Annotated in this window: 43 protein-coding genes and 4 tRNA genes; 20 read left to right on the forward strand and 27 right to left on the reverse strand. The window is 42.2% G+C overall.

The features are described 5' to 3' along the window. The 5 genes from OA34_RS11190 to OA34_RS11210 form a co-directional block, all read right to left on the reverse strand. The coding region (locus OA34_RS11190; protein WP_039675459.1) for a rhodanese-like domain-containing protein at positions 1–545 on the reverse strand (545 nt) is incomplete at its 3' end. 26 nt (positions 546–571) lie between these two features. After that, positions 572–1744, reverse strand: a complete 1173-nt coding sequence (gene nrfD, locus OA34_RS11195; protein ID WP_039675390.1) for an NrfD/PsrC family molybdoenzyme membrane anchor subunit — start codon at positions 1742–1744, stop codon at positions 572–574. 9 nt (positions 1745–1753) lie between these two features. Beyond that, positions 1754–2317, reverse strand: a complete 564-nt coding sequence (locus OA34_RS11200; RefSeq protein ID WP_039675392.1) for a 4Fe-4S dicluster domain-containing protein — start codon at positions 2315–2317, stop codon at positions 1754–1756. Between the two features lie 2 nt (positions 2318–2319). Next, entirely contained in the window at positions 2320–4659 is a 2340-nt protein-coding gene (locus tag OA34_RS11205) for a molybdopterin-dependent oxidoreductase (protein WP_039675393.1), read from the reverse strand. Between the two features lie 441 nt (positions 4660–5100). Further along, entirely contained in the window at positions 5101–5799 is a 699-nt protein-coding gene (locus OA34_RS11210) for a methyltransferase domain-containing protein (protein WP_039675395.1), read from the reverse strand. Positions 5800–6092: 293 nt separating this feature from the next. Here OA34_RS11210 and OA34_RS11215 point away from each other — a divergent pair, with 293 nt between their 5' ends. The 3 genes from OA34_RS11215 to OA34_RS11225 are packed head-to-tail and all read left to right on the forward strand — an operon-like array spanning position 6093 to position 8498. Beyond that, positions 6093–7115, forward strand: coding sequence for a ribonucleotide-diphosphate reductase subunit beta (locus OA34_RS11215; protein ID WP_039675397.1), 1023 nt, complete (start codon positions 6093–6095; stop codon positions 7113–7115). Further along, the gene (locus tag OA34_RS11220; protein WP_039675398.1) at positions 7105–7836 is read left to right on the forward strand and encodes a carbon-nitrogen hydrolase family protein; all 732 of its coding nucleotides are present in this window, start codon (positions 7105–7107) and stop codon (positions 7834–7836) included. The genes OA34_RS11215 and OA34_RS11220 overlap by 11 nt, the downstream gene beginning before the upstream one ends. Before the next feature lie 2 nt (positions 7837–7838). Beyond that, complete coding sequence (locus OA34_RS11225) at positions 7839–8498, forward strand: protein-L-isoaspartate(D-aspartate) O-methyltransferase (RefSeq protein WP_039675400.1); 660 nt, start codon at positions 7839–7841, stop codon at positions 8496–8498. Here OA34_RS11225 and recJ read toward each other — a convergent pair. The 3 genes from recJ to galU form a co-directional block, all read right to left on the reverse strand. Continuing rightward, positions 8495–10078 (reverse strand): single-stranded-DNA-specific exonuclease RecJ, encoded by a 1584-nt coding sequence (gene recJ / locus OA34_RS11230; protein ID WP_286683006.1) that lies wholly within the window; start codon positions 10076–10078, stop codon positions 8495–8497. The genes OA34_RS11225 and recJ overlap by 4 nt on opposite strands. Beyond that, the gene (pyrG, locus tag OA34_RS11235; protein WP_039675463.1) at positions 10071–11714 is read right to left on the reverse strand and encodes a CTP synthase; all 1644 of its coding nucleotides are present in this window, start codon (positions 11712–11714) and stop codon (positions 10071–10073) included. The genes recJ and pyrG overlap by 8 nt, the downstream gene beginning before the upstream one ends. A 139-nt stretch (positions 11715–11853) precedes the next feature. Continuing rightward, positions 11854–12723: a UTP--glucose-1-phosphate uridylyltransferase GalU gene (galU, locus tag OA34_RS11240; protein ID WP_173636943.1), complete on the reverse strand. Its 870-nt coding sequence runs from the start codon at positions 12721–12723 to the stop codon at positions 11854–11856. Positions 12724–12992: 269 nt separating this feature from the next. Here galU and OA34_RS11245 point away from each other — a divergent pair, with 269 nt between their 5' ends. The 10 genes from OA34_RS11245 to OA34_RS13790 all read left to right on the forward strand — a co-directional run bounded on the left by OA34_RS11245 (position 12993) and on the right by OA34_RS13790 (position 22673). Further along, complete coding sequence (locus OA34_RS11245; protein WP_039675402.1) at positions 12993–14663, forward strand: methyl-accepting chemotaxis protein; 1671 nt, start codon at positions 12993–12995, stop codon at positions 14661–14663. Between the two features lie 84 nt (positions 14664–14747). Beyond that, complete coding sequence (locus OA34_RS11250; protein WP_039675404.1) at positions 14748–15503, forward strand: class I SAM-dependent methyltransferase; 756 nt, start codon at positions 14748–14750, stop codon at positions 15501–15503. Further along, positions 15491–16516 (forward strand): ABC transporter substrate-binding protein, encoded by a 1026-nt coding sequence (locus OA34_RS11255; RefSeq protein WP_039675406.1) that lies wholly within the window; start codon positions 15491–15493, stop codon positions 16514–16516. Before OA34_RS11250 ends, OA34_RS11255 begins: the two co-directional genes overlap by 13 nt. After that, positions 16513–17556, forward strand: coding sequence for a FecCD family ABC transporter permease (locus tag OA34_RS11260; RefSeq protein WP_039675408.1), 1044 nt, complete (start codon positions 16513–16515; stop codon positions 17554–17556). Before OA34_RS11255 ends, OA34_RS11260 begins: the two co-directional genes overlap by 4 nt. Continuing rightward, positions 17553–18341 carry an ABC transporter ATP-binding protein gene (locus tag OA34_RS11265; protein WP_039675410.1) on the forward strand — a complete coding sequence of 263 codons (789 nt, stop codon included), beginning with the start codon at positions 17553–17555 and terminating at the stop codon, positions 18339–18341. Before OA34_RS11260 ends, OA34_RS11265 begins: the two co-directional genes overlap by 4 nt. 129 nt (positions 18342–18470) lie before the next feature. Beyond that, on the forward strand, positions 18471–20678 hold the full coding sequence (locus OA34_RS11270) for a TonB-dependent receptor (RefSeq protein WP_039675412.1): 2208 nt from the start codon (positions 18471–18473) through the stop codon (positions 20676–20678). Beyond that, positions 20678–21208 (forward strand): FmdE family protein, encoded by a 531-nt coding sequence (locus OA34_RS11275; RefSeq protein ID WP_039675414.1) that lies wholly within the window; start codon positions 20678–20680, stop codon positions 21206–21208. The genes OA34_RS11270 and OA34_RS11275 overlap by 1 nt, the downstream gene beginning before the upstream one ends. Further along, complete coding sequence (gene exbB, locus OA34_RS11280) at positions 21208–21633, forward strand: TonB-system energizer ExbB (RefSeq protein ID WP_039675416.1); 426 nt, start codon at positions 21208–21210, stop codon at positions 21631–21633. Before OA34_RS11275 ends, exbB begins: the two co-directional genes overlap by 1 nt. Then, the gene (locus OA34_RS11285; protein WP_039675418.1) at positions 21623–22003 is read left to right on the forward strand and encodes a biopolymer transporter ExbD; all 381 of its coding nucleotides are present in this window, start codon (positions 21623–21625) and stop codon (positions 22001–22003) included. The genes exbB and OA34_RS11285 overlap by 11 nt, the downstream gene beginning before the upstream one ends. Next, complete coding sequence (locus tag OA34_RS13790; protein WP_286683007.1) at positions 21984–22673, forward strand: TonB family protein; 690 nt, start codon at positions 21984–21986, stop codon at positions 22671–22673. Before OA34_RS11285 ends, OA34_RS13790 begins: the two co-directional genes overlap by 20 nt. Here OA34_RS13790 and OA34_RS11295 read toward each other — a convergent pair whose 3' ends face one another. The 3 genes from OA34_RS11295 to ilvD are packed head-to-tail and all read right to left on the reverse strand — an operon-like array spanning position 22674 to position 25214. Then, positions 22674–22883, reverse strand: a complete 210-nt coding sequence (locus OA34_RS11295; protein ID WP_039675420.1) for a hypothetical protein — start codon at positions 22881–22883, stop codon at positions 22674–22676. Positions 22884–22893: 10 nt separating this feature from the next. Then, positions 22894–23532 (reverse strand): MarC family protein, encoded by a 639-nt coding sequence (locus OA34_RS11300; RefSeq protein WP_039675422.1) that lies wholly within the window; start codon positions 23530–23532, stop codon positions 22894–22896. Continuing rightward, positions 23532–25214 (reverse strand): dihydroxy-acid dehydratase, encoded by a 1683-nt coding sequence (gene ilvD, locus OA34_RS11305; protein ID WP_039675424.1) that lies wholly within the window; start codon positions 25212–25214, stop codon positions 23532–23534. The genes OA34_RS11300 and ilvD overlap by 1 nt, the downstream gene beginning before the upstream one ends. Before the next feature lie 128 nt (positions 25215–25342). On the opposite strand from ilvD, the gene OA34_RS11310 reads away from it, so the two are divergent. The 6 genes from OA34_RS11310 to OA34_RS11335 all read left to right on the forward strand — a co-directional run bounded on the left by OA34_RS11310 (position 25343) and on the right by OA34_RS11335 (position 26564). After that, positions 25343–25417: transfer RNA gene (locus tag OA34_RS11310), tRNA-Gly, on the forward strand. A gap of 28 nt (positions 25418–25445) precedes the next feature. Further along, positions 25446–25533, forward strand: a tRNA-Leu gene (locus OA34_RS11315). Between the two features lie 19 nt (positions 25534–25552). Further along, positions 25553–25626: transfer RNA gene (locus OA34_RS11320), tRNA-Cys, on the forward strand. Positions 25627–25652: 26 nt separating this feature from the next. Further along, positions 25653–25740, forward strand: a tRNA-Ser gene (locus OA34_RS11325). A 207-nt stretch (positions 25741–25947) separates the two neighbouring features. After that, entirely contained in the window at positions 25948–26283 is a 336-nt protein-coding gene (locus tag OA34_RS11330) for a type II toxin-antitoxin system RelE/ParE family toxin (protein ID WP_286683008.1), read from the forward strand. Then, a complete protein-coding gene (locus OA34_RS11335; RefSeq protein ID WP_039675428.1) occupies positions 26280–26564 on the forward strand; it encodes an XRE family transcriptional regulator in 285 nt (94 codons plus the stop codon). The genes OA34_RS11330 and OA34_RS11335 overlap by 4 nt, the downstream gene beginning before the upstream one ends. A gap of 28 nt (positions 26565–26592) precedes the next feature. Here the strand turns inward: OA34_RS11335 and OA34_RS11340 are convergent, their stop codons facing one another. The 10 genes from OA34_RS11340 to OA34_RS11385 form a co-directional block, all read right to left on the reverse strand. After that, on the reverse strand, positions 26593–28164 hold the full coding sequence (locus OA34_RS11340) for a type IV secretory system conjugative DNA transfer family protein (protein ID WP_039675430.1): 1572 nt from the start codon (positions 28162–28164) through the stop codon (positions 26593–26595). Positions 28165–28166: 2 nt separating this feature from the next. Further along, entirely contained in the window at positions 28167–31022 is a 2856-nt protein-coding gene (mobF, locus tag OA34_RS11345) for a MobF family relaxase (protein WP_039675432.1), read from the reverse strand. 196 nt (positions 31023–31218) lie between these two features. Beyond that, positions 31219–31491, reverse strand: a complete 273-nt coding sequence (locus tag OA34_RS11350) for a hypothetical protein (RefSeq protein ID WP_039675434.1) — start codon at positions 31489–31491, stop codon at positions 31219–31221. Beyond that, positions 31488–32264, reverse strand: a complete 777-nt coding sequence (locus tag OA34_RS11355) for a nucleotide-binding protein (RefSeq protein ID WP_039675435.1) — start codon at positions 32262–32264, stop codon at positions 31488–31490. The genes OA34_RS11350 and OA34_RS11355 overlap by 4 nt, the downstream gene beginning before the upstream one ends. Before the next feature lie 10 nt (positions 32265–32274). Beyond that, on the reverse strand, positions 32275–32679 hold the full coding sequence (locus OA34_RS11360; protein ID WP_286683009.1) for a hypothetical protein: 405 nt from the start codon (positions 32677–32679) through the stop codon (positions 32275–32277). Between the two features lie 7 nt (positions 32680–32686). After that, a complete protein-coding gene (locus OA34_RS11365; RefSeq protein WP_039675439.1) occupies positions 32687–33031 on the reverse strand; it encodes a hypothetical protein in 345 nt (114 codons plus the stop codon). Between the two features lie 19 nt (positions 33032–33050). Then, complete coding sequence (locus OA34_RS11370; protein WP_039675440.1) at positions 33051–35267, reverse strand: hypothetical protein; 2217 nt, start codon at positions 35265–35267, stop codon at positions 33051–33053. Further along, entirely contained in the window at positions 35255–35689 is a 435-nt protein-coding gene (locus OA34_RS11375; RefSeq protein WP_039675442.1) for a hypothetical protein, read from the reverse strand. The genes OA34_RS11370 and OA34_RS11375 overlap by 13 nt, the downstream gene beginning before the upstream one ends. Positions 35690–35701: 12 nt before the next feature. Next, a complete protein-coding gene (locus tag OA34_RS11380) occupies positions 35702–35959 on the reverse strand; it encodes a helix-turn-helix transcriptional regulator (RefSeq protein WP_286683010.1) in 258 nt (85 codons plus the stop codon). After that, positions 35940–36719: a phage replisome organizer N-terminal domain-containing protein gene (locus tag OA34_RS11385; protein WP_286683011.1), complete on the reverse strand. Its 780-nt coding sequence runs from the start codon at positions 36717–36719 to the stop codon at positions 35940–35942. Before OA34_RS11385 ends, OA34_RS11380 begins: the two co-directional genes overlap by 20 nt. A gap of 284 nt (positions 36720–37003) precedes the next feature. On the opposite strand from OA34_RS11385, the gene OA34_RS11390 reads away from it, so the two are divergent. After that, positions 37004–37414, forward strand: coding sequence for a hypothetical protein (locus OA34_RS11390; protein WP_039675444.1), 411 nt, complete (start codon positions 37004–37006; stop codon positions 37412–37414). Positions 37415–37556: 142 nt separating this feature from the next. On the opposite strand, the gene OA34_RS11395 is transcribed toward OA34_RS11390, so the two are convergent. The 6 genes from OA34_RS11395 to OA34_RS11425 all read right to left on the reverse strand — a co-directional run bounded on the left by OA34_RS11395 (position 37557) and on the right by OA34_RS11425 (position 43805). Next, complete coding sequence (locus tag OA34_RS11395) at positions 37557–37907, reverse strand: hypothetical protein (RefSeq protein WP_039675446.1); 351 nt, start codon at positions 37905–37907, stop codon at positions 37557–37559. Positions 37908–38310: 403 nt separating this feature from the next. Further along, on the reverse strand, positions 38311–38547 hold the full coding sequence (locus OA34_RS11400) for a hypothetical protein (protein WP_039675448.1): 237 nt from the start codon (positions 38545–38547) through the stop codon (positions 38311–38313). 276 nt (positions 38548–38823) lie between these two features. Then, positions 38824–39771, reverse strand: coding sequence for a hypothetical protein (locus tag OA34_RS11410; RefSeq protein WP_039675452.1), 948 nt, complete (start codon positions 39769–39771; stop codon positions 38824–38826). Positions 39772–39784: 13 nt separating this feature from the next. Next, positions 39785–41749 carry an ORC-CDC6 family AAA ATPase gene (locus tag OA34_RS11415; RefSeq protein ID WP_039675454.1) on the reverse strand — a complete coding sequence of 655 codons (1965 nt, stop codon included), beginning with the start codon at positions 41747–41749 and terminating at the stop codon, positions 39785–39787. Then, entirely contained in the window at positions 41739–42962 is a 1224-nt protein-coding gene (locus OA34_RS11420) for a metallophosphoesterase family protein (protein ID WP_039675455.1), read from the reverse strand. The genes OA34_RS11415 and OA34_RS11420 overlap by 11 nt, the downstream gene beginning before the upstream one ends. Next, positions 42963–43805, reverse strand: coding sequence for a DNA adenine methylase (locus tag OA34_RS11425; RefSeq protein ID WP_286683012.1), 843 nt, complete (start codon positions 43803–43805; stop codon positions 42963–42965). It abuts the gene before it with no gap. Between the last annotated feature and the right edge of the window lie 159 nt (positions 43806–43964).

Genomic DNA, 43964 nt, shown 5'->3' on the forward strand with positions numbered 1-43964 from the left:
CGTGCATCGATCAAGAGTGCGCTTTCGTTTTTAAATGCCGCTTGGGCTACGGGCGTTCCTACTTCTAAGTAACTTTTCATTTTCCATTCAGGTTCACCGGCTTGGTAAAGTTTTACGTTGGTATAGCCTTTACCTTTAAGGTATCCTGCAACGATCGGGCTTTTTTCACATTCCCAGCCGCCGCAATAGACGATAATCTCTTTATCTTTTGCTACTTTCTCTAATTGTCCGATATATTTCTCTATTTCGGTATCCGGAATATTAAGGCTAGAAGGAATCGTCCCTGCTAGGTATTTTGGGTGCGGTCTCGCATCAATCAAGAGTGCTTTTGCCCCGCCTCGCGTACCGTTCCCGATCGCTGCTGCTACGTAATCGTATGTTACGTTCTCCAAGCGGTATTGTTCGATCAAGCCTTTGACTTTTGCGTTAGGTTCCGTGAGCACTTTCTCTGCTGCTGCTTGGCTCGCTTCGGGTTGGCTACTCGCGCACCCTCCGAACAAAAGCCCCGCTACGATCAGGCTACTCGCTATACTTCTTAGTCTCATATGTATCGCTCCTTTATTATTGGGATTTAGTGATGCGTCTCTTCACTTTCGTCTAAATTAAAAATTTTATCGGCGAAATAGTACATAATCAATGAAAGCCCTATGCCCCCAAAACCGATCATAAACTCCGTCGCGGAAGGAAAGTAGTCGACAAAGCTGGGAGCCAATTGGTATTCGGCACGTTTAAGCGTCGTCATCGGATATAAAAGCGTATCGTGTACCAAACCGTAACGCATAAAGAAGATACCGACCATACCCGTAATCGAAGCGTAAACGGTTGCTTTAATCGCTTGCGCGTTACTGACCAAAATAACGACGAAAGGAATGAGCATACCGAGGGTTAATTCTCCAAACCAAAAGTTAGGATGCTTGATCGCGTGCATAATCGTTGCGGCACGTTCAGGCATATCACCGTACAATGCGGTTAAAATTTTCCATACTTCAAAAAAGATTAAGACGGCTAAGAGCATTCCCAAAATTTTAGAGAGCTTCACCAACATCACGCGCACTTTTTCGGGGAAGTTCATTTTGTATTTGAATCCGTACATCAAAAAGATCAAATAACATCCCGTAATCATCGCGGAAAGAATAAAATAAACGGGGTAAAATACGCCGTTGGCGGAAGGTCTTGAAATCAAAAATCCAAAAACCGCACCCAAATTCGAGTGCGCCGCAAGTCCCACCAAAAGACCGCAAATACCGAAAATTTTTGAAAACGTATGGTTCTCTTTAATCGCTAAAAAGAAAAATTCCAAACAAATAAACGTCAAATACAGACCGTAAAGCGTTCCCATCCACCAAATAGCGGACGTCAAACCGGGCGTTAGGACGTTGTAAATGAGCATCGTCACCGGATGCCCGATCTCCAAACCGATGACCGCAAAACCGGAACTAATCGTAATAATCGCACCCGCAATCGCGCGTTTGCCGATTTGTTGAAACTCTTTAATTCCGAATACGTGTCCGATAGAAGAGATAATACAAAGCCCCGTACTAGAGACGACGAAAAAGACGTACATCGAAATCAAAAGTCCCCAAGGATGCTGACGCGTCACATTATACGCATGGTGTCCGTGCAAAATATAGATGACCGCTCCCGCAAAAAAAGCGGCGACGAGTGCTACGGTTACAAACGCCATGAGTAAATTCAAAGGCGTCTTTTCAAACGAAAAGAGGTTTTTTAAAGAAATCGCATTCATGGCGCGCTCCTACAAAATATAAAATAGTTTTGGTTTCGTACCCAAGTGTTCTTTGACTTGGCGGTACTCGTGTTTGGCCAATAGTTGTGAAATTTCGCTATTGGGGTCGTCCAAATCGCCGAATACGCGAACTTTCGTCGGACAGGTCGCTTGACATGCCGTCGTCGTTTCGCCGTTGGCGAGTCTGGTATCGGAACAAAACGTACATTTATCGACGGTCATCGTTCGTTGATCGACATAGCGCGCATCGTACGGGCATGCATTGATACAATACGTACACAAAATACATCGCGTCGGATCGACCATTACCATTCCGTCAGGACTGTAATGCGTCGCATTGGTCGGACATACCAGTTGGCACGGTGCGTTTTCGCAATGCTGGCATTGGCTTGGATGGTACGTTTGCGAAGCAATCGAAATATTCGGATATTCGCCCTCCGCCTCTTTGACGCCGACCCAAATTCGATAGTGATCGGGCAACAACAATACGCCGTTTTCTTCTTTACATGCGCTTTCGCATGCTCTACAGTTAATACAATTTTTGTAATTAAGTGCCATTCCGTAACGTGCCATAATTAAACCTTTCTAATTGCTACGATGGTGTCGTGAAGACAGGATGATCCGTGCATCGGCTCAATTCCGTCTTCGAGTATTTTTGCGTCGTTACCGCCGTTATTGTGCGCGAGATGAAGCGCGCTGGAGCTGACGCCGAATCCGTGAACGAAAAAGAGCGTATCGGGTCCGATTTTTTCGGTCGGATACGCTTTAATCGTCGTTTTCCCTACCGAACTCGATACTTCGAGCTTATCGCCGAACTTGATGCCCATTTTCGATGCGACCCTTTTATTGATCCATGCGTAATTTTCGGGAACTAAATTGAGCAGTAAACGGTTATTGGCCGTACCCGATTGCGTAAATTGCGCGTGACGTCCGGTAATAAACCGGAATTTTCCTTCCGGAATCGCCATCTCGTACTCTTTTTTCCACGCGGGCATCGCGTCGATACCTTTTTTCGTAAGCGAATCGAGCACGCATTCGATTTTACCGGAGGGCGTATTGAACTTCAAATTACGAACCGAATACGCGCGCTTATGTTCCGGATAGTACTCGTAATCATTGACGCCCGTTTTTTTGAAGTATTCATTCATATTCGGATAGAAAACACCTTTTTCTTTGAGGATTTCCGCCGCACCTTCGTATTTTTCGACGGCATGTGCGTTGAGCTCTTCTTGATCGTGGGCAAACGCTTTCGTGAGATCGAATTCCTCATATACCGTCTCTTCGCCATCATCTTCAATGGCACTTTGAACGTCTTCGTCGTATTTTTTCGTAATTTCAAAAAGCGGTTTTGAGATTTTTGCGCTCAAACCTCGCATAATCTCCATTACAGGTTTGCTCTCAAACATCGGTTCGACAACTTTGTTACGTTGGGCTATAGAAGGCTCTATGCCGCCGTAAGAGACGACCGGATCGGTACGTTCCAAGTAATTACATTCCGGTAAAACGACGTCGCTTAGCATGACCGTATCGCTCGGCATCGTATCGATCGTAACCACAAGGTCTAGTTTTTTCAAAAACTCTTCGGTTTTTTTCGCGTTAGGCATGTTGTGCATCGGGTTGTGCTTGTAGTTAAAGAGTGCTCGAATCGGATAAGGATTTCGACCCTCTAACACCATATTTCTAAAAGCGACCCACGAGCCAGAACCGCCCACAACCGCCGCTTCTTTAGACTCGATACGCGGTTTGGCTTGCGCATACATCGGTGCAGGTACGTCATGCTCGACAAGCGGTAAACTTTTACCGAAGCAAATGCCGCCTTTGACGTCTACGCCGCCGCCGAGCGCGGAGAAAAGTGCCATGGCACGTCGAAGTTGAAAGTCGTTTTTCGACCACGTCGTACGTCTGCCTTGATAATAAACCGCTTGCGGAGCCGCCGCCATGAACTCGCGTGCGACTTCGTAAATGTCTTTGGCTTTGATACCCGTAATTTTTTCTGCCCACTCCGGCGTATAATTGTTACTTAAAATATGCTCTTTGTACGTTTCAAATCCGTTGAAGTAATTCTCAACGAAGGCTTTATTGTAGCGCTCTTCTTTAATCGCAACGTACGTCAATGCCAAAACAAACGCCAAATCGGTTCCGACGTTAATCGCCAACCATTTATCGCTTTTGGCTGCCGTATTCGTAAAGCGAGGGTCGACGCATACTAGCTTCGCGCCGCGACCGTTCGTACGTTTGAAAAAGTCCATCGTATCGGGCGTTACGATCGCTTCGGCACGGTTGGCGCCTGCCATAATGACGTATTTGGCGTTATCCAAATCCGCTTGACCGTAACCGCCGATCGTAAGCGAATATCCCGAAACCGTCGTTGCCAAACATAAACTGGCGTGATTTAAAAAGTGGGAAGAACCGAAAAGCGTGAAAAACGTTTTAAACGTATGTTCCGCCATACCCTCACCCGCACAAAACGCGACGGTCGAACGGTTGTCTTTTTCTTCGTCCAAAATCTTCGTGAGTTTCTCGTTAATGTAGGCATACGCTTCGTCCCACGTAACGCGTTTGAACTTACCGCTACCTTTCTCGCCGTCGCGAATCAGAGGATACTTTAAACGATCGGGATCGTAGAGGGATTGAATACCCGAATTACCGCGTGCGCAAAGCATATTTCTGGATTTCGGAAATAACGGATTCGGATCGAGTTTTTCGACGACGCCGTTTCTTACATGTGCAATTGCCGCGCATTTATTGACGCACATTTCACAGAGCGTCGCTACCTTTTTAGTGTCATTGCCGATTTTCTTAGCAGGAGCACTAGCACTTGCAATCATCGAAGAAGTGCTTAAGCTGACTCCTCCTACGACCGACATTGCTACGCTCCCTTGAAGAAATCTCCTTCGTGAGATCTCTACTTTCATCGCTTCTCCTTATTGTCTTTGGACTTTAAGGTTAGAGCAAAACCGCTCCCCCGAAAAGTACCTCTTTGTCCCTCCATTGTAAAGGTTAAATCTTAGAAGAAACTTACAATTTAGAGAGATTAAAAGCCCTAAAATAGGAGTTTTGAACGGAATGCCCTATTTATCGAGATCGGAAATACAAAAAAAATTTTACGTTTTTTACATTTTAAACCCAAAAAAGTAAATTTTTATAAACTTTTTGTAGAAAAATATTTTAATTTTTACCAAAAATGACGTAATAAATCAAAATAATTTGTTTAAGCTTTTTTAATAATAATCCCTAGTTATGGGGATTTTTCTAAATTTTACTTATGTTAATTATAAATAAATTGATATAAAAACTCTTGAATAAAAAAGTTAATAATTTTTAACTATTATAATTATATTAATTAATTGTAATGATTAAGCTTTGGAAGGAGTGCCCCACACAAAAAGTACCTCAAACTCCAAATGGCGTTGCGGATAATTTTGAATGAGCTGTTTGGTCTGTGCGACGCTAAGGCGTTTTTGACCGCCGCTAACGCCGCTTTTTTTAATGTAGCGAAATAAAGAGAGTGAGTCTTCAAAAAAGAGCTCAAAGGTTTTGATTTCAAATCGACATGTAAAGCGTTGCTCGATCGTTTGAATAAGCTCTCTTGCATTGGGAAGAAACGAAGGCAAACCGCTAAGATCGTAAAGCGTTTGAAACGTTCGATCGGTAAAAACGGCAAAAGCGATTTCGTGCGTCCGCGTTGCAACGTACGACAAAAGGGCTTCGAGGTCATTCGCCCATTGCAATGCGGACGACGAAATCAAAAGATCGCAAGGCAGAAACGCTTGCAATACTTCTTGTGATTCAAAATCGTCGCATACGACTTCGATCGTATCGCTTTTGGGGTGCAACGCGCACATAAAAGGCGCACTATCGATGCCGACGAAACGTTCGTAGTTCCACGTCAAACGTTTGCACACCGCACCGCTACCGCATCCTAAATCGACCACGCGAGCGGCTCTAGCAGTAATTCCGGCGACCAAATAATCGGCAATAGATTGTTGAAGGGCATTATGCGCATCGTAACGGTACGCATTTTTGGAAAATTCGTGAACATGTTTGGCTATCATGACGTGGATTTTACCATGAGAGGGCTAAAACTTAAGACACTTAATGCACAAAAAGTTCGAGAGAATATGAGTGTTACGCCGACATGTAAGCCGTAAAACAGGCAAACTATTGATCTTCTTTTTATTTCTTAACGCATCGCGAGTCTATAGAATTAAGAATTTTTCGATAAAATAAGCTCTTATTTAAACACCCTATACTATCGTAGACCGTGCAAAGCTACGATCGCGACACGAACCGAGCGTATCGGTTTTTATCGCGTTAACGTCAAAACACAACTACAAGGAAAAAGCCGATGGAGCGCAAAAAAATTTATAACCCAAACTCGGATGAAAGTTTACAAGATCGCAAAATTTTCGGCGGTAATCCGCACGGTATTTTAAACTTTACCAAAGCCAAATACACGTGGGCTCTCAAACTTTGGGATATGATGGAAGCCAACACGTGGTTTCCGCGCGAAGTCGATACCACGAAAGACGTCATCGACTACAGTCGTAATTTGACCGACGCGGAAAAGCGCATGTACGATTTGGTATGGTCGCAACTTATCAGTATGGACAGTTTCCAAACCAACAATCTTGCCGACAATATCAATCCCTACATCAGTGCGCCCGAAATCAACGCATGCTTGGCACGACAAGCCTACGAAGAGGCGAACCATTCCAAGTCGTATGCCGTTATGGTCGAAGCGATTTGCGACAATACCGACCTGATCTACGAAATGGAAAAACACGACGACGTACTGCGCCGTAAAAACGACTATATCTCCAGCGTTTACGAGGAGCTAGCAGGCGACGTGACCGAAGAAAAGCTGGTCTTAGCGATGTTTGCCAATCAAATCTTGGAAGGGCTCTATTTTTACTCCGGATTTACGGCAATTTATGCTTTGGCGCGTGCGGGAAGAATGCTCGGAAGCGCTCAGATGATTCGCTTTATTCAACGCGACGAAATTACGCATCTTTTGTTATTCCAAAACATGATTAATGCCGTCCGAAAAGAGCGTCCCGATCTCTTTACGGACGCACTTAAAGCCAAAGTTTACGAGATGTTCGAAAAAGCCGGCGAGCTGGAAATCGAATGGGGTAAATACATCACTCAGAACCAAATTATGGGCTTTACCGACGACATTATCGAAACCTATATTCACTACCTGATCGACGATCGCTTAAGTGCCGTCGGATTTGAGAAACGCTACAACGTCAAGCATCCGATCAAATGGGTCGACGACTTCTCAAAATTCAACGACCAAAAGACCAACTTCTTTGAAGGTAACGTCTCCAACTACAGTAAAGGAAGCCTCTCTTTCGATGATTTCTAATCCCACGCTTTGCGCCCTTCAGTTTGCATACGAAGGGCACGCTTTTGAAGAAAATTTTGCAACCCTCTCATCACTGGTATCGCAAACGCCCGATCGCGGTATCGTTTTAGCACCGGAACTCTGTTTAAGCGGCTACAGTTACGATCGTATGAACGAAGCGGCGGCATTTAGTCGTAACATGCTTCCCAAGCTTGCCAAGCTCTCGCATTCGAAAACCTTAGGTCTCACGCTCATCGAAAGAAAAGAGAGCTGTTTTTTCAATACCTTTCATCTCTTTTGCGACGGGCAGCTCGTCTACACACAAGAAAAAGCCAAACTCTTCGCATTGGGCGACGAAATGCGCCATTTTCACGCGGGCAGTCCCGAAGATATTCGCATCGTCCAAATCGAAGGAATAAAAATTGCTGTACTGATTTGCTTTGAATTACGATTTCCCGCTTTGTGGGAACGTATCAAGGGAGCGGACGTGATTTTAGTTCCCGCGTATTGGGGCAAACAACGCAAAGACCATTTCGAAACGCTCAGCTCGGCATTAGCGATCGCCGACCAGTCTTACGTCGTGTGCGCTAATAGTTCGGACGATTCGATGGCGGCTTCTAGCGGGATTATTACGCCTTTCGGCGAAGCGTACCGCGATGATCGAAAAAGCGTTATTACGCACGCTTTTGATCGACACGAAATTCAAACAATGCGACGATATCTTAATATAGGATTGGCGTGAGTATGTCTCAAACGGCTCATTTTAAAGACAAAATTCGCTTTCAAAAAAACAAAAAAATGGCGGACGAAATCGCTAAAATTTTTCCCTTAAGCCCTTGCGTTTACGAGGCATTTTGCCAAAGCGAACGCGAACTGTTCGTACCCCAAGGCATGGCGTTACACGCTTACCGACTCGATGCGCTTCCTTTAGCATCCAATCAATGGATCAGCTCGCCCCTCACGGTCGCCAAAATGACCGAGGCACTCACATGTCAAGGAGCCGATAGCGTTTTAGAAATCGGTTGCGGCAGCGGATACCAAGCATTGATTCTGAGTAAAGTCATTCGCCGCGTCTTTACGATAGAACGCATCGAACGACTTTTGAAAGAAGCCAGAGAGCGTTTTAAACTTTTGGGTATCTCGTCGATTCACACGCGCTTTGACGACGGACAAAACGGTTGGAGAGAGTTTGCTCCGTTTGATCGTATTTTGTTTTCCGCCTCAATCGCTCAAGTGCCTCAAAAAATTTTCGACCAGCTCAAAATCGGCGGTATTTTGGTCGCTCCTATCGAAAAAGGCGACCGACAAGTCATCATGCGTTACACCAAAACACCCGACGGCTTGAACAAAGAGACGCTTGAAGAGTGCCTCTTTGTTCCCGTCAAAGACGGTCGAGAGTTTTAATATTTTCGTACGATCTGTTTGATCAACAATTGCGGCGTTACGAGCCCGCGGTAGTCGTTGCGCGAAACCGTAAATAAAATATCCACGCGATCGCCTTGTTTGACGCGTAGATCGTAATTAAAAAAGATCGCCTCCAAGGCATTGCTTCCCTCTTGCAAAATCAGCTTTAAATGTTGCGAATCTCTTCCGATCAAACGATCGACCTTCACCGAGATATTACGCAGCAAAAAGCTCGGTTTCGGGTTTTTTTGCCCGAAAGGCTCTTGATTCTCTAAAATTTCCAATAACTCGAAATCGATCTGATCGGCACTGATTTCGCCTAAAAGATCGCTATCGGATTCTAACATCTCTTGGGTAAAATGCGTGCATGCTTGCTCTAAATTGTATTTAAACCGTTCCAAGTTCGCAATTTCGATCGACACGCCCGCCGCACCTTTATGTCCGCCGTAACCGAGCAACATCGACTCTTGCGAGCGAATCAACTCTAAAATGTCGACGTCTCCGACACCTCTAGCACTTCCTTTGGCTTTATCGTCTTTGATCGAAAAAACGATAGCGGGTTTTTTAAACCGTTTGGAAAGCCGTGAAGCAACGATGCCCACGATACCCTCATGCCACTCTTCGCCCCACGCCACGATAATGTTCGCCTCTTCGTTGACATGTAAAAGCGTCGACTCGAATAAAAGCCGTTCTTCTTCTTTGCGCGCTTCGTTTAAAGAGACGATATAATCGAGTTTTTGTAAAGCTTCGTCCACATTGCGCGTTTTTAAAAACGTATAGGAAAACTTTGCGTCTTCCATACGTCCGGAGCTATTAATAAGCGGGGCGATGAGAAACGAAATATCGTCCGCTTCCAAAGTCGCTTTGCCGAAATAACGTTTAATCGCCTCAAATGCGGCTCGTTTGGAGTGGTTGAGCTCGACAATGCCTTTTTTGACCATCACGCGGTTCATTCCGACCAGTTCCATCATATCGGCAAGAATGGCGATGCACAAAAGGTCTAAAAACCCCGACAAATCGTACTCGATGCCCATCTCTTCTTTTAAGGAAGCGACCAAATACCATGCGACCTGTGCGCCGCAAATCTCGCAATGCGGAAAATCGCAATCTGCTTGCTTGGGGTTGACGATCGCAAAAGCGTCGGGCAAAACCGAAGGAACGCTGTGGTGATCGGTAATAATCAAATCGATGCCGCGTTCTTTACAAATTTGCGCCGCTTCCACCGCCGAAATGCCGTTATCGACCGTAATAATTACCGAAACGTCGAGTTTTGAGACAATATCGGGATTGAGCCCGTATCCGTCCGTAAAACGATTGGGGATCACAAGCGTATACTCCACGCCGACATCGTCCAAAAATTGACTCAAAATCACCGAAGAGATGACCCCGTCAACGTCGTAATCGCCCACAATCGCAATGCGCTCTTGATCGCGTATCGCTTGCGCGATGCGCTTGGAAGCACGCCCGATATCTTTTAAGGAGGAGGGTTTAGGGATTTCTCCTAAACGGGTACACCCGTCATTTTCAAACCGGCTTTGTAAAATCTTCCTAATCTCCTCTTTCGTGAGCAGGCTAGCCATTCGTTTGGCGTTGCGCCAAAGCGGCTTTTGCAAACGCACGTACGGTTTTATTGGGGTTGGTTAAACGCGACGTAAATTCCGGATGAAATTGCACGCCTAAAAACCACGGATGCCCTTTGAGCTCAACCGCTTCGATCAAGCCGTCGCTCTCTCCGCTAACAAGCAGTCCCGCTTTTTCAAACGCTTCGCGATAGACGGGATTGGCTTCGTAGCGATGACGATGACGTTCGCGAATCACGGAAGCGCCTTCGTACACGTTGCGTAAGAGCGAGCCCTCTTTGGTTTGGCATTCGTATCCGCCCAAACGCATCGTACCGCCCAAAGGACTTTGTACGGTGCGAAGCTGCTTTTGACCGCTGGCATCGATAAACGAGTCGATCAAATAGATAATCGGATTTTGACATGTAGGATTGAATTCCGCCGAATTGGCATCTTCGAGATGCAACACGTTACGCGCAAATTCGATCATCGCAAGTTGCATTCCCAAACAAATGCCAAGATACGGGATTTGATGTTCCCTTGCGTAGCGAATCGCCGCCATTTTACCGACCACGCCGCGTTCTCCAAATCCGCCTGCGACCAAGATGCCGTCGACGTCGGAGAGAATATCATCGCACCCTTTCTCTTCAATCACTTCCGAATCGACCCAGCGAATTTTGACTTTCGCGTTGAGATGCGCTCCGGCGTGAATCAACGATTCGGTTAAAGATTTGTAAGACTCTTTGAGATCAAGATATTTGCCGACAAAAGCGATCATTAGCTCGTCGCGAGGCGCAATGACGCGTTTGACCAACACGTCCCATTCGTCCATATGCGGCGTCAATTCGCCAAGCCCCAAAGTTTCCGAAATCGGCGTTAAGATGTTTTCTTTTAAAAAATTGAGCGGTACTTGGTAAATCGTCGTCGCATCCAAACATTCGATGACCGAATTACGCTCGACGCCGCACGAGAAAGCGAGTTTGTTTTTCAACTCTTTGGGAAGCGGATATTCGGAGCGGCAGATTAACATGTCAGGCGTAATACCGATACGGCGAAGCTCTTGAACGGAGTGCTGCGTCGGCTTGGTTTTAAGTTCGCCTGCGGCTTTAATGAACGGAACCAACGTTAGATGAATGTTCATCGCGCGTCCGCGTCCCAGCTCGCTTCGTAACGATCGAATCGCCTCTAAAAACGGCAAACCCTCGATGTCGCCGACCGTACCGCCGATCTCGACGATGAGAATGTCTTTGCCTTTGCCCGCCTCTTTGATACGGTTGGCGATTTCATCAACGATATGGGGAATAACCTGAATCGTCTTTCCCAAATAATCGCCTCTACGCTCTTTTTCGATGACCGCCGAATAAACGCGACCCGTCGTAAAATTGTTGGCTTGCGTAAGGTTCTCGTCCAAGAAACGCTCGTAATGCCCCAAATCCAAATCCGTCTCCGCCCCGTCGTCCGTAACAAAAACTTCACCGTGCTCGAGCGGACTCATCGTACCGGGATCGACGTTGATGTAAGGATCGGCTTTTAAAATGCTGACTTTAAAACCGACGTTTTTAAGGAGTGTAGAGATACTCGCCGCCGCAATACCCTTGCCTAAGGAGCTTAAAACACCCCCCGTAATGAAAATATACTTCGTCTCATGGTTGGACATCATCGTTCCGCCTCATTATTTTTTAATGCTCTGATTATAACTTACGGAAGCTAATAAAGGGTTTATCTTCTGTGAAACAAAGAAAGAGAAAAAGAGGGCGACGCCTTATGCAAAGCCCTGTATAAGGCGTCAAATCGAGTTATTTGAGTTTATCGTGAAAGTAATTGGTCGCTTCGACAAAGCCTTCGATCGAACCGCAGTCAAAGCGTCTGCCTTGAAATTTATAAGCGATAACTTTGCCTTGTTTTGCCAACTCCAACAACGCGTCGGTAATCTGAATCTCGCCGCCTTTGCCGGGTTTAGTGTTTTCGATGACTTCAAAAATTTCGGGAATTAAAATATAGCGTCCGATAATCGCCAAATTGGTCGGAGCATCTTTGGGATCGGGTTTTTCGACCATATTGGAGACGCGCAAAACCGAAGGGTTGCCGTCCACGATGCGACCGTCGATAACGCCGTATTTGTTGGTCTCTTCTTTGGGCACTTCTTCGATGGCGACGACGCAACAACGGTATTTTTCGTACACTTCGACCATCTGTTTCAAAACCGGATCGTCTTCGTTATTGTCGCACAAGTCGTCGGCCAAAATGACGGCAAACGGTTCGTCTCCGATCAGGGTTTTTCCCGTTAAAATCGCGTGTCCCAACCCTTTCATCTCGACTTGTCGCGTGTAGCTGAACGTACAATTGTCAATCAGGTTTCGGATCTCGGTCAAATAGCTCTCTTTGGACGTTCCTTTGATCTGATGTTCCAATTCGTAACTGACGTCAAAGTGGTCTTCGATCGCTCGCTTACCGCGTCCCGTAACGATTGCCATCGTGTCGATTCCCGCACTCACCGCCTCTTCGACGCCGTATTGAATCAAAGGTTTGGTTAAAACGGGCAACATCTCTTTGGGCATTGCTTTGGTTGCGGGTAAGAAGCGCGTACCGTAGCCTGCGGCGGGGAAAAGACATTTTTTAACGGATTTAAGGTTATTGATTTTACTAAATTTCGAGATACCGGACACCGTATCCTCCTAAAAAATTAAATGTGAAATTTTAGCTTAATTTTGCTCTTTTTTTGTTGAGAGTGTAAAAATTAAACACGAAACGCTTCAACCTTTAGCATACGATCGGCTATCATATCTTTATCATACAAAGTACGTTATGCTCCTTAGAGCTCTTACACGTCTTGAAAGCAAAATTCTCAAGACTTCTTAAGCGCCGGATTTTACGGAAAATCCATGAAATACATGCCTTCTTCACCATAACACTTTTGAACCGCAAAGGCTTTGACATGTTAGAACGTTCGTATCGGCTGCTCGGCTCTTTTTTCATCATCGCATCGGTATGCATCGCCCTAAGCGTTGCGTTGGGAGTGCCCGTTTTTCTCGCACTTGGCTTGGAAGTCGGACTTTTGCTCTCTTTCATGCTTGCGGCATACGTCAAAATGATCCGCCCGCTTTCTCAAGCGATTCGGTTGATGATTGACCTCAAAGCACGCGCGAAAAGCGCACGGGAAAAAACAAAGCACTCTTTTAACGCACTCGAAAAAGACGAACCGTTTATTCAAGAACTTCTGGGCGAGCCTTACGAACTCATCGCCTTGCTGATCGAGTTGAGCGAGCACTATTCCAACAGTGCCGCACGTAATTCGATTTCGACGGCACGCTTGATGTTTTCCATCGACGCGATGTCTAAGAAATTGGAAGAAAAAGCTCATTCTATCGGTAAAATTTCCGAATCGGCTCAAAATATTTTTGAACATGTCAATCGCGTCAGCACCAATTCGCAAGACGCTTCTTCGTTTGCCAAACTCTCCATGAGCGAAAGTAAAAAAAGCGTTCAAGAACTCAGCGAGATTATCGCCAATATGGCGAATATCAATGCGCAAACCGCCGATGCTTCGCGCAAAGTTAACGAACTCAAAGAAAAATCGCTGAACATTCAAAACGTCACGACCGTCATCGACGACATTGCCGATCAAACCAATCTTTTAGCACTCAATGCCGCTATCGAAGCCGCAAGGGCGGGTGAACACGGTAGAGGATTTGCCGTCGTAGCGGACGAAGTACGCAACCTTGCCGAGCGCACGTCCAAATCGACCAACGAGGTGACGATGATCGTTAAGGAGATTCAACAAGACACGATCGACGTTTTTAGCAGCATCGAAGCCTTGCGTCATGAAGTCGATCGTGCGTCGCAAACGGTTCAAAGCGTGGGAGAGGAGATCAAAAACTTTATTCAAAACGCCGAAAAAATCGAAGAGCAAATCGATCATATCGCGACAAGTTCGCATTATAATAGCGACCAATTGCTCACGATTCGCGATGCGATCGATAAAATCAGCGACCAGCTTGAATCGGGTACGAAAGAGATGAAGTCCATCTCGGGACAAACGCAAGCCATTATCGGCAGTGCCGAAAGTGCACACGAAAATCTTAGCGCGTTTGCGATGGACGAGTACCACGAGCAGATGTACCAAAAATGCCTCGGTGCAAAACAAGCGATCGAAGCGATTTTTGAAGAGGCGATTCAACGCGGACAACTCAGTATCGACGATATTTTCGACACGAATTTCAAGCCGATTGCGGGTACCGACCCGCAAAAATTTACCAATCGCTACGATGCTTTTACCGATCAGGCATTTCCGATCGTTGTCGATACGTTAATGAAAGAAAATCAGCAAACGCTTTTTTATGCCGTCGCCATGCACAAATCAGGATACATCTCGACGCATAATGCACGCGCACCGCTGAGCGGCGATTACCAAAAAGACCTTTTCCAAAATCGCTCAAAACGTATCTTTACCGATAGCGGCGTTCGCGGAGCCAATCACGAAAAACGTGTTTTACTGCAAACCTATATCCGTGAGAACGGCGATATTATGCACGATATTTCCATTCCGATCTACGTACGCGCTCGCCATTGGGGCGGATTTAGAATCGGGTATAAACCCAAAAGCTAGTCGGTTTGGTTTTCAGGTTTGATTAACGCGAGGAACGCTAAAATAATATCAAAATAGAATTGGTATTATTTATGGGGTCTAAAAATGTTCAACGCCTCCGCCAACCGCTCCTTATGGGATCAAAAAGCCAAACAGTATCCGCGCTTTTCTTTCAACCTCACGGAGTTTCAACAGCGCATCTTTCGATCGCTCGCTCAAAACGGTATCGATTTTGAAGGAAAAACGCTTTTAGACGTAGGATGCGGCACGGGTGTTTACACGCTTCACCTCGCGAACAAAGCCTTACATGTAAGCGCACTTGATCTCTCGCAAGAGATGCTAAACGTCCTCAAAGAAGACGCCGATCAAGCAAACCTTGGGGATAAATTCGACTTTTTTTGCGGGACGTGGGATGATTTTCAAAGCGATCGAACTTTCGATATTTGCTTCTCTTCGATGTCCCCAGCACTCCAAACACCCGAACATATCGAGCGTTTTCACGCCCTTTCGTCGTATGCGTGTGTTTATTTGGGATGGGCGGGAAAGCGCATCTCCGGTTTATTAGGTCCCGTGTTTGAAGCGCACGGACTCACGCTCAAGGCTCCTTTAGGCTCCGAATTGATCCTTCGGTGGCTAGAGCAAAATCGTATCGCATATGATGAATGTTATTTGGAAGATACGCGTTTACATGTAATGCCTTACGCTAAAGCGTTGGAGTCGGTTTTATGGCATCTTCGCATCAACCGCGCCCAGCCGAACATGCAAGCCCTAAAGTCGAGCATAACGTCGATGCAAAACGCAAACGGCGATGTCGCCTTTGAAACCACCTCAGGAGTGAAACTCATCTCATGGAAAAAATAATCCTTGCGTGCCTGCTTTTCGCCGGTACGCTTTTCGCTCAATCGTATACGGATATGCTCGGTCGAAACGTTGAAATTAGCACAACGTCCCGATTGGTTTTTTTAGGTCCTGGCGCATTGCGTTTGGGAACGTATTTGGGACTTAACAGCCGTCTGGTCGGCATTGAAAAAATCGAAAAAGAGGCTTCTTTTTTATCGCCGTACCGTACGTTTATGGGTGCGGAAACTATCGACAAACTTCCGTTAATCGGTCCGGGAGGTCCGGGTAAAATGCCCGACATGGAAGCGTTACTGACGCTTCAACCTGACCTCATCGTCACTTCGTTCGTCGATCAAAACCAAATCGAGACGATCGCTTCTAAAACGCATATACCGATTATTGCCCTCAGCTATGGCGCGTCTTACGGCGGTACGGAAGAAAAAAATCTTGAAGAGGTCAAAAAGTCGCTTCTGCTCTTAGGGGAAATCACGCAAACGCTACCGCGCGCGCAAAACCTCGTCGCGTTTATCGAAAATCAAGAAAAAACCTTGCGTTCGCTTTCGTTGGAGAAAAAACGCGTTTACGTCGGCGGTGTAGGCTATAAGGGCGTCCAAGGGCTCACGAGTACCGAAGTGGATTATCCTCCGTTTGCGCTTCTCGGGCTCAAAAACTGCGTTTTTGAACAGACAAAACTCAAAGGACACCGGTTTATCGAGCTAGAGGCTCTCTTAAAAAGCGATCCGGAAATCATTTTCGTCGATCTTTTCGGTCAAGCCAAAATTCAAGAGGAGTATCAAGAACACAAAGCCTTGTACGATTCGCTCAGCGCGTACAAAACGGCACAGCTCAAAACCGTTTTAGGCTATAACTACTACAGCACCAATATCGAAAACCTCTTCGTCATCGCATGGCAAATCGCAAGCGGCTTAGGTGCCAAAGTCGAGGTCAAAGCCGAAGCGGAAAAAATCTACGAGGCGTTTTACCCGCAACACGGTGCGAAGCTTTTATCTCAATTGCAGTATCCGCCTTTATGAGTTTGCACCTTCTGTATCGCAAGCGCACGCTCAAGCGATTCGGACTTTTTGCGTTCTTATCGCTGACGATTATCCTTCTGTTATGGCTCAATATGATTAGCGGAACGGGAGGTGTCGTCGTACGCGATACGCTCAAACTCATAGGACTGGAGCCTTCCTCCGGAAGCTTTTCGATGATCCTTTTTTCCATACGCTTACCGCGCGCACTCGCAGGATTGCTCGTCGGCATGCTTTTGGGACTCTCGGGAGCGGCGATGCAAGGCGTCTTACGCAACCCGCTCGCTTCGCCCTTTACCTTGGGCATTTCGCAAGCGGCTGGATTTGGAGCGGCATTTGCGATTATCGCACTTAGTGCATCCGATATTTCGACGCATCCTCTGTGGCTCAAACTCAATATCGCGCTTTTTGCCTTCGGTGCAAGCATCGTGTGCGCGCTACTCATCGTATGGATTTCGCATTTTGTGGGCATGATCCCGCACACTTTGATCTTGGCGGGCGTGGGGTTAGGTTCTTTGTTTCATGCGGGAACGATGTTTTTACAGTACTTTACCAGCGATATCAATGCCGCCGCAACGCTCTTTTGGACGTTTGGGGATTTGAGCAAAGCCAACGCTATGACGCTTGGAGCGATGGTACTTTTTTTGATTCCATCGCTTCTTTATCTCTGGGCGGCACATTGGAAATTCGACGCATTGGCATTTGGAGACGAAAACGCGTTTAACAAAGGCGTGGAAGTCAAGCGTTTTCGCATCGGCGTCATTCTCTTTTCGACGCTTTGTACCGCTATCGCCGTTGCCTTTTTCGGGATTATCGGCTTTATCGGGCTCATCGCACCGCATGCGGTACGTCTTGTCTTAGGAAGTGCGCACGGAGCGTTAATACCGCTTTCGGCTTTATGCGGAGGAGCATTGCTTTTGGGCGCCGATCTCACCGCACGTATGCTTTTGCATCCCGTAACGCTTCCGGTAGGCATTTTAACGTCGTTTATCGGCGCACCGCTTTTATTATACCTTCTCGTATCGCAAGGACGCCGCCGATGAGCCTTTACCTTCACGATCTTACCTACCGCTTGAAACGTAAAGAGCTTCTTAAAGCCGTTTCGTGTACGGCACGCGAAGGCGAAGTCGTAGGGCTCATCGGTCCCAACGGAGCGGGCAAAAGTACGCTTTTAAAACATCTGGTGGGGCTCATTCCCTCCCCTTTGGGTACCGTGATGCTAGACGACGTGGATCTGAGTCGTTTAAAAGCGGCGGAATTGGCACGCTATATCGCCTACGTCTCTCAATTCAATACGCCCTCGCAAGCGACGACGTTGGAAGTTTTGGAACTCGGCCGTCGTGCCCACAGCGGAATCAAACTTTCGCGAACCGATAAACACCTCATCGCACAAAGCGTCGAGCAATTTGACCTTCTTGCGCTTCTTGAGATGAGCGTCACGGAACTCAGCGGCGGCGAACGTCAAAAAGTGATGATCGCATCGGCGTTATTGCAAGAACCGAAAATTTTACTGCTAGATGAGCCGATTTCACACTTAGACCCTAAAAACCAACTTGAAATGCTTCTAGCCATCCATCGACTGACGCGTGAAAAAGGGCTTATAACCTTCATCGTTCTGCACGACATTCAACACGCCATTCATTACACCGATCGCCTTTTAATGCTCAAACAAGGCACGTTACTGCACGATATTGAGACCTCGCATATTGAAGCTTCGATGCTCGAAGAGCTCTTTGAGGTCGCCGCATCCTTACATGTCAGCGAAGGGCATACCTTCGTTTATTACGGACATCACCATGAATCTATCGCTCAAGGGCACCGCCACTAAGACTTTTACGCCTCAATAATATTTGAATTTATCAAAAATATTATTTATAATTTATTTGTATTACAGCTTAATTAACCTATAGTAATACGAATTATTTTAAAAAAATACGTGTTATTAAAGGGGGGAGTTTTGAAACACAAGCATTGGCTAAAGGTATCGTTTGCCGCTTTAAGCCTTTCGACGCTTTACGGTGTCGATCTCGAAACGGTGGAAGTGGAAGCGGAACGTCTGATTAATCCGACTAAACAAGCGGGAGAAAGCGTCTATACGGGCAGTGAAGTGACGCAAAAAGGCATAGAGATTCAAGGCGTCAAGGCAACGACGAGCGTTTACGAAACCTTATCGATTTTACCGGGCGTTAGCGTCGAAAATGTCGATAGTAGCGGTCTTGCGATCGAACAAAGTACCGTACGGATGCGCGGCGTTAGAAGTTCTATGGGCGCATTGACGGTAGAGGGCGTTCCCAATTACGGCGGAAATCCCATCGGACCTAGAGATTATCTCTACGATATGGAAAATATGGAATCGCTTTCGATCTATAAAGGCGGCGTTCCTTCGGATATCGGCACGGGGGTAGGTTCCAGAGGCGGTGCGATTACGTTGCATCCCAGATGGGCGCAAGAAGCGTTCGGCTTTGACCTCTCGCAAACGATCGGGAGCGATCACTATACGCGAAGTTATTTTAGGCTCGATAGCGGTATTCTTAATGAAAGCGGTACGCGTGTCTCGGGAGCCGTCTCCTACGCGCAAGCCGACAAATGGCGAGGAGACGGCGACTTAGGACCTAGAGTCAACGCCAACTTTTCTCTCGTCCAACCGATCGGCGAAGCGACGACGCTTAAATTGTGGTACAACCATAACGACCAAGACCAAAATTTATACCGACCGCTTTCGTATGCGCAAACCCAAAATCTTAAAGCCAACTACAACGTCGATTATAATAAAGCCTTGACGGGAAGCGCGGCGCAAGATATTTACTACTACGACTACAACAAAGGCGAATATCAAAACGATGACCTGATAGCGATTTTAACGCATTCGTTTAACGATACCTACGCCTTAAATCTGAAGCCCTACTACTCCAAAGAAGACACCGAAATCTACCAAGGCGTCACCAGCAACGGAGGAAGGGTTCAAAAACGCGTTCGCGACATCGAGCGTTACGGTATGATGAGCGAACTTGAAGCCCGTTACGACCTGTTTAAGGCGGTGGTAGGCTATCATTTCGAAAAATCGCTGATGGAAATCTCAACCGAAAATTATGCCATCACCTCTTCGGGGCTCTCGTATCGAGGGATGGGCGTCGTCGGTACTTCGGGCGACACCTATCTTAATAGTCCTTACCTCAAACTCTCCGGAAACGTCGGCGACTTTAGTTGGCAAGGCGGATTAAAATATTTTCGTTTCGAAGATGCCGACAGTTTAGGCTATACGACAAGCACTTCCGCACCTTACGGATTGGTTAGGGCAAGCGATTTGGATCGAGACGGCGAAACCTATTCGATCGTTTTACCGACGTTTGGCGTCTCATATAATTTCGATGCCGCATGGCAAACGTATGCCAATTACGGTAAAAGCTTTATCCGTCCCTATTCCTACTTACCGATTATGAACACGTACAATACTTATCGCACGCAGTTTCAAGCCGCAGGAGTAAGCGTTCAAGACCTTTTCGACGGATACGATCTTGAGAAATCGGATAATTTCGACGTAGGCGTACGTTACAAAAACGATAGCTTCGAAATTGCGCCGACCTTGTTTTACGGAAAACACAAAAACCTTCTGACCAATGTTTCCGATAGCAGGGTACTCTCGGGCGGTTTACCGATTAGCTATCAGCAAAATATCGGAAAAGCCACCAGCTACGGAATTGAGACGGAAATCAACGCTTTTATTAACGACGAATTAACGTTTTTCGTCAATCCGACCTACGTACACTTTACCTACGACGAGGATATTAGTTATCAAGGCACGACGCTTAACGCCAAAGACAACCAAATCGTCGATACGCCCAAATGGATGGCGAAAACGGGTATAATATATAAAATCGGTCGTTTCGAATTTATTCCTATGGCACGGTATTTAGGCGAACGCTACGGCGATGCGGGCAATCACGATAAAATCGACGATTGTTGGCTATTCGACGCTCAGTTTGCTTATACGCAAAAGAATTTTTACGATAAAGCGACACTTAGGGTTGCACTGGAAGTGGATAATATTTTCGATAAAGAATATGTATCGGCTATCAGTGCTTCGGACGATACGCGAGCAGGTGCGGCAAGTTATTACCAAGGCGCGCCTAGAAGCGTGATGTTAACGGTAGGAGTACATTTCTAATGCAACAATTATGGGAAAAATGTATCGCATTCCACGGACACGCATGTCCGGGACTTGCCATCGGATTTCGTGCATCGCAAGCCGCTCACGAGTGGTTAGGGATGGTAGGATTTAGCAAAGACGAAGAGTTAGTATGCGTAACCGAAAACGACGCCTGCGGAGTGGACGCGATTCAAGTGCTTTTAGGATGCAGTTTCGGCAAAGGCAATCTCATCTATAAAGACACGGGGAAGCAAGCGTTTAGTTTTTTTGATCGCAAAAACGGCAAAAAAGGGCGTATCGTTTTTAAACGCCCTTTCGGTCATACGATGGATCGCGCGAGCATGCAAGAGTTGATCTTAAACGCACCGCTGGAAGAGCTTTTTACGCTCAAAGAGCCGACGTTTGAGCTTCCCGAATCGGCACGTTTGTTTGCTTCGGAAGTATGCGAAGTATGCGGCGAGAGCGCGCCGGAGCATAAAATGCGCTTGCAAGAGGGGAAAAAAGTTTGCTTGGATTGTTTTAAAGCCTATTCGCGCGGATGGAATTGATGGACGCATTAAAATTCTGGATCGATTATGCGATTTTCGGTATTTTAGGGGTGATGAGTCTTCTGGCTCTCACCTATGCGTTGGAACGTTTTTTCTTTTACCGCAACATCGATGTAACGCCTTACCGCGATATCGACACGCTTGAAACCGATTTGACGCGCAACCTGACCGCTTTATCGATTATCAGCTCCAACGCACCTTATATCGGGCTTTTAGGCACTGTTTTAGGCATTATGGTTACCTTTTACGATATGGGAAAATCCGGCAATATCCAAACCGATACGGTTTTAACCGGACTCTCGCTTGCACTCAAAGCCACGGCACTCGGCTTAACGGTCGCCATTCCGACGCTTATGGCCTATAGCGCATGCTTGCGCAAATGCGACGTTTTGAGCGCCAAGTGGAAGGCATCGCGTGCGGCTTAAACGACCCGAAGGGCTCAATATTATCCCTTTTATTGACATTATGCTGGTTCTTTTAACGATTGTATTAACCCTTTCAACGTTCATCGCCCAACGCACCTTAGAGCTCAATTTGCCTAAAGCGACGCAAAGCAGCACCCCGTCTCAAAAACAAGCCTACACGATTACGCTCTTAGACGACCAAACGATTTTATGGCAAAACGAGCCGCTTCCTTTAGAAAATCTCGACCAAAAGCTTGACATGTTAAACCCGCAAGACACGTTAATGCTTCAAGCTGACGAGCAGAGCCGTTTCGGACTGTTCGTGACGCTCTTGGATCACCTTAAAGCACGCCGTTTGGAACACCTCGACATTGCGGTACTCCCTCGATAACATGTACCTCAAACGCGCTTTTTTACTTTCATTGTTCTTACATGTAAGCGTCGCAATGCTTTTAATATCGTTTTTTACGCTCCGTGGCAAACCGAGCGAACCCGTGAGACAAGAGCGTTTTCACATCTGCCTAACGCCGCAACAACCGACGCCTATACCCGCCGTACCCCAAAACGTACCAAACGTCGTCGAAGAGCCTAAAGCCGAAACTCACCCGTCGCAACCGTCTTCTAAACCGACGCCGCCCAAACCCAAGCCTAAGCCGATCGCAACCGTTGCTCCGACACCTGCCCTAAGTGCGCCTCACGAGACGCCGCACGAAGAAGCGCACCCTCTATCCGCAGAAACTACTACGGAAGCTTTGATGCCTAAACCTCTCCAGCATACGACCGATGCGCAGGAAAACCTGATTGCGCACAAGATTCAAGCGGCACTTTTAGCGGCAAAAACGTATCCGAAAAGAGCCCAACGTGCGGGAATGGAAGGTGCCGTCGCTTTATGCTTTATATGGACAAGTGCGGGGGTAAAAGAGGCTCACGTCTGCCAAAAGTCAAAGTATGCGCTTTTAGACGAACACAGCCTTGAGACGTTAAAACAGGCTTCAAAAACATTCCCGAGCGTCGAATCGCCCGTGGAAATTCGTATCGTTTTGAGTTATACGCTTAAATAATTACGCCTCAGGATCGTACGCTTCGCCGAGCATTTCACGCATTTTACGCTCCATACGCTTTTCAAACGCCTCGTTGGAAGGAGAGGCTTCATTGGAAAATTTGGCTTTTCCGTAAAGCACGCATCCGCGATCTCCGGGATCACACTCTTTGCGAATAATGTCGCAAATACCCTCGACGTCGTGAGGGCACGTCCAACCGCCTCGGTTCATGAAACCATCCTTACATGTAATGTTTCGCAAGCACGCTGATGCCGCCTACGATAAATTGCACCGCTATCGCTCCAACGATCAAACCCATCAAACGACTCACGATCTTTTGCCCCGTAATGCCCAAATAATGACGGATATAAATACTGTTTTTAAACGCAAGATAGACGCTAAACGCCACGATAAGATATGCCATAATCAATGCCGCAATGGAAGCGACGCTTTCGCTATGCCCGCGCAAAATGATGATCGTTGCAAAAATTCCAGGGCCAAACGTAATCGGAATACCCAAAGGAATAACCGAAAATTCATCGTTTTTGATGGCTTCTTCGCGCTCTTCTTCGGTTTGATTTTTCGACTCCATAGAGCCTTGAACCATCTTAATTGCCGTCAGCAACAAAATAATACCGCCCATGACTTTCAGCGAATCGATCTCGATACCGAAAAGGTTGAGTAAAAAATTACCGCTTAAAAGCACAACGAAAAAAGCGACGATAATCGTCATCGTCGCTTTAGCCGCAATTTTATCGATGTGCGCTTTGGTCGTATTTTGGGGCAAAAGCGAAAGCATAATCGCACTGACGCCCAAAGGATCGACGATTGCCATCATCGTAATGGTATGTTGTAACAAGAGGTTGAAAAAATCCGCCATTATGCCTCTTCGGTACGAAGAACCGCGCCGCTACTGGCGTTGGTCACCAATTGGCGGTATTGTTTTAACCAGCTTCCTTGAATCGTTTTGACTTTGGGTTTAAATGCCGCTTTACGGCGCGCCAATTCCGCCTCGTCGATCAAGGCTTCGATACTGTACGCATCAACGTCGATTTGAATCGTATCGCCGTCTTGAAGAAGGCCGATTAGCCCGCCCTCGGCAGCTTCGGGACTGACGTGCCCGATGCTAAATCCTCTGGTCGCACCCGAAAAACGCCCGTCGGTGATGAGCGCTACGTCGGCACCTAATCCCATTCCCATGATCAAACTGGTCGGAGAAAGCATCTCTTGCATTCCAGGTCCCCCGCGCGGTCCTTCGTAGCGAATCACGACCACGTCGCCTTTTTTGACTTTACCGCCCACGATTCCCGAGAGTGCCTCTTGTTGCGAATCAAAACAAACCGCTTTACCGATAAATTGACGACCGCCCACGATACCCGCCGTTTTAATGACGCATCCCGCTTGTGCCAAATTGCCGAATAAAATCGCCAATCCGCCCACTTTGGAGTAAGGATTTTCTAGGGTATGAATGACGGTCGTATCTTTAATTTCCGCAGTAGCGATACGTTCGCCGATCGTTTCGCCCGTCACGGTTAAATTATCCAGATGCAAAATGCCGTTATCACGTCGGCTGACCTCTTTCATAACGGCGTTCATGCCGCCCGCTTTGTTGATGTCTTCCATGTGAACGGTCGAAAGCGAAGGCGAAATTTTCGCGATATGCGAAACGTTTTTACTAATTTCATTAATATCTTTAATCGCGAAATTAACGCCCGCTTCTTTAGCGATGGCTAACATGTGAAGAACCGTGTTGGAGCTTCCTCCCATGGCCATATCGATCGCAAATGCGTTACGAACGGCTTTTTCATTCAATATGTTTTTCAATTTAAAACGATCGTCGAGGGCAATTTCACAGATACGTTTGGCCGCCTTGCGAATTAACGCTTCGCGTTCCGGTGTAAGTGCCGGAATCGTACCGTTACCGGGAAGGGCAATACCCATGGCTTCCATCAACGTATTCATACTATTGGCGGTAAACATCCCCGAACACGAACCGCCGCTTGGACAAGCATTGCACTCGATATCAACCAATTCCGCTTCGCTAATATCGCCTTTTTCGAACTTCCCGACGGCTTCGAAAGCAGAGTTTAAATCAAGCGGTGCGCCCTCTTTTGTATAACCTTTTTTCATCGGTCCGCCGCTGACGAAAACCGTCGGAACGTTAACCCTAAGCGCGCCCATAATCATACCCGGTACTATCTTGTCGCAGTTGGGAATACAAATCATCGCATCTAACATATGCGCATTCATCATCGTTTCAATTGAATTGGCGATCAACTCGCGGCTCGGAAGCGAATACAGCATCCCGTCATGCCCCATCGCAATCCCGTCGTCGACGCCGATCGTGTTAAACTCAAAAGGAACGCATCCGTTTTTACGAATCTCGTCCTTAATGATCACGGCGTACTCATGCAAAAAGAAATGCCCCGGAATAATATCGATATACGAATTGGCTACGCCGATGAACGGTTTGTTAAAATCTTCGTCTTTAAGCCCAGTGGCCCGAAACAAACTCCGATGAGGTGCTCTGTTATACCCTTTTTTGACTTGATCGCTACGCATCAATCTTCCTTAAAAAATTTTTTAAATTATAGCAAAACCACCCTAAAAAAATTTGCCTTCCGTAAATTTAACGAAGATGGCTTTACATTTTTCAAAAAAACTGCTATACTCTCATCTCTTTTTTAAATGCGGGAATAGCTCAGTGGTAGAGCACGACCTTGCCAAGGTCGGGGTCGCGAGTTCGAACCTCGTTTCCCGCTCCATTTAGTTTTTTTAAAAAAGAAATGCGTTGCCCGGATGGCGAAATTGGTAGACGCAAGGGACTTAAAATCCCTCGGGAGTTTTTCCTGTGCCGGTTCAAATCCGGCTCCGGGCACCACCTGATTTAAGAATTCGGTGGCGATATAGCCAAGCGGTAAGGCATGGGCCTGCAAAGCCTTGATCCCCGGTTCAAATCCGGGTGTCGCCTCCAAAATTTGCAAATATGTTTCTTCGTCTCGGGAGATGGCAGAGCGGTTTAATGCGGCGGTCTTGAAAACCGTTGAGGGTAATACCTCCGGGGGTTCGAATCCCTCTCTCCCGGCCACCAATCCTTAAACTTCTTCAAAACTACCATTTTATCGACATTCTGAAACAATTTAAGAAAAATAAAAAAAGCTTCTTTCCAACCTATTTCCAACAGAACCCATTTAGCAATTCAATATTTTTCTTAAAGAACCTATTACGATCCATTCAATAACTCATTAATCTATTGACCTTTGTGTACCATTTTTGATACAATTTAACTATGGAAATGAAAAAAATCACTTCGATCTTTTATGAAACAAGCAACGGAAATAAACCCGTTAGAGAATGGCTATTATCTCTTGCCAAAGATGATAGAAAAATCATTGGTGAAGATATTAAAACGGTAGAGTATGGATGGCCAATAGGTATGCCCACGTGTAAGGGTCTCGGCAAAAAGCTTTTTGAAGTGAGAAGCAATATATCAGACAAAAGAATTGCAAGAGTTATATTCGCTGTTATCGACGAATACATGGTACTGCTGCATGCGTTCATTAAAAAAACGCAAAAGACAGAAAAAAGCGATCTTGATTTAGCTTTAAGTAGATTAAAGGATATAAAATGAAACTACAACCAAATATGAAAAGTGATTTTGATGAATTTTTGAGAGAAGAAGGCATCTATGAAGAAGTGAATGATGCTGCTATTAAAAGAGTTATTGCTTATCAATTAGAACAAGAAATGAAAGCTCAAAAAATTTCTAAAACAAAACTGGCGCAAATGATGCACACAAGTAGAGCTGCGGTTGATCGATTATTAAGCCCCTCAAACGAATCATTAACGCTTGCAACATTAATTTCAGCTGGCCAAGCTTTAGGTAAAAAACTAACGATTGCTTTTGTTTAAAAGATAGGGGAATTCCCCTATCTTTAAGCTATACTCGTGCCTCCCTATAATACTTTTCGATATTCTCACTTTGAAGATAATTTTCTTTTCTAATCGGTAATTCTGCTCTTGGCGTATACCCTTTATACAAGATTTGTTTCGATGGTATAAACGTGATGTGCTCATAATTTTGACCTAACGATTGAAACAAACTGGTATTTAGCAGATCTGCTTCTTCGATTTGGTAATTTTTACGATTTAACGGATCCGCAGTAAGTTGCTCTCTGATCTGCTCTTTTCGATAACGCACCTTGCCGATCGTATTATTGATTTTTTTAAGTGTATATTCATCCACTCCTTGAAATAAAAACCAATAAGCTGCCGAGTTCAACATCTTTTGCGTAATGCCTTGGGCTCCATCTGATTTACTGCTTTGTTCCGGAAAATATTGCACACCTGGAAGCAAACAACCACCTTTACTTCTGATCCTGGTATGCAACCCCTCGATCGTTTCACTATCGAGGTTTTGAGCAAAAGAGAGGTACTCATCAAGAGCAAAGAGAGTGAGAGAGTTCTTTTGATCTTCCTGGCTTAACATGACGGCCGTCAAAGCGGCCAAAAAGCCGGTAAAAAACGGGGTAAGTTTTGAGCGCTGATCATCCCTAGAGAGTAAAAAGAGCTTGCAGCTCTTACGAGAGAGATACTCTTTAATCGTGAAAGTAGGGCTGCCGTTTTGAATACAAAAATTCATATAATCAAAAAACTCAAACGTCAAATGCATCGTACTGGCCACATCCGCTTCGCTGCGTCTTTCATGGTTTTGATTATCATCGAAATACTCCTTGAGTTGCTGAATGAAAAGATCAAACTGCTCATTCGATGAAAGATCATTATTGTTATAAAGAATATCGTTAAAAAGCTTCATATAGCGTTGTTTGGAGCTTGCGCTAAAGAAGTCTTTTTGTGTACCGCTTAACGCATTGAAAAGATTGGTTAAGAAGATTTCTACAACAAAGGGGCTCGTTTTAGCTTCCTCGAAAGGATTCCAAATATGGCTTCGTTGATCATACGGGTTTAAGATAATATCTTTCAACACACTATAATGCTTTTGCACAAGATCACCTTTTGTATCATACGCAACTATGCGATCGAACTTATCTTGTGCAATAATAGAGTGGTAAAATTCTGTTTTGCCTGATCCCATGCCACCGAATATAATTCCTGATTGCGTAAAATCTACCGGATCCGCGTAACATTCAAAGTTACTAAATTTACCGGTAAACCCATAGATCGGCGAGAGTCGATACAACACATTACGATCAAATCGAAACTGATCCAGGAACAATTCACCTTTTGACATAATTTCTTTGACACGCTTTGAAGCCGTCCATCGATTGCCTTCCGTTTGTTCATAGTAATTGGGATAACTTCCCATCACCCACGCCTTATCATCAAAGATACGACCATTGATCGATTCTTGTCTTTTAAAAATAAATGCCCAAATTAGATACTCCACAATACAAAGCAACACAAATGCTGCACCGCCTGGTATCGGAAGATTTTTTTGAAACACCCACAAAATACCGGCATTAAACATGACACTTAATAAAATTGCTGACATTTTTATCTCCTTTCTCGTGATTGTGTTATGGATTGAACTGCTTTTTCGCGCTCATTTTTAAGTAAGATATTTTTCATTTGATCTTTGCCTCGAGTGCTTTCAATCTCTCGTCGATTTCCTTTAAATACGCCAAAATGTCGGCTAAGATCTGCGAGTGCAATTTTGAGCTTTGTGCAATAGTCTCCCAGTATTGAAAGAGTTGATCCTCTTGATATTCTTCGTTCTTTTTGCTCATTGAATGTCCTTTCATAATTGTGATTTGTATGTGCCTCATGCTGCATTGCCGACCTAAAATAATCTAGGGTACTTGTTTTAATTTGCGTTTTTTGTGTATTCTCCTTGAGTGTTGCTATGCTGTTGGTATAGATCAAGGCATCACGTTTTGCCCTGGTAATTTGCACGTAAAAGCGGTTTAAATTGGCCATTTGTGCATTCGTGAAAGCGATAACCTTACCGGTTGTTTGCCCTTGGCTTTTATGCGCTGTAATGACGTATCCATGATCGATATAAGGATATTTGGAAGCATCAAACGCCAACTCTTTATTTCCCTTTTGCACTTTGATGATATTCCCATGAATCGCTTGGATCACAGCGGTCTCACCATTTCTAAACTTGAGGTTTCGATTGTTTTTTGTAAAAACGATTTTGTCGCCGACACCAAACGCTTTTTCTTTAATAGCAAAGGTTTGAATCGCTTGAGCGTGAGCTTTGCTTAGATCGATTTTGATCCTTTGCTCATCTTTGGTAACCGTGATCGTATTGGATGGATGATCAATCGCGGTGATCATCCCTTCTTGCCCGGCACTAAATCCTTGAAACGCATTTTGCGCGACAACAATTTGGCCTACTTGGTAATTGCTCGAGTAGTGTTTTTCAATCTCATTTAGATTGATTGCCTCTTTGATCGATAACGGTTGAGACTGTGTGACTTCCTTTTGAGCGACGAGATCTGCCCTGATTAACTCATTTAAAGCTCTACGATTCGCATTCGTATCCACAAGAAGCAATGTATCATGACGATCTTTGAGGTATTCGTTTTTGATCCTCTCGAGATCCGTCGTTTCATGAAGTCTTTGGTGCTTTTCCAAAATACCAAAAGCCTCTTCTAAATCCTTGCTCTTGATAGACGAATAAAGCGATCGCATCAATTCTGTTTGCGCGCGTTTATTCTCAGTCATTTCGACAATACGAATATCACTTTGCTTTTGAAGCTGCGAAAACATATTGCCGGCTCCCAAAGATTGAAACTGCTTTTGATCACCGATAAACACAATTTTTGAATGGTTTTCTTTAGCAATCTCACATAAGTGGTGCATCTGTAATGAACTGACCATTGAAGCCTCATCTACGATATAAACCATATTCTTTTCTGCCGGTGGATTCACAAAAAAAGCGTGTAACGTCGTAGAGGGAATACCGCTTTCCCGCTCAAGCTCTTCTCCGGCTTTTCCGGTAAAAGCGAGTCCTCGTAGATTGCTACTTTGCTTTTGACTCTCAAGCGTTTCTCTAACGGCTTTGAGCATAAACGTTTTACCAGTGCCGGCATCGCCCTGGATCACTGAAATAGACTCATCACTGGTGAGAATATGCGTATACGCTTCTTGTTGTCCTTTTGTGAGGCTATAAGACGTATGGCTTAGATATTGATCCACGTGTTGCGCAGAGATCAAAGGATTTGTGCGGTTTTTTGCCATTTCAACGATCCCTCTCTCCTTTTGCAAGAGCTCCGGTGTCGAGTACGCATTTTGATCCAGTTGCACAATCGATCGCTCATTTACATGATCATCAAAAGCACTTTGCATAGCGCTAAGTGAATGCTCACCTAGCGAAAGCTTCATTGCGTTTTTCATCACATCTTCACGGTTAAACACACTCGTCTTTTCGCTTTGAATACGAATCGAAAGATCCACCGCATCTTTAGCCGTTAATTTTTGATGTGCGTGATTGGTCTGTGAGCTATTGAGCCGATTCAGATAGGTTAAATCTTTACCGGCGACAATGGTTTTGGCTCTTTCGATATTGTTGGATTTAATGACGTTACGATCAGCATTTTTATCTTTCACGTTTCGGCTACCGGTTGTTGCTATCTCCTTGATCTTCTCTTCCTCGAGAGAGGGATATTGCTTTTTTAGCTCCTCGTATTTCTCAAGGACTTGCTCACGCCTTTGTGAAAATTCACTGATCAACTCTTTGGAAACACCTTGAATTTCAAAGAATCCCTCTTTGGCATTTGTAACCTCAATCATGAATCCTTGCTCTCTCAGATTTTTGGCCAATTCATTGCGATACGTCTGGCCTAAAAACATCTTGTGCGTAAAGAGTTGATTATTGTGCAACGCTCGCCATTCACCGTTCTCTTTTTGCGTTGCATTGACGATAAAGCAATGCGTATGCAATGACGGATCATTTTCACGACTGGTATCGTGCTGAAACTTAGCGATGATGAGATTACCGGTTGAGATTGCTTCTCTATGCCCGTCCTTTTGTTCTCTCGTTTGAGCATAATGATCTTCCACAAATGATAGTGTGGTTTGCACCGCTTGATCATGTGCTGCACGGATGAGTTGATTGGTACGTTCATCACCCAATTCACATAAGATCGATGCGGATTTTGGAGCAGAAAAGGTTAGATCCGTTCCCGCTCTTTCACTGATATCTACAAGAGTGCGTTCTTCGCTAGGATGAATACCAAAGCATAATCGCTCAAATTTTTTGATATCTATTTCACCGCTCAAGCCTAAATGTTCAGCACCTTTGCCAGCCCAAACGCTTGTCTCTTTATCTTGCTGATAATAGTTTTGATCTTTCGCATGATAATGAGCTGCTTGTGCGCTATTCATATTTGCAATTGAAAGCATTTTTGCCTCTTTTTCGTCTTTTTTTCACCTCGTGCCATTAACGTGGCGTTGGGTGTGAATGCTTTTAGGGTTTCCTCTTGGTTACTTTGCGGTAGCACGAGGTTACCTTTGACTTACATCTCGGTTACGCTGAGTTGCACTTGATTACATTCGGTTACTATTGGTTGCCTCACGGTTACATGTGGTTGCATCGGGCTTATAAAAAGCCCTTGAACTTATCTTCCAAACTCACTTTCGACGTTTCACTTTTTTCCGCTCGTATTGGTTTATCTTGAGCTGTTTTGCTTGCCAAAAACTTTTTCACGCTTTGCCTTGAGATCTCAATATCTCTTACGTCTCGTAAATACTCTGTGATCTGCGTTAGCGTGTAATTCAAACTCAAGAGCTTTTGAATTTCATCTCGATAAGGCTCGAGGGATGAAACACGCTTTAAGGGCGTGTTCTTTGCGATCCAATCTTCGTACTTCATGCTTGCTCTCCCAAAATGATATTTCTAAGCTGCGCGATCGCTTCATTCTCGAGATAATCTTTTGCGTTACGTGAAATTTTCCAATTGCGATAAATCTTCGTCATTTTGTCTTTATCGCTTTTGGTTTTTGTCTTTGCATACTCAAGTATTTCGTTTTTGTTATATTGACTTGCAAGTAGGGCAAGATCTTTGATCGTCTCTTTATTGCGTGAAGCGGCATACGAAAAAAGTGGACTTTTTGGGCATACTGCAAAATGTGGGAAGATTGTTGAAATATTTGGGATTTCATAATCTTCGTTGCCCTTGATGAACATAAGATGATCTGGATCACTTAGATCCGCATTATTTAACACAACGAGGATCTTCGCACTTGGTAAAACGTTATACGTATCAACCAAGTTTTTAAGCTGCACAAAGTCAGGCATAAAAGGGATGATGAAAAGCGTATCTGCGATCAAATCTTGATCAATAAATGCATGGATTACTTTCAGTGAATCATCACCACCACCGGCATCAATAACGCTGATCTTGTCCTCATCCAACATATTAGTGACAACCAGCTCCTCAAGTTTTTGCGTTCCATCGGCAATATTTAACGAGGTGATTTTCCCTTTCAAGATTTGTGTATTTGAAAACGCCGTTGTTGTTTTATTGTTGTTATCGATCTCGATAATCTCAAAATTTCTATCCGATAGAATAGCCGGCAAAACGTGAAAGGCGAGGGTGCTTTTTCCGACTCCCCCTTTGGTATTAATAATTGCGATATTTTTCATGGTGTTCTCCTTAATGAACGAATTGATAGATAAGATTGAGAAGCGGTTTATTGGCCGCTTCAAACGCTATAAAAACAATGCTTGTTAGAAGCACAGAAAGGCACGTTGAAGCGAATACAATCTTCAATGTGGAGCGTTCTTCATGCTTACGCCTTTTTAGATCCTTGGTGACATTCTCAAGTTCCTTTACTGCATCTACGAGATACGTTTGAATGGTTTTTACTTGAATTTTTTCTGCGATTTTTGCACCGATTTCATCGAGGCTCTTTTCTACTTTCGAAAAATCGCTCGTCGTTTTTTCAAACACTTTAGAGGCACGATTAAATGCCGCGATATGATCCTCAAGTGTAGATAAAACGATCTGCGCTTCCTCGAAAAATTGGTACGTTTGCTCTGCTGTTTCTGGTTTCATCATCTACTCCTTAGTACAGGCCACCAGGCCAAAAGATCTTCCATGCGAAAAATCCTAAAATATGCCCGATACCACTCAATAACCAAAACCAATGTTTAGTAACCATGTATCCCTTGATCTCATCAAAATCTTTAATACCAGTATCAAAGATATGCGCCAGGATCATCACAGTAACCGCGAGGATCATCCAATAGCCGTACATCAAAATTAATGCGCCTACGTCATTCGGCACGATTAAATGAGGTACGTCAATAAATTTTTTTGGATACCACGCTAAAAAAGCAAAGACGGGTATTGCCCAGGTCGCTGACTTTAAAAAAGTTTCAATGACTCTATTGCCTTGTAGTTTTTTCATTGCTCACTCCTGATTTGATTTATACGAGAGATTGTCGCTCGAGCTTACTCGAGATCGGTTCGAGGAAGTCGCCAACGTTATTCAGTCCGATCATTTTGATCACATGACTTGGTGCAGATAAAATCACTTTCCACATAAGATAAACCGCCGCAAACGATGAAACGATTTTGATAAGTCCTAGTGAAAGTTGCAACACCATCGCTACAAAAAAGCTCTGATTGATCGCATCCAAAAGATAGAACTGCTCTTCGGCAAACATGACGAAAACGTCCATGCAGAGGTAGTACAAAAATAGTCCGAGATAAATGAAGATAACGAGGAGCACCGGCTTAAAAAAGATCACGATACCGGTGACAAGATATTCACTGATCTTGTCTGTCTTGCGCATCGTCACGGCATAGGCAACAACAAACGGTGTGATAAAAAAATACTGAGTGAGTTCAAACAACCATCCAACCACGGCAAGAATTCCGGCGATCATCGACGTGATCAAAGGAATGTATTTGAGGATCAATCCCACGAACATAGCTGCCAAAACAAGACTCGCTAACTGAATTGTTGCACTACCTCCACCATGGGTAATAAAATTAAATGCTTTTGCACCGCCAATCGGTGAAAAAAATGTCGCAATAAACGTAATCATCTCTACACCACTACCAATGATTGAATTGAAAACTTGGAAGATAGTATTCACACCCGGCAAAATGGCGTATACCATTTTTGCCATTACTGCACCGAAGATACTACCACCCGTCGTTTTGATCTTCTCGAGTAAACTTTTCTCTTCATCACCGGAAGCATACGCATCGCGTATCTTCTGTTGATTACTCTCTTGATTTTCGGTAATAGTGCTTTTAGCAACTTCTACAAGTGGCATCATTTCGATCAAAATAGCGGCCGATGGAATGAACGCAGCGTTGATCCATCCGAGTTCATTTTGACGATTATTGAGGAATGTATTGATGCTATTTAGCTTACTTTGCAATGCGTTATTGCCAAAACTCTGCGCTATTTGATCTGCGTATTTGCTTTGCTGATCATAAGTTTTAGAAAGAATTAGCCATCGTCTTTCGATAGATCTACACGCTTTTGCAGTAATGCCTTCTTGCACTTTATTGAAGTTGTAAATACTTTGTTGATCTAGCTCCGTATCTTTGACTTGAAACGTCATTGCATCCGGAAAACGGCTTTTGCATTGCTGCATCACATTAGCGTAAATATCTCTTTGAGCTTTCGCACTATCACGTAACGAATAAATCGTCGCTTCACCTTGCATCGTATTTGCACCTACTGACGCATATAACTTTTGTAAATAGGTATTCGCACCAATGACCGCCGCTTTATCGGCGACTTGCGTGCTAGTTGACATAAAGTTGCGAATAATGTTTTGCATGATCGAACTGTGCATATTGTTATCTGACGGCATGGGGATATAAAATAATGCTACGGCAATGATTGATATATAAAGCTTACTAAGGAAATTTGTGGTGTCATTTTCTTTGGCTAAGTAGGCTTGTAACTTTTTAGATCCTAGGATCACAATAAAGAATGCTGATACAAACGCAAAAAGAAGATTTTGCAAGTAAGCGTAAATGCTCGACATATTGGAAAATAAGTTCGAAAAGTAACCTAAATTCGCCTTATTTAAACTATCAACGCTCGAGACGATCTCTGAGTTTGTCGTCGCATCTTCCACGCCAAAAAACGATAGAAACGTCTCTTGCCTTGTGGTTGAGATATTTGTTCCGTAAAGCATATTAGAGTTTTTGACTTGCAACATGCCGGTTGAGTTTGTTGCGCTAAAATCAATGATGGACGGATCCAATGTTGCCATACCAGTCAAAAAACGTGAAAATGTCATCGAGTCCGTTTCGTATTTCGCACCCGTCAATTGGTAATTTGTATCGGAACTAGATTTGAGTTGCCCTGAGTAATCACTGGGGTTTTTATTTGCTTGCGCTTTACATGTAAGGTTTTGTTGATTGGCATTTACACCTAAAGCTTTACTTGTATTATTACTACTATACACCTCACAATGCGTTGTACCACTTTTCGCATCAATATCGATGATCTGCGTTACATAACCATCGGCAACGGCACGACATGAAAACGAACATGTACCTGGTGTGACGATAGCATCATTAGCCGTAAAGAGCGAATCTGCTAACGTATCTTTTTCACTTGCAACATCGCTAAATAGGAATAAAGGGAATAAAAACAATACTAAGAAGCGCATTGTGAACTCCTTTTTTCATTTTGATTCAGCGAGGCACAATGTGCTTTAAACGATTTATCAAACTCAAAAAACTCTTCAACACATGGAACAAATCCGCTAATTTTAATGAAGCTCTCACCCGTAATGAAGAATTCGCTTATGCTACCAATACGATCATCTTTGCTTACTAAACATACGGCGAATTCAGCATGTTCTTTGATTTTGCGAGTAAGCGCATATTGAGCTTTTAGAAGATTAAATTTCTTCTTAATGATGCCGTCACATGCTGTTAAATCAACGATGCCCGTCGCAATTTGATCACCCTGAAAAAGAAAACGAAACTCGATAAAAAGATTCGATGACATTTCCTCTCTCGTCAACCTCTCAAGTTTACTTTCAAGAGTTTGTAGCCGTTTTAAAATATTTGCATTTTCATGGTTCATAACATCCCCTTATTACATGGTTTTAATAGTACGACTTAGCCATTCGGCGATCTCAATCTTTGGATAAAGTACTCGTCCTCTTTTGCCTCTCTCCACCTTGATGTATTGAGGGCCGAAGCCATCTTTGCGCCACAAGATCAACGTAGTTGAACTAACACCAATGGCCTCAGCCGCTTGCTTTTGATTTAGGCAAATCAACTTTTTAAACATTGGGTTGCTATTGATTTCTTCCAGGATTTTCGCCGCGTTTTCACTGATCATTGTTTGCATAATTTTCTTCCTTATGTTGGTTTTGTGCTTGTATCTGTGCAAGATCAAGAACATGAGTTTTGACGTGGTAGAGGTATTGCCAAATCTCAAAGCTCTCAGTGCTTTTAACGATTTTATTGGTGTGGAGATCAAAGATATAACCGCCCTTTAAACAAAAGCCTCTGTGCTCTCTTGAATAGCCCATTTCTCCGCTGAGGGAAAAGGAAAAATTAGGGTACATGTTAGAAAGCTGCTCTCTAAAACTCTTGATATCTTTTAAATCATAAGTTGGTTTGTGCGAAGTGGGAGAGAGTAAGAGAGAGGGTTTTATCTCTTTCTCTATTATCTTACTCTTACTCTGTGTTACATCACCGTTACGCCCTGTTACAGCGTCGTTACAATGTAACATTTCGACTTTTTTCTTTTCTCGAAAACGTCTTACACGCTCGGCACTATCACCTTCTTTGCCTATCAAAGGTGGAACTGCAGGGAGTAAGAAACATTCTGGGTTTATTTGCTCAATTAGATTTTGCGATTGCATATATGCGAGCGTGACTTTTACATTTTCCTCGTCTTCATCAAGCACGAGAGAAAGCTCTTTTGGAAGAGATTCTTCTATCCCTTCAAAATGTATCACTCCACCATTTACAATCGATAGGAGCATCATTTTTTGATAAATAACCGTGTATGTATCGCCACCGGCAATTCGCCTCAATTTCTTGATTTGCGGATCACTAAAGAATGTACGATACATCTTCATCCAGTAGAAATTTTTTTGCATAGATATTCCCTTTGTGTATTTTTCAAATTTTGAATTTTTAACAATCAGAGGGATTTGTGGTAAAATTGCAGACCACACCCTCAACTCAGAACGGTGTTACTCTTCTTTCTCGAAGTTTGGCGACAGGTTAGGAAGAAGAGTTGATTATTTTTTAGTTGTAAAATATTTTTTCATTTAGCTCCATATTAATGATTATTTGATATAATTAATTATACTTGATTAATTAATGTAAATTAATGCAATTTTAGCACTAATTCCTTTAATTATAATTAATAAGGATTAATTTGAGTAAATTAAATAATGATGCAAGTATATATGTTCAAAAAATGCTTGATTTTTATAAGATATCTTCTTTAGCTGATTTATCAAAAATTATTAATGTTAGCCCTCCGGCAATAACAAATTGGCGTAAGTTTGATTATGTAAATGCTATAAGAAAAAAATGTAAAGAACTTGGTATTTATGAAACAATATTTGAAGAAGAAGCGAGCTATTTTCAAAAAAGACTTTATGACAAAAAAAATCCTCCTCAATTACCAACGATTGATTTTATGAAAGATATTGATTTAGGAACACAAATGATTTTTAGCACTATCTACAAACAGCTAAAAACTGAAGAAGAAAAAGAAGCATTTAGATTGTATATTTTCAATTTTCCTTTACAGAACTTAACTAAAGAAGACAATAGTAATTAAACTATTGAATTTTCTCAAAGTAGCTTATTTGACTTATACAAACTTGTTACTATACAAATCTGCATAATATACAAAATTGTATAAGTCTTTTTCTCGCCCAAGGCAAAATTTCTAACTAATCATCAAGCTAATTTGTTTACTTTTATTTGACTAATTTATCCAATACTAGGACATAAAATGGGATTCTTGGTTTGTGTGATATATCCATAGTTTCAAAAATAGTACCTACTTCATCAACAGCATCTTCTACTTCTTTTTTTAATGGAATTTCCCGACTTGGTAACTCATCGATCAAAATTTTTCTAATAGCATCAACAACAGTTGTATCTTCAGAGGCCTGGGAAGTATAAGCTACCCATTTTTCATCTTTATCCTTAACTCTTAACTCTGGGTTTGAAATCATTTTGTATAGCTTTTCAATTCTTTCATCTTCAAGGATCAATTCAAGAAGTTTATCTTGAATATATGATTTCACATCTTCTAATTCGTACATTTCATATCCTTATTTAAAAATTTGTTCATTGTAATCTTAAATACCTTAAATTAAATATGTCGTTTTTTCTTCAAAATACGCAAATGATTAGTTTGAATTACATACTTTTGCAGAGATGATAAAATCAAAAAAATCATGAAGATGGAGAAAAATATGAAAATAAAATTTAAATTGAAAAATCGTCACAATGGTAATTTATTATGCTATTGCAAAATACACTGCCATTGTTTGATCTTAATTATTTTTCTAAAAAATACACTTATTGTGACTACTGAGATTAATCTGTTTACATGAAAAAAGTTTTAAATGATCATCGATCTGATTCGGAGATAGTACCGGGTTACACACACTGTGAAAAATACCAACACGGTTTTTTCATCGGTGGGGTTAAGAGGTGCGGTGGTTATTTTGACGATGATCTTTTAGCGTATTCTTCTCTATATGCTTTACTACGTTCGACACGCTCATGATGAGAATCATAGTGGGAACGTAATGTTTCTTTTTTCTCATCTAAATATGCTTTACGCTCCATATATGCACGTTCATCATCTATATAGAATTCATCAAGCTCTTTATATTCTTCAATAAGATCCATTGCTCTATCATTCAAACGTTCAAGCTCTTCATCTAATGTTAACATTTTCTCACCTTCCCAAATTATATAACTTGATAACCTTTGAAGCAATGAAATTAGGCGCATCAAGATCCAGGTGAAGTAATCCCTCGATCGTTTTACCCCTTAGCAGATCTGCTACCTCTTTTTTAGTGATATCTCTTAGTAAATCTTCTTGAGCGTAAGTGATATGAAATCCACAGCTATCGTCATAACAATAAACCATTTTTTTACCGGCTTTTAGTGGCCATGAGCATATTGGACAATTGGCATGAATTTTTCCATAAGTAATGATACTAATACTTAGTTTTGGGTAATTCGAAATACAAAGGATATGATTGTTTCATCTGCTTTATGATCTTTTGGCTGTTCTTGATCTCCTGCACTTACTCGCCATACCGCAATTTGATCAAAATATATTTCTGCAAGAATGAGGCAAATTACATTAAATAATTTAGGGCCAAATGGAATTAAAATTATACGGTTATTTTTTTGCAATCCTTCAATTAAAGATTGAAGCTTTATAAATGTGTCATATGGATCTGAAAGCTTGTAATTTATTACTTTACTTTGTCCCAATGATGAAATCAAATCATGATTGACTGCATCTACTTTATTTATAAAAGATTCATCCGAACCAAGGGGCTTAAATAACCATGCATTTGCTACATCAAGAAATTCTAAAATTCCTAGTGCTTTACCATTTTCATAACCTAATCCAATAATTGCGTAAAGTGGATCACTAGGATTAATATACCAACCTGCATACTCAGGAATTACAGGCCCTGCAATTTTCATTATTGGCATTTCATCCACAGGATCTGTGTATTGTGCTGGCGCATATAAAACTGAAACTTCAAAATCATGCTTAAATGAGGTATGAGCAAGAGTATATATAATATTCGCGACCATTTGACGATTCATAGCTGAAATATCAATTGCAACTTGTATTATTCGTGCTTCTTGGTCTTCAGTGTCAATAGGCATTAAAAGTTCTATTAATTGGTCTCGATTACAAATACCAGTCCATGGAATAAAATCAAAACCTGCATTTTTATAAAACTCTAAATTACTCAAGTAAGAAAATTGTTGTCGATCTTGAAACTGAAAGCATACGCCTTGCTTATATTTATTCTCAAATTTTTGAGGAATAAAAATACATCTTTGTTCATATCCTAAGGCTGTAAATAGAATATCAAAATTTTTATCCTCAGGATTTTGATATCGGTCAATCATATTAAAACTAATCATTTATATTCCATATCTATTCAAATTTCAATGTAGTCTGTATTTTTTTTACATTATTTTTCAATGTATTTTGTGTTTGATGCCCCTTCTTCAAATCTTGTTTCAACGTAGATTGTATTGTTTTTTGTTCATCATTGATATCATTTTTATGAATAAAATCACCACCCAATATTACTGATAGTTTTTGTTTTTTGTTGAGAATCATTGGTAATCTAAAATAAGGCGCTAATAAATAATTCAATCTAAATTCTTTGTTGGCTAATGAATCTAATAATGGAGTTTCCTCAGCTTGATGAACATAGATTATTACTCCTGCATTTACTGCCAAGCCTAATAATGTTTTCACTTCCTCCGAAACCATATCATCAATAATAAAACTTGTGATTGGTTCTGCTACAAATTTTTCTTTTAAAACACTATTTTGAAAAGTTGTGCCAATTATATCTAATAAATTAATAAGGCTACAGTCTTTATTTGAATTTGCTAGTGTATGCCCAGGGACAGGAGGAATTGTTTTTAGTAAAGCTAAAAATCTATCTATTGCAATATCAATTGCATCAGCTTGTTCACTCGCGGTAACCATTTTCTTAGTCTGTGAATATTTTTTTAATAAAGTCCCTACAAGCGATAAAAATAATCTTGGATTTCCTTCAGTCAAATAAAAAATTGTTTTGAATCCTGTATAAATTTTTGTCTTTTTTATTGTTCTTATATGACCTTTCTCTTGCAAAAATATATCTCTAATACATACAATATTAGTAATTTTACGAACTTTACTTGCTCGTTCATTTTCTGGCATTTTGTCCATATTTTCAATATCGATATTTTTGGCTTTTAAATAATAATTAAAGCTTGGATCTTTGTTTGCTAATCTAGAAAAACGTTCATATTGAAGAGAATCTTTGCTATAAGCAGGTATTGTAGTATTTTTTTTATTTTCATTACCCTGGTCAAAAATTGAAGTACCAAAAATCTCTTCTGGGGACATATGATCAATTTTATAAATACGGCATATCTGTTGAAAAAGAGCTAGACAGAAAGGCATGGCTTTTTCTTTTTTCGCATATGTCAAATTAATTGGAACATAATCATGCCCTGCATATGATCCTGTTGGTTCTGATAAATTTAAATCTTCAGCATACGGACTAATAGATAATTTAAAAATAATTCGTTGATCACCTGTACTGCGAAGATTTTCAAATAACTCATTTCGAATTTCTCTTGGCGCAATTTCAAGCTCATCAAATAGTAATGCCCACTTTTGATTTTTATCAACAAATGTACTATTTAATACTTCAATTACTAATGCTATTGTTGGAATAAAATCAAAAAATACATATTTTGATAAGTCCGCATCATTATTTAGAGTATCAGCTAAAGCACAGTTTCTATTTTTATTAAGAAATACTCCAATGTCAGATAATCGTTTTCGTAATTGAAACATTATATAATCTAAGCTAGGTATTTCTATTGTTAATGATAATGCTGATGCCAACCTTTTTGTTAATTCTATTTCTTGTTCTTTTGATAAATTTATATAGAATTTTTTCAAAATTGGGTCTTCAAATAATTCATCCGATGTGCAATATTGAAAGGCTTCCACCATTTGTCGTATTGTATGTGTAGTAAAAATAGATTTTTTTAATTGTACTTTTAATGTGGAAGAAGCACATAAGCTATCGATTAGACTCCATTGTGTTTCCCAAGCTTTATCAGTAGGGATAAAAGCAGAAATATAATCAATTGATTTTTTAGTTTGTTCTGCTTTTGAATGTTTCCATTCTTTCAGTGCGGTCAACTGTAACATTTTTAAAAGAGTAGTTTTACCACTACCTCTAGGACCAATTAAAAGATTATTATTACGCTTGAGTAAATCGAAAAATGCTTCTGGAGGTATAAATAATTTAGCAATTTGCGAGGAGGTTAAATGACGTGCATTTAGTGAATCAAAGATGGTTGAATCAAAATTATTATGCTTCATTGACATCCTCCCTTTGCTTTGAAAATTGAGATGGCCATTCTAGGCGATTATATAGAATATTATAACCATATTTGTTTTCTAATATTTCACATATTTCATGAATAGATTGAGGAAAAGTAAATTGCAATTCAGGCCATTTGACTAATAAATCTTCCCATAAAAAGAATTCTTTATTATTATAATTATCATCAATAAACTTTGCATAAACATGTGCTGTTTTAATAGAATTTGTAAAGCCGCAACCATAAGAAATATTATGTGAGAATGGTGATTTATTCCAACCAAGACCATATGACCAGTACCATGAATGTATAATACCTGCAATTGATAAATTATATTCATTCATTGGATCAACACATACTTCCATGATATAGAATTGATTTTTTTCACTGTTTTTTTCAGTTACAAGTTTTTTTGATGCGAAACTACCTGCAGAAAAAATTACTGGTGGATTTGAACCACTAGCAGAGGCTATTTGGATATTTGGGAAATGCTTATGGCCATGAATTATGATCCAGTTACCATATTCACTTTTTGATAATAGCTGAAGTAGCAAATTTCCACCCAGCATTTCACTATAATCATCAAAACTCCGGTGTTCCATTTTAGCTGGGTGATGATGGAAAAATGCGATATTAACGCTAAATTCTTTTTTATCTTTAATATCTTGTTGCAATTTGGCTTCAATCTTATCAATTGTAAACTGACTAATTCTGCCATGATCATATTCATTCTTATTATTTTTATCACTATAACCATGGAAAGCACAACTATTGATATTAAGGAGCCGTATATTGTCTTCATAAGTAGAAAATGAAAAGTTTCTTGCCCAATAACGATCACAATAGCTCTCATTATCATATGGAAAAGAAGGATGAAGTTTTTGTAATTGCCCTTTAGGATCATAAAGTATCTTTGCTCTACTATCTAAATCATGATTACCAACAGTACCATAGCAATGTTGACATTGCAGAGAAGAAGCTATGTCACAAATATTATTCCATGCAAAAATTTGGCCTGCATCATCTGCTCGATCCGCCATATCACCACAACAAATCAATATATCTGCCTTCAGGTGATTATTAGAAATAAAGTCTTTTAAAGATGAAAAGGGATTTTCAACCAATGAATAATGCATATTTGATGTTAAATATGAATCGACATCTCCAACATGTAAATCGCTTAAAACAGCTATTTTAACTTTTTTTTGCATCTATATTTTGATTTTATAATTCGAAACAAGAATCTCTTGCACATGTTTTCTATGTTGGCTAAACCCTGCGACATGGCGTCCAACAAGTACGCTTTCCCAATACCAAGATTGCGGTAATTGCTGAATAAGCTCCTCATCGTATGCATAAGAAAATAAAAAGTTTGCACCCCGATGATTAACTTCTTCTAAAAAAGTAAGCATTCTTGTGATGTCTTCATATTGAAAGGCCCCAGGGCCATATTCTCCTCGACCTTTATAATCTTTCTTGGCATATGGTGGATCCAAATATACGAAATCATTTTTTTGTATATCGGGAAGAAGCTTCTCAAAATCTTGTGAAATGAGTTTTGCATTTTTTAATGCTTCAGCACACTTAATAAAACGGATTTCGTCAGGAACTTCACCTGTCCTAGTTCCCATTGGAACATTAAATTCGCCTCGTTGATTTGTTCGGTATACCCCATTAAAGCAATTTCTATTTAAATAAGTGAAACGAATCGCTCTTTCAAAATCAGTTAAATGAGTAGGTTTTTGTTGTCTATAATTATCATAAATTTCTTTACTCACACTTATATTGGAAAGAGTTTTTGCAATTAAACTGGGTGTGTTTTTAATTTGTTCAAAAGTGTGTATCAATTCACCATTTATATCACTTAAAATTGCACTCATTGGTTTTATTGCAAAGAACAAGCATGCTGACCCACAAAACGGTTCAATATAACGTTCATAATTATTAGGAACATTATTAATTAGAATAGGCAATAATTTTCGTTTACTTCCCGCCCATCTAAATATCGAATCAGTCCAAATAGTATTTGTCACATAAACTCCAAAAATATTCATCAAAATAATATTTTAACTTAATTTACATTGAAACTCAACTTTCGCACATAAAACCAAGCTCTTTTTTAGTGTAAGCACCGATAATAGCAATAATCTGGCGTAATTCTTTATTCGTCTTGAGGTTATCACTGATATTGGCTATATTGGTGAGGATTTGTA

The sequence above is a fragment of the Sulfurospirillum sp. MES genome (genome assembly GCF_000789415.1).
Classification (GTDB): Bacteria; Campylobacterota; Campylobacteria; order Campylobacterales; family Sulfurospirillaceae; genus Sulfurospirillum; species Sulfurospirillum cavolei.

What these genes read in the sequence shown, in the direction of transcription:
- OA34_RS11355 (WP_039675435.1), bottom strand. Translation starts at nt 32,264, where the DNA reads ATGAAAAATATCGCAATTATTAATACCAAAGGGGGAGTCGGAAAAAGC.
- OA34_RS11370 (WP_039675440.1), bottom strand. Translation starts at nt 35,267, where the DNA reads ATGCGCTTCTTAGTATTGTTTTTATTCCCTTTATTCCTATTTAGCGAT.
- OA34_RS11210 (WP_039675395.1), bottom strand. Translation starts at nt 5,799, where the DNA reads ATGATAGCCAAACATGTTCACGAATTTTCCAAAAATGCGTACCGTTAC.
- mobF (WP_039675432.1), bottom strand. Translation starts at nt 31,022, where the DNA reads ATGCTTTCAATTGCAAATATGAATAGCGCACAAGCAGCTCATTATCAT.
- OA34_RS11375 (WP_039675442.1), bottom strand. Translation starts at nt 35,689, where the DNA reads ATGAACCATGAAAATGCAAATATTTTAAAACGGCTACAAACTCTTGAA.
- OA34_RS11250 (WP_039675404.1), top strand. Translation starts at nt 14,748, where the DNA reads ATGTTCAACGCCTCCGCCAACCGCTCCTTATGGGATCAAAAAGCCAAA.
- OA34_RS11220 (WP_039675398.1), top strand. Translation starts at nt 7,105, where the DNA reads ATGATTTCTAATCCCACGCTTTGCGCCCTTCAGTTTGCATACGAAGGG.
- OA34_RS11225 (WP_039675400.1), top strand. Translation starts at nt 7,839, where the DNA reads ATGTCTCAAACGGCTCATTTTAAAGACAAAATTCGCTTTCAAAAAAAC.
- OA34_RS11300 (WP_039675422.1), bottom strand. Translation starts at nt 23,532, where the DNA reads ATGGCGGATTTTTTCAACCTCTTGTTACAACATACCATTACGATGATG.
- OA34_RS11330 (WP_286683008.1), top strand. Translation starts at nt 25,948, where the DNA reads ATGAAAAAAATCACTTCGATCTTTTATGAAACAAGCAACGGAAATAAA.
- OA34_RS11215 (WP_039675397.1), top strand. Translation starts at nt 6,093, where the DNA reads ATGGAGCGCAAAAAAATTTATAACCCAAACTCGGATGAAAGTTTACAA.
- OA34_RS11265 (WP_039675410.1), top strand. Translation starts at nt 17,553, where the DNA reads ATGAGCCTTTACCTTCACGATCTTACCTACCGCTTGAAACGTAAAGAG.
- OA34_RS11360 (WP_286683009.1), bottom strand. Translation starts at nt 32,679, where the DNA reads ATGATGAAACCAGAAACAGCAGAGCAAACGTACCAATTTTTCGAGGAA.
- recJ (WP_286683006.1), bottom strand. Translation starts at nt 10,078, where the DNA reads ATGGCTAGCCTGCTCACGAAAGAGGAGATTAGGAAGATTTTACAAAGC.
- OA34_RS11410 (WP_039675452.1), bottom strand. Translation starts at nt 39,771, where the DNA reads ATGATTAGTTTTAATATGATTGACCGATATCAAAATCCTGAGGATAAA.
- OA34_RS11350 (WP_039675434.1), bottom strand. Translation starts at nt 31,491, where the DNA reads ATGAAGTACGAAGATTGGATCGCAAAGAACACGCCCTTAAAGCGTGTT.
- nrfD (WP_039675390.1), bottom strand. Translation starts at nt 1,744, where the DNA reads ATGAATGCGATTTCTTTAAAAAACCTCTTTTCGTTTGAAAAGACGCCT.
- OA34_RS11255 (WP_039675406.1), top strand. Translation starts at nt 15,491, where the DNA reads ATGGAAAAAATAATCCTTGCGTGCCTGCTTTTCGCCGGTACGCTTTTC.
- OA34_RS11245 (WP_039675402.1), top strand. Translation starts at nt 12,993, where the DNA reads ATGTTAGAACGTTCGTATCGGCTGCTCGGCTCTTTTTTCATCATCGCA.
- OA34_RS11260 (WP_039675408.1), top strand. Translation starts at nt 16,513, where the DNA reads ATGAGTTTGCACCTTCTGTATCGCAAGCGCACGCTCAAGCGATTCGGA.
- pyrG (WP_039675463.1), bottom strand. Translation starts at nt 11,714, where the DNA reads ATGTCCAACCATGAGACGAAGTATATTTTCATTACGGGGGGTGTTTTA.
- OA34_RS11420 (WP_039675455.1), bottom strand. Translation starts at nt 42,962, where the DNA reads ATGCAAAAAAAAGTTAAAATAGCTGTTTTAAGCGATTTACATGTTGGA.
- OA34_RS11335 (WP_039675428.1), top strand. Translation starts at nt 26,280, where the DNA reads ATGAAACTACAACCAAATATGAAAAGTGATTTTGATGAATTTTTGAGA.
- OA34_RS11275 (WP_039675414.1), top strand. Translation starts at nt 20,678, where the DNA reads ATGCAACAATTATGGGAAAAATGTATCGCATTCCACGGACACGCATGT.
- OA34_RS11425 (WP_286683012.1), bottom strand. Translation starts at nt 43,805, where the DNA reads ATGAATATTTTTGGAGTTTATGTGACAAATACTATTTGGACTGATTCG.
- OA34_RS11295 (WP_039675420.1), bottom strand. Translation starts at nt 22,883, where the DNA reads ATGAACCGAGGCGGTTGGACGTGCCCTCACGACGTCGAGGGTATTTGC.
- OA34_RS11205 (WP_039675393.1), bottom strand. Translation starts at nt 4,659, where the DNA reads ATGAAAGTAGAGATCTCACGAAGGAGATTTCTTCAAGGGAGCGTAGCA.
- OA34_RS11395 (WP_039675446.1), bottom strand. Translation starts at nt 37,907, where the DNA reads ATGTACGAATTAGAAGATGTGAAATCATATATTCAAGATAAACTTCTT.
- OA34_RS11385 (WP_286683011.1), bottom strand. Translation starts at nt 36,719, where the DNA reads ATGCAAAAAAATTTCTACTGGATGAAGATGTATCGTACATTCTTTAGT.
- OA34_RS11340 (WP_039675430.1), bottom strand. Translation starts at nt 28,164, where the DNA reads ATGTCAGCAATTTTATTAAGTGTCATGTTTAATGCCGGTATTTTGTGG.
- OA34_RS11200 (WP_039675392.1), bottom strand. Translation starts at nt 2,317, where the DNA reads ATGGCACGTTACGGAATGGCACTTAATTACAAAAATTGTATTAACTGT.
- OA34_RS11365 (WP_039675439.1), bottom strand. Translation starts at nt 33,031, where the DNA reads ATGAAAAAACTACAAGGCAATAGAGTCATTGAAACTTTTTTAAAGTCA.
- ilvD (WP_039675424.1), bottom strand. Translation starts at nt 25,214, where the DNA reads ATGCGTAGCGATCAAGTCAAAAAAGGGTATAACAGAGCACCTCATCGG.
- OA34_RS11415 (WP_039675454.1), bottom strand. Translation starts at nt 41,749, where the DNA reads ATGAAGCATAATAATTTTGATTCAACCATCTTTGATTCACTAAATGCA.
- OA34_RS11400 (WP_039675448.1), bottom strand. Translation starts at nt 38,547, where the DNA reads ATGTTAACATTAGATGAAGAGCTTGAACGTTTGAATGATAGAGCAATG.
- OA34_RS11380 (WP_286683010.1), bottom strand. Translation starts at nt 35,959, where the DNA reads ATGCAAACAATGATCAGTGAAAACGCGGCGAAAATCCTGGAAGAAATC.
- exbB (WP_039675416.1), top strand. Translation starts at nt 21,208, where the DNA reads ATGGACGCATTAAAATTCTGGATCGATTATGCGATTTTCGGTATTTTA.